We start from the raw sequence: 43302 nt of genomic DNA on the forward strand, positions 1-43302 counted from the left end.
GGTGAAGGACGAATACACCTTCGATTTTCTGGAACTGGGCGAGGAACACAGCGAGCGGGAGCTGGAGCGGGCGCTCATCGCCCGGATCGAGGATTTCCTCCGGGCCATGGGCGGCATGTTCGCCTTCATGGGCAGCCAATACCGGCTGGAGGTGGACGGCAAAGAGTTTTTCATCGACCTCTTGTTGTTTCACCGCCGTCTGCGCTGCCTTGTCGCCATTGAATTGAAAGTCGGCGAGTTCCTGCCGGAGTTCGTCGGCAAGATGCAGTTTTATCTGGCGGCTCTGGACCGGCAGGTCCGCCAGGAGGACGAGAACCCCTCCATCGGCATCATCCTGTGCAAGGAGAAGAGCCGCACGATTGTGGAATACGCCCTGCACGACGCCCGCAAGCCCATCGGCGTGGCCACCTATGAAATCACCAAGACCCTGCCCAAGGCGCTGAAAGGCCAACTGCCGTCGCCGAAGGACATCGCCCATTTGCTGGAGGATCTATGAAACCGACCGACACCAGCGAAAAGGGCCTGGAGTCCATCATCGTCGCGTCCCTCGTGGAGGAGGCCGGATACGTTCAGGGCGACCCGCAGGACTACGACCGGGAACACGCTGTCGACCGGGCCAAGTTGCTGCAATTCCTCTCCGCCACCCAGCCCGACACCTATGAGGCTCTTGGCATCGACGAGGAAGGCGGCTCTTCCAATCCTCGGCGCACCCAATTCCTGCACCGCCTGCAGGGCGAGATCGCCAAGCGCGGCGTGGTAGACGTGCTGCGCGGCGGCATCAAGCACGGCCCGGCCCATGTGGACCTTTTCTACGGCACGCCGACGCCAGGCAATGTGAAGGCGGCCGAGCGGTTCGCGGCCAACATCTTCAGCGTCACCCGCCAGTTACGCTACAGCCGCAATGAGACTGCGCTCTCCCTCGACATGGCCGTGTTCATCAACGGCCTGCCCATCGCCACCTTCGAACTCAAGAACAAACTCACCAAGCAGACGGTGCTTGATGCCGTGCAGCAGTACCAGCGCGACCGCGACCCGAAGGAGCTGCTGTTCCAGTTCGGCCGCTGCGTCGTCCATTTTGCCGTGGACGATCACGAGGTGCGTTTCTGCACCCACCTCAAGGGCAAGGGCTCGTGGTTTCTGCCGTTCGACAAAGGCTACAACGACGGCGCTGGCAATCCGCCCAACCCGGCCGGGCTCGCCACCGACTACCTGTGGAAGGAGACCCTCTCCAAAGAGGGCCTGACCGATATCCTGGAAAACTACGCCCAGGTGGTGGAGGAAAAGGACGAGAAGACCGGCAAAAAGAGGTACAAGCAAATCTTCCCTCGCTACCACCAGTTAAAGGTGGTGCGCATGCTGCTGGCCAATGCCGCCGAGAGCGGCATCGGCAGGCGCTACCTGATCCAGCACTCGGCGGGCAGCGGCAAGAGCAACTCTATCGCCTGGCTGGCGCACCAGCTTGTGGGGCTGGAACACGAGAGCAAGGCGTTGTTCGATTCGGTCATCGTGGTCACCGACCGACGGGTGCTCGACAAACAGATCCGCGACACCATCAAGCAGTTCGCCCAGGTTTCCGCCACCGTCGGCCATGCCGAGCATTCCGGCGACCTGCGCCGCTTCCTCAAGGCCGGTAAGAAAATCATCATCACCACGGTGCAGAAGTTCCCGTTCATCCTCGATGAGATCGGCGATGAACACCGCAAGAGCAAATTCGCCATCATCATCGACGAGGCCCATTCCAGCCAGGGCGGCAAAACCACCGCCGCCATGAACATGGCCGTTGCGGAAAAGCCGGGTGAATACAAGGCGGAATGGGATGAACTGGATACCGAGGACAAGATCAACAAGATCATGGAAGGCCGGAAGATGGTGACCAACGCCAGCTACTTCGCCTTCACCGCGACCCCAAAGAACAAGACCCTGGAGATCTTCGGCGAGCCGGACCCGCAGCCGGACGGCACCGTGAAGCACCACCCGTTCCACAGCTACACCATGAAGCAGGCCATCCAGGAGGGCTTCATCCTCGATGTGCTTAAGAACTACACCCCGGTGGAGAGCTACTACCGCCTGGCCAAGACAGTGGAGGACGATCCGCTCTTCGACGCCAACAAGGCCCAGAAAAAGCTGCGCCGCTATGTGGAGTCCCATGAGCACGCCATCCGCGAGAAGGCGGAGATCATGGTGGACCACTTCCACGCCCAGGTGATCGGCCACCGCAAGATCGGCGGCCATGCCCGGGCCATGGTCATTACCAACGGCATCGAGCGGGCCATCCAGTATTTCCACGCCTTCAGGGACTACCTCAAGGAGTGCAAGAGCCCTTACGAGCCCATCGTGGCTTTTTCCGGGGAGCACGACTTTTCACATAAAGATTGGGGCGGCAAGAAAGTGACCGAAGCGACGCTGAACGGCTTCCCCAGCAGCCAGATCCCGGACAAGGTGCAACAGGACCCGTACCGCTTCCTGATCGTCGCCGACAAGTTCCAGACCGGCTACGACGAACCGCTGCTGCACACCATGTACGTGGACAAGGCGCTCTCCGGCATCAAGGCGGTGCAGACCCTCTCGCGACTCAATCGCGCCCATCCGCAAAAGCACGACACCTTTGTGCTCGATTTCTACAACGACTCGGAGACCATCCAGAAGTCGTTCGAGCCCTATTACCGCACCACCATCCTCAGTGACGAGACCGACCCCAATAAGCTGCACGACCTGAAGTCGGATCTGGACGGCTACCAGGTCTATTCGCAGGCGCAAATCGACGATCTGGTGGGACTCTACCTGAACGGCGCGGACCGCGACAAGCTCGACCCGATCCTGGACGCATGCGTGGCCACCTACAATGCCGATCTCGACGAAGACGGACAGGTGGACTTCAAGGGCAAGGCCAAGGCCGTCGTGCGCACCTACGGTTTTCTGTCCTCGATTCTGGCGTACTCGAATGCCGACTGGGAAAAGCTGTCGATCTTTCTGAATTTCCTGATCCCGAAACTCCCCGCGCCCAAGGAAGAGGATCTGTCCCGGGGCATCCTGGAGGCCATCGACATGGACAGCTACCGTGTCGAGGTGAAAACCAGCCTGAAGATAGGCCTTCCGGATCAGGATGCCGAAATCGGACCGGTGCCGACCAGCGGTGGTGGCCGCAAACCGGAACCGGAGCTGGACCAACTGAGCAACATCATCAAGGCGTTCAACGACCAGTTCGGCAACATCGATTGGAAGGACGGCGACAAGATCCGCAAGGTCATTGCCGAGGAGATCCCAGCCAAGGTAGCAGCGGACGCGGCCTACCAGAACGCCATGAAGAACAACGATAAGAAGACCGCCCGGATCGAGCACGACGCCGCGCTGCAACGCGTCATGATCGACCTCTTGTCCGACCACACCGAGCTGTTCAAGCAGTTCAGCGACAACCCGTCGTTCAAGAAATGGCTGGGCGACACCATCTTCGGCGTGACCTATCAGCAACAGGCCGAACAATCCGCAACGGGGGCGAGCCATGGACGTTAGAACGGCCGCCATTCAGGTTTTGCAGCAGGCCGGAACGGAACTGCACGCCAAGGATATCGCCGAGCAGATCATGGCTGCCGGTCTCTGGCAATCCGGAGGGAAAACCCCAGACGCCACTGTCAGCGCCCGGCTCTACTCCGACATCAAGAACAACGGAGACAAGTCACCCTTTGTAAAGGTCGGCCCTCAGACCTTCGCGCTTCGGAATTCCGCTGAAATACCGAGCAGCACTGGGCCGGTTCCTGCGGCCGTCGAGGAAGCCCCAAAACCTCATCCTACCAACGCGGGATTTTCCTTCACCGATTGTGCTCAGAAGGTGCTTGAGGAGTTCGGCGGGAAGAAGCCGATGCACTACAAGGAGATCACCGAGAAGGCCCTGGCGAAAGGATGGTTGGTGACAGGTGGCAAAACGCCCGAAGCCACCATGTACGCCCAGGTGATCACCGAGATCAAACGCCAGCAGAAACGCGGTGAGCGGCCCCGCTTCGTCCAGCACGGCCGTGGCTATGTGGGCCTGAGCCAATGGATGGGGCGTGGACTCGCATTCCAAATCGAGCAGCACAACCACCAGGTCCGCAAGGTCCTGCGCGAGCGCTTGCTGGCCATGAAGCCCGGTGAGTTCGAGGAGCTCATCTCTCAGTTACTGGCGGAGATGGGTTTCGAGATGGTCGAGGTAACTAAACTCAGCGGCGACGGCGGCATCGATGTCAGGGGCACCCTGGTGGTTGGTGACGTTGTCCGCATCAAGATGGCCGTCCAGGTCAAGAAATGGAAGCTCAAGAACAACATCCAAGCCCCGGTCGTGCAGCAGGTGCGCGGCAGCCTGGGGGCGCACGAGCAAGGCCTGATCATCACCACCAGCGACTTCAGCCCCGGAGCCGTCAAGGAAGCTGCCCAGTCCGACAAGACACCCATCGCCCTGATGAATGGGGAACAGCTTGTGATGCTCCTGATGGAACACGGCATCGGCGTCCATCGTTCGACGCCTGATTTGTTTGAAATTGATGAAGAATTCGGACCGGTGATGAAATGACGGCGCGGATAGTTCGATTCTCCAAGACCGCAGAATGCATGCGGGACTGTCGATTGAGCGGGGTGAGAAATGAATAGAGTTGATTTTTTGCTGGATGCCGACGAACTGGTTCCAGTCATTGGGACACTGCAGGACGCTTTAACAAGACGCCCCAATCCTGAAGGTGAGCCGCATTTCGATCTGCAGACTGCGCTTGATAGTTGCGACGAATATTTTCAGAGCATTCGGGAGCTTACGGAAGCCACCGGAAGGCTCTCTACTCATGATCTGCTTCAGGCAGCAAACGGTATGTCATCGGGTTACCGGTGCTTTTGGGAGCGGCCATTCCCCCAGGGCCTGGAAATGGGACAGCCTCTGTTTTCGGCCGTTCTCGAACGGCCCATGCGCGAACTGCTGCGGACGCTTCAGTCTCTCACAGAGGCTGAAAGCGGAGATTCTCTGGGTGAACCGCTGATTACTCTTGATGCAGAGGAGGAACTGAATTGTTTCAACTCGTGGCTTGATGGCCTTGCAGCCCATCAGAGAATTGGTTTGCGGCCTTCACAGGGGTATGGATTAGGGTCCTTGGCAGCCTCCTTCTTGCTGGGATGGTGGTTTGGGCGGGATTGATACGTGTTCGGCAAGCGCCATTCTCTTTATGGTGTGTCATATTCTGACGCAGACATTGATTATCTTCATGGCGAACCGAGCGGCATGCTGCGATAAAGGAAAAAGGAGGATTGAACGATGATTGCAACCGGGGATAAGGTGCGACACCCCAAGATGCCCGATTGGGGTATAGGGAAGGTGTTGGAGGTCACATCGGATGGAAAGGCCAGGATATTTTTCATCCATGCCGGGGAAAAGACCATTCTGTTGAGCCATGTCGATTTTGAAAAGATCGAAGGTGAAGAAGCTGCACACCCAATACTCGACAATCCATCTTTTTTCGAACGCGCCACGGTCAAAGGGCACAGAAGTCTGCCCGACGCCCGGTTGGATTTTTTGAAGCTTTTCCCTGATGGGTTTGAGGACGCCGGTTATCTCAACGAGGAACGTAATTACAAAGTCGCTGCCAGGGAGCTTCTGCTGGAATTGCTCAGCGAGCAGGCTTTCAGGGAACTTCTCGGAAGCGGAAATTTCGATGAAATCGTGCGACGGGCTCTCCAGGTAGCCAATAAGACCAACCTGATTTTCCCCAACGAAAAGATGGGCCTCAAGGATGGCCTGAAAACCCCCGAACACATCCAGCTTTTTGCCGAGCGCTTATTCGACCTTCTTTACGGCAATGGCGAATTCAGGAAGCGATTTGAAACTTTCGCGGAATGCCTGGAAGAGATTGAGGCGGCCAAATGGACCACCATGACCTACTTTACATTTCTCGCATTCCCCGAAAAACACATGTTTCTCAAACCTGAAGTCACCAAGCATGCCGCTGCACTCACTAAGGCCGAGCTGAACTACAAGTCCGACCTGAATTGGGTGACTTATTCCTGCCTGCTCGATTTCGCCAGGTATCTCAAAGATGAGCTGGTCGCCATGGAAATGAACCCGCGTGACATGATTGATGTACAGTCATTCATGTGGTGCATTACGCCCGGGAAGTACGACTGATATGCCTTCCGTCCTTGCATGGATTGACCATGACTCGAAAGCGAGGGAACGCACGCTTCGCATCCTTTCCCTTTTCCAGGAAAAGGAAAGTCGTGACGAGCTTGGGCTCGGTTCCGTTCGGGACAGCTTTGCCGATCAGTTGTTCCCAGGAACGAGTACGATCCAGACGCGCCTCCGCTACATGCTTTTCGTGCCATGGATTTACCATTCGCTGGAAGAGAAGCGACTACCTGCAGAGAGTTTTTCGATCCAGGCTGACAAGCTGGAAAGAGACCTGGTTCAGCCATTGATGGATTCAGATGATCAGGCTGGCGTCTTTGGTAAGACCGCAGGAAAGAGGCTCAAACGTTTGCCCAGCTCCGTCTACTGGGCCGGTCTCGGTGTCTGGGGAATACGCATTACGCCATTCTCGCAGGACGAATATCACAGGCGCATCGAAGAAACTTACCGTCGCCGGAATGCCCTGAAGGCTCTTGAGAAAGACGCAAAGGCACGAGGAGACGATGTCGACGTTGATCAGCGGATGGCCGCTCTCAGTTGGCATCCTCGATTGCCAGCACCTCCGGAAGATTTTCCGGGGGCGGTGAACTTCGCTTTAACCAGGGAAGAGTCTGAATTTGTTCGGGATCGCATCCAGGTCGCTTGCCCCAACAGTCTCCTCTCTTTCTTGGCACTGCACTGCGAACCCGCCGACACCCAAGCCCCATGGGAACATCCGGACTACAGCAGCTATTCGGAACAGCATAAAGAACTTCTGACCCACGCACGGCTGTTCTCGGAGGTGATGCATGGAGCGGCGCTCTCGTACAACGTTCAGCTCGCCAGGCTTCGAAACCATGACGACCTTGTCGCCGAGCATCAGGCAAGTTTCGACGAATGGACCGCAAATCTTCCCCTGGAGGAGATTCGCGCCTGGTCTGTGAGCCGCCTCTGGGAGTTGACGATAGATCATGGCCACACCATCACCCCGCAAACGAGATCCTTCGTTCAGCAATGGATCGACCATACCCGGAAGTCCCCCAGCGACCTCCTTTCTTACGCCGAGGCGCTCACCCTGATCAAAAGAAGAGAAATGAAACTCAAGGGCACGCGTTCCCGATTCAGGAACCAGAGGGCGCTCGAGCAGTGGGGCGGGTACTCCGGCGTCGGAAGACTCGTTTATCGCTGGCCGAATGTGAAGGTGCTTTTGAACGACCTGTACCAGGGGATGAACCGGGAGGAGCAATGCTGAACCCAAACTCCCGGAGCCTTTATACCTCTGCACTGACCCCACCGCCGGGGATGATGTTCGATGAGGCTGTTGCGACCACCTTTTCGATGGACCCAGCCCTACTGCTTGAGGCACCTGTCTATCTGGCGTTAATGGCGGCGGATGGTCAGACCGATCCTGACCCGTTGTCTGTGCTTGAAGCCATCCGCAGGTACTCGAAACGCATCACCGTCTATGTGCAACGAGGACGGATTCAGGTGCCCCAGATTGCCAAGCCCAACCCCTTGTTTGGGTTTCTGGAGGAAATGGTTGTCGAGGTAACGGCCCCTGGCGGAGGCGTCTTCCATCCAAAAGTCTGGGCAATCCGCTTTATCAGCCCTGATCAAAGCAGCTCGATGTATCGTCTGGTGGTCCTGACGAGGAATATGACCACCGATCAGTCCTGGGACTTGTCACTTCAGCTCGAAGGCACGATTACAGGTAGGAAGTCCAAATCAAATAAACCGCTGGCACATTTCTTCAAGACACTTCCTGATCTGGCTACCGGACCAACGGAATCGGGCAGGAGCGAGCAAGCTCTCAGATTCGCGGACGAGCTACATCGAGTCCAGTGGGAACTCCCCGACGGCTTTGACGAGCTGACCTTCTATCTTCCAGGAACGAAAGGGTTTGACTGGGAGCCTCCCATGGCAAATCGGATGGCCGTCATCTCGCCGTTCTGTTCTGACGAAGCCCTGCGGGCACTGACGAAAAAAACCAAGGCCGCTGATGCTCTCATCTCACGCCCTGAGTCATTGTCAGCCCTGAAGAAGGAGACTCTCGAGATCTTCACGCAATGTCTTCATCTGGACGACGCGGCGGAAACCGAGGATGGCGAGGAAGAAGAAGCCACCGAACAGCCGCTTGCGACCGGTCTTCATGCAAAGGTCTATCTGTTTGAGACCCGATACTATTCGGATTACACCCATGTGATCATGGGGTCCGCGAATGCAACCAACGCGGCGCTGAGCGCTTCGAAAAATATCGAGATTCTGGTCGGGCTGGTTGGCCGGAAGAGTAAAGTTGGCGGCATCGACGAGCTTCTTGGCGCTGACGGATTAGGTGAATATCTTGTCGATTTCGACACGAGCAAGGAAGCAGAGATTGATGCGTTCCGGCAGGCGGCTGAGGAATCCGTTGAGAGGGCTCGCTCCCGGATAGCTGAAGCAGCTCTGTCCATCGAATGCAGCCCGGGATCGAAGGACGGCCTGTGGGCATTGGTGTTGACGGGCAAAATCCCATCCCTTGAGGGGATTGTCAGTGCTTCGGCATGGCCGATAACCGTTACCCGGGACTTTGCTGTGAACATCCAGGACAACGATGCTCATGGCGGGATCAGGCTCGGAGATTTCTCCGCCTCTTCTGTAACGGGCCTCATCGCGTTTGAGCTTAAGACCAACCATCCGGACGTTACGGCCAGATTTGTACTGAATATTCCCGTTACCGGCGTTCCAGACGAACGCAACTCTGCCATCCTGCAAACCGTGATCAGCAATCAGGAGGGATTCCTGCGTTATCTCCTGCTCTTGCTGGGCGATGATAATGTATCCGGACTTGATCCAGATAGTGGCTCCGGGTTTGCCAAATGGTTGGCCCGGTTGGCCGACGGTGAGGACATCCCGCTACTGGAAGAGCTGACCCGCACGTACAGTCGACACCCGGAGAGACTGGCGGAAATCTCGGGGCTGGTTCGTGATCTGTCCCAGGGAAGCAAGAATGCGATTATCCCCGAGGATTTTTTAGACCTCTGGACGGTTTTTGAATCGGCTATCGGGAGGCGTGATGCGTAGCAACCGCTTTTTATCAACTCCCGCCTTGGCCGGTCTGAAAAATTTCCAGAGGAAGACCGTGGATTACGTCTTCAAGCGGCTCTATGACGATGACCCAACTTCCCGTTTTCTGATCGCCGATGAAGTTGGACTCGGGAAAACGCTTGTCGCCCGGGGAATTATCGCCAAGACCTTGGAGCACCTTCAGGACGAGGTGGATCGGGTCGATGTGATCTATATCTGCTCCAATGCCGCCATCGCAACCCAAAATGTCAATCGGCTCAATGTCAGCGACACTGATGGTTTTTCAATCGCCACGCGGCTGACTTACCTTCCCAGACAAGTGCGGTCACTGCGAAAGAACAAGGTGAATTTCATCAGCCTGACGCCCGGCACCGCCTTCGACCATGCGCGTAGTCGAGGGGGGCATGCCGACGAACGGGCTATCCTCTATCGGATGCTGTACGACTTGCCCCTGGCGCAAAATGAACGGCGTAGACGGCTGCGCGTAGGCCTCCTCAACATTCTTCAGGCGACAGCAGGGAAGGATAACTGGCGAGCCAAGGCCAAAAACCTACCAGCGGAGGATCTGGATGCAGACCTTTCCAAGGCCTTCCGCCGGGCAGTTCTAGAGGATGCCAAATTATATGCAGCCTTGAAGGAAGGCTGTGAACGCTTTGCTCGTTACCGGGACTACAGCAGAATCCCCTGGGAGGACTCTGAGCTTCGCTACGACCTGATCGGAAAACTCAGAAGCAAGCTGGCGTCAGTGTGCCTTTCCGCGCTTGAGCCCGATTTGGTCATCCTTGATGAGTTCCAACGATTCAAACACCTGTTGGATGGCGATGACGAAGCCTCCATGCTGGCGACCGCGCTCTTTGAACATCCCGACGTTCGCGTTCTCCTGCTGTCCGCAACGCCCTACAAGATGTTCACCCTCGACCAGGAGAATGACGAGGACGACCACTATCCAGATTTCATCAGGACGCTGAACTTCCTCTTCAATGATTCCGGTGAGGTCGATGCGGTCAAAAATCTCTTGTCAGAACATCGAACGACGCTCCATGCCTGCGCGAAGGGGTCGGTATGTCAACCGGGGAAAAAGGCCGAACTTGAACGAGCGCTCCTGAAGGTCATGTGTCGAACAGAACGGGTCGCGACGACTCGTGATCATAACTCGATGCTGACCGAGATTGAACGGATGGCTCCCCTTACGCCAGCGGACCTTCAGCACGCCGCGACGGTTGACGCAGTGGCAATCTGTGTCAAGGCCGGGGAGCCAATCGAATACTGGAAGTCTGCGCCTTACCTGATCAACTTTCTGAAGCATTATGAGCTGCGGCATAAGCTGGATGCCCAGTTGAATGCCCCTTCAGATGCTCTTCGCGGAACTCTTTCGTCGGCAAATGGGCAGTTGCTGACGAAGGGTAAATTTGAAGGCTATCAGGCTCTCGATCCTGCCAATCCGAGGATGCGCGTACTTTTTGAAGACACGATTGATAAGGCCATGTGGCAGCTTTTATGGATGCCGCCTTCCATGCCGTATATCGAGCCTGGCGGCGCATACCAGGACAAGGATGGCTTGACCAAGGCCCTTGTGTTTTCCTCTTGGAGTGCTGTTCCGGACGCGATTGCGTCGATCTGCTCCTACGAAGCCGAACGGAAGATGATCGCCGGAACCTCGGTTTCCCACAGCGAACTCTATGACAAGATTAAGCCATTGCTGAGGTTTGCGGTGGCCTCAAATGATAATCGCCTGACTGGTATGCCGGTTATTGCCTGGTTGCTGCCGTCCCCAACCCTTGCCACCAAGATTGACCCGCTTGAGATTGCTCTGGGCCGTGGAACCGGACCACTGGACGTCCAGGAGCTGAGGGACGAGGTCAAGGCTATTTGCCGCAGTTTGGTCGAGACCCTGCCTGATGCCGGGGAAGGGACGCGGGCTGATGAGCGATGGTATTGGGCGGCTCCCATTCTTCTCGATTCCCATAATAGATTGTTGGACTGGTGTAAGAGCCATTCGGGATGGAGATCCGCTACGCCGGACCATGAATCAGGCACCCGTTTCAAAGATCACATCGACCTGCTGGTCAGCATGGCGGAGGGCAACATTCCTCTCGGTCCTCAGCCAGATGATCTGGTCGATGTGCTTTGCGATCTGGCTCTTGCCGGTCCAGGCGTGTGTGCCTTGCGAGCACTTCGCCGTATCGGTGTCGGGATCGATGCGGGCGATCCGAACCTTCTGTCGGCCGCAGCCAGAATCGCATCCGGCTTCCGATCTCTTTTCAATATGCCGGAGACGATTGCCATGCTGCGAGGCTCCGGCGAGGACACTTATTGGCGGTTAACGCTTCAGTACGGTATCGACGGCAATCTCCAATCGGTGCTCGACGAATATGTGCATGTCCTTCGAGAGTCTTTGGGTCTCCAAGAGCACTCACCGGAAGGACAGGTGGCTGGCATAGCCGAGTGCATCCAATCGGTGTTGTCACTGCGAACCGCGCAGATTCGAATCGACGAAATAAAGATGTCGGGCGACGGCTTTGCTCTCGATGATTTCAACACCCGCTGTCGTTTCGCGCTCCGGTTCGGGGATATTCGAGACGACAACAACCAGGCTCTCGTTCGCGCAGACTCGGTACGGGACGCCTTCAACTCACCGTTTCGTCCCTTTGTTCTGGCGTCGACCTCGATAGGTCAGGAAGGGTTGGACTTCCACACTTGGTGCCATGCCGTGGTCCATTGGAACCTGCCTTCCAATCCCGTTGATCTTGAACAGCGCGAAGGCCGGGTTCATCGGTATAAAGGCCATGCGGTCAGAAAGAATGTTGCGGAACGGTATGGTCTGACTGCTCTCTCCGTGGCGCATGAGGGAGGCGATCCGTGGCAGACCCTTTTTCAGATCGCGGCCCAAGGCAAATCCAATGGGCATTCCGATCTCATCCCGTATTGGATCTTCGAGGATGGTTCCGCCCGGGTGGAGCGCCGCATTCCTCTGCTCCCGTACAGCAAGGAGGTTGGGAAACTCAAACGGCTGAAGCAAGGGTTGGCCCTCTATCGGATGGTTTTCGGTCAACCCCGCCAGGAAGATCTGCTGTTCAGCCTTAGCCAGAACGGTAACCATGAGTCAGCGGATTTGGCCGACTGGCTGATTTCGCTTCAACCCCCGGAAACTGTTTTGAATGATGAACCGGCCGAGGAAAACGCACTGATCCTGCCTCCGGCAAAGTCTGTTCAGGGTATTAGCAATTGATACGAGGGACCGCATGAGTTTTTCAAAGGAAATCGTCGAAGATGCATTAGTCGCCTGTGGACGATCATGCTGCATTTGCCACAAATTCTGTGGGGTACGAATTGAGACGCACCATCTTAAACCAAAGCACCTTGGTGGTGACGACAGCCTTGAGAACTGCATTCCCCTCTGTTTTGATTGCCATGCGGAAGTCGAACACTACAACAATAACCATCCGCGAGGACGCAAGTTCTCGGAGGGAGAACTCAGGAAACATCGGGACAACTGGTACAGCATGGTTCGCGAGCTAAATACGCCGCTTCCACGTCCTGAAAATTCTGTCCACGTTATTCAGGCGGTGAATGGCAAAGGAAATATGGTAGCCGGTCGAGACCTGAATATTGTTACCGAGAGAGTGGTCAAAAAAACTGTCGTACAGACTGATCCGGGCGGTAAGCACATTGCAAATTCTACAGCTCGAAAAATCCAAGAGCTTGTAAAGGAATTTATCGATCTCCATACGGCGGCCGAAAAAGATCCCCAGCGTGCTGCTCAGCGTATTTGGAGTGGCATCAAGAAGGAATTCAATGTCACCACGTACAAGGAGATACCGGCCGAGAAGTCTGATGAAGCCATTCAATGGTTGTATGCTCAAATTGCCATGGCTCGTCCGAAGATCAGGCGCAAGGCTCCGGAGCGGTGGAAGCAAAGTTTCTATAAGCCGATATATGCCCGAGCTAACGAACTTGGGATGTCAAAAGAAGAACTCTATACGATTGCACAAACACGACTTGAATTGAAGAAACCGGTCGGTTCACTAAAAGACCTGACCCAGAAGAACCTTGAAAAATTACACCATATTATGATTGGCGAGGTTAACAAATCGAAGCGCGGGGATTGATCAGTGGAAAAGCCAGATACGCCTTTTGGGCCAAATAAATTGGGTCGGAAACACATCAAGAGCTTTGCCAGCGGCATCGCTCATATGTTTTCCTGTTCGGCCCAGCATTATGCCTGGCTGGCGTATCAGCACCAGTTGCCGACGGTGACAATTGACCTCCTGGAGCTGCGAATCGAACCCGCTGAATTCGACATTGAAAGGAACCGGATTCTCGCCGGGATGTGTCAGAGAACACTCCTCCGAAACGCCGGGCAACTGGCACCGCCTGGCGCTGTGGTTACGGCGTCTCTCTCTGCCCACTTCGGGATTGATGACTATTCGGAAGACGGCCGTTCTGCCTCGATTGGCAGGTCCGTTTTCACCGTGATCCTGACCGATGACCGAGGCAAGGAGTGGCGTGTTGACCATGCTGAGGAGAAGATGCTGATAGATGATTGAGGACACGCAAAGGGCGGATATGCACGCTATCGCAGAATTTCAGGAGAGGAGGCATGCTTTTGACCAGCTATGTAATCAGCTCTGGAATCCTAACGGGGAACCGTATGAGGTTTTCAATCGCTGTGCCTGTCCCGCGTGTGGGTACCCAACCATCGGCGAGCGTTCTCGATACGATATGTGTCTCTTGTGCAAATGGGAGGATGACGGCCAGGACGATGATAGTGCCGACGAGATTTGGGGTGGGCCAAACGGAAATTATTCGTTAACAGACGCGAGGCTGAATTTTTCCCGTTTTGGCAGCATGTACCCTCCGGATGATATTTCCGGATCTGAGTGGGCGAACAAAGACGTTGAGGAAAAGAACAGGCTCAGAAAATTGTATGATTCTCTGCTAATTATCTCTGACAGGAAAAAGCTCGCGGAACAGATATTGGCAGTGAAAAGGCTTGAAGGGTCACCGGCGACACTTGAGGAATATCTATCACGGAAACCTCTGCGCTATGATCAGCGAAAGGGAGTGTTCCTCGATGATTGGTGGTTAGCTCACCCCGTTTGGGAGGGGACCCTTTACGGATATGGAAGGGTTACCCGAGAATCAGCAGTTAGATATTCTCTTCAGCGCTTAAGCCGAATGGAGGATCTCTGCGAACGTCTCAGAGGGAAAGTTCCTGCTTTTGATCGTTGTCCCTGTCCGGCTTGCGGGCTTCCAACTGTACCAACAGGTGATCAACGATGTCTGTTATGTGGCTGGCCGGATAATCGATCCGAACTGGATGTCTCCGGCAGCGAAGATAAGCCTTCGCACCTGGATTATTCTTTGACTGAGGCGCGGATAAATTTTGAAAAGTATCTGACAATGTATTGCCCGGAGGATGAGCCGAATTTCAGTGGAAGCCAGACAAGTCTGTTGAATAAATGCCTACTAATTCGGGCGTATTTGGATCTCTCTGCAGGCAGCTTCCAGCTTGAAAACCAGATACGTGAGATTCTGGATCTTGAGAAAGAAGTCCTGAACGAGAGGGAGTTATAGGTCACCGCCTTCGCGGCAATGCCAATTCGATTCCCATTTTGGGAACCGAACCTGCGTCCGAAAACTGGATTCGAAGTTGTTGCTGCTCGACGCCAGGTATCCGGTTTTACTGCAAACCCGTAACCCTCGTCCGGTGCCGGGAAATCAGGGGAGAAATTCGTTTCTCTGGTCGGGTTGGTGGGAAATGGTTGTGCGAGATGACTTCGGCGTTTATTATCAAGGGGTTACGAGGATCACGGGCTTTGAGACTGATTTGCGCCAGGTCGACGCACCCTCCACCATTCAAAAAAGTCAGACCCGTCCACTGACCGCGTCCGGTTGCTGGGCGGGTTTTATTTTTATACGTATTGTCAGCGAATTACGTCGGCTTCAGGGCGTCGGCGCTGCCGCCGCAATCACTCCCTTTTCGGGAAGCTTGTCATACCCCGCTTGTCTTTCGCCTCAAAATTCTCCGCATTCTTACCCCCATTCTCCGGACCTCGTCCGGACTCCTGCATTTTTTCCCGCAGCCGCTGTTCGGCGATCTCGTCGGCAAACTGGTTGATACTCTTCATAATTCCGTCAAACAGGTCGTTGATGTCCACGGTCGGTCGCTCCTCGTTGTGAATTCTGATTGCTTCCCCGCTTACTTACCGGAGAGATGGAGAAAGTGTCGGGCGGTGGCTGATTTTTTTCATGACTGCTCCCATGGCCCTTACTTTCCGGGTGGCGTTGGCATGTGTCGGAAAATTCTATAATATTCGCAGACTTTCCGTTTTCCACATGCGTTGTCACCTGCTATATTGAGGGCCGTAATTGTACATTGGGCACATTGCGCGCGCTCGCTGCCAATGAATTAGTGGCGCATCAGGAATTGAGGCAAACCGATATGGCAAAGGCACCGGAAAATTTTGCAGAGACGGTCAAGGAGCATCTCCCCCACGAGCCACGCTGGCCCAACGTCGGCGAGAAGCTCATCGCCCAGGACCGCCGTATCTACGTCTCGACTTATCCGACCATGCTCAACATCATCCGGGACGAGTCGCAACAGCTCTCGCCACACTTTTTCGATTTCATCGTGGTCGATGAAAGCCACCGCTCCATCTACAACACCTATAAAGAGGTGCTGGACTATTTCAAGACCATCACCCTGGGCCTCACCGCCACGCCCACCGATATCATCGACCACAACACCTTCCAGCTCTTTCACTGCGAAGACGGCCTTCCCACTTTTGCCTACACCTTTGAAGAGGCGGTCAACAATGTGCCGGGCTATCTGTGCAGTTTCCAGGTGATGAAGATCCAGACCCGCTTCCAGATGGAGGGGATCAGCAAGCGCACCATCTCGCTGGAAGACCAGAAAAAGCTGCTGCTGGAAGGCAAGGAACTTGAGGAGATCAACTTCGAGGGTTCGCAGCTGGAAAAGCAGGTGATCAACAAGGGGACCAATGCCCTCATCGTCAAGGAGTTCATGGAGGAGTGCATCAAGGACGGAAGCGGCGTGTTGCCCGGCAAGACCATCTTCTTCTGCTCCTCCAAGGCCCATGCCCGGCGTATCGAAGAGATCTTCGACAAGCTCTTCCCTCAATATAAAGGCGAGCTGGCCGAGTTGCTCCATGCCGAGCACCCGCAAATCACCGAAGACCTGCTGCGCCAGGTCTACAAAAACCGCAAGGCCCGCTTCATCCAGTTCATCCGCCACATCCTCGGCATCGAGATCCTGAAGAGCTTCCCGGAAACGGTCAGCGAAGCCTTCGATCAGTTCATCGGACAGCACACGAACCTTTCCAGTCGTCAGCTGGAGTTCCTGAACCTGCTCAAGGGCTTCATCATCGAGCGCGAGAAGATCGAGAAGAAAGACCTCATCAACGCACCGTTCACGGTCATCCACCCGCAGGGGATTCGCGGTGTGTTCAGTCCGGCGGAGATCAACGAAATCTTGCAGCTCACCGAGCGACTGGCGGCCTGATGAATATGAACCGGGAAAAACACGACAACGGGGTCGATATCGACCCCTTTAGATATGATGAGCATCTGCAGATTACGCGCATGAGAGCAGATTCTAATTATGGCGAATTCGCCACAATTAACCTGGAGAAATATTATGCCTAAGAACAGGAAAATAGAAGTTCAAGGCGCTGAGATAGCCGTCGTTAATAATCAAGAGCAGGATTTTATTTCACTGACAGATATTGCACGGTACAAAACAGATGACACCAGCGCTGTTATAGGCAACTGGATGCCCAACCGGAATACGATTGAGTTTTTAGGGATTTGGGAGTCGTTATATAATCCCAATTTTAAACCCCTCGAATTCGAGGGTTTAAAAAACAGGCGGGGCTCAATGCATTTACCCTTTCTCCTCAGAAATGGGTAACGACCACAAATGCCATCGGTTTTGTCGTTAAATCAGGTAGATATGGAGGCACATACGCCCATAAGGACATTACTTTCAAGTTTGCCAGTTGGATCTCTGTCGAATTTGAACTCTACGTTGTTAAGGAATTTCAACGCCTTAAAGAAGAAGAGCAAAAGCAGCTTGGATGGTCCGCCAAGCGAGAATTGGCCAAAATCAATTACCGCATCCACACCGACGCCATCAAGACGAACCTGGTCCCGCCCGAGGTGTCGTCCCAACAGATCAATTTCATCTATGCCAGCGAAGCGGACTTGCTGAACATGGCCCTGTTCGGCAAAACAGCGAAGCAGTGGCGGGACGAGAACCCGGACCACAAAGGCAATATCCGCGACGAAGCCAATGTCTCCCAGCTTGTCTGCCTAGCCAATCTTGAAACCCTGAACGCCCATTTCATTCATCAGGGACTGCCGCAGGCCGAGCGGCTGAAAATCCTGAACCAGACCGCCATTCACCAGATGAAACTCCTGCTTGCCGACAGAAACGTCGGGCGGTTGGAAAAAGATTGATGAACCACGAAACACACGAAAATCACGAAAAGGTTCTTTTTAAAGAGGAGTGCTATGCCATTCAGGGAGCGATTTTTGAGGTCTATCGTGAAATGGGCTGCGGTTTTCTGGAGGCGGTTTATCAGGAATGTCTGGAGCGAGAGTTGACGACACGAGGCATTCCGTTTGTTGCCCAAACTGATTTGACGCTGAACTACAAAGGTGAACCGCTCAAACAAACCTACAAACCCGATTTTATCTGCTTCGGGAAGATCATTGTCGAGCTGAAGGCGGTCAAGGAGATTGCCCCTGAGCATAAGGCTCAAGTGATCAACTATCTCAAGGCAACCGGCATGCGGCTTGGATTGCTGGTCAACTTCGGTCACTACCCGAAAGTCAAGATAGAGCGAATTATTTTATGAACCACGAGATACAAGAAAAGCACGAAAGAATAATTGTTTTTAAATTTTGTGTGGTTCGTGTGTTTCGTGGGTAAAAAAGGAATCTAACCATGCTCCAAAACAACCCCAACTCAAAAGCAAGATCGACCAGCTCTGGAACAAATTCTGGTCCGGCGGCATCTCCAATCCGCTCACCGCCCTCGAGCAGATCACCTACCTGCTGTTCATGAAGCGCCTCGACGAGCTGGATCAGAAGAAGCAGGCCGATGCCGAATGGACCGGCGAGCCCTACACCTCGAAGTTCGCGGGCCAGTGGATTCCGCCCGAATACCGCGACAAGGACGGGGCCGACCACTACTCCGTCGACAAGCGCACCCTGCGCTGGAGCGAGTTCAAGCGCATGCAGGCCGAGGAGATGTTGCAGCATGTGCAGACCAAGGTCTTTCCCTTCCTCAAGGACATGAACAGGGCCGAAAGCAACTTCACCCACCACCTGCGTAACGCCGTGTTCATCATTCCCAAACCGGCCCTGCTGGTGGAGGCGGTGAAGACCATCGACGAGATCTTCGAGATCATGGAGAAGGACTCGCAGGAGAAGGGCCAGGCCTTTCAGGACATCCAGGGCGATGTCTACGAGATGCTCCTCTCCGAGATCGCCGGCGCGGGCAAGAACGGTCAGTTCCGCACCCCGCGCCACATCATCAAGCTGATGGCCGATCTGGTGCGGCCGCAGCTGGGCCACCGCATCGCCGACCCGGCCTGCGGTTCCGGCGGTTTTTTGCTTGGCGCTTACCAGCACATCGTCACCGAACTGGCAAAGAAAGCTGGTGCCAAGGATTTGCAGGCGGACGAAGACGGTTTTGTCCGCACCTCGGTGGCCGCCGGACTCACCGAAAAGGCCCAGGCTATCCTGTAAGCCTCCCTCTTCGGTTACGACATCGACAGCACCATGGTGCGCCTGGGGCTGATGAACCTGATGATGCACGGCATCGACGAGCCCAACATCGACTACTAGGACACCCTCTCCAAGAGCTACCTGGAAGAGGCCGAATACGACATCGTCATGGCCAACCCGCCCTTTACCGGCAGCATCGACAAGGGGGACATCAACGAAAACCTCACCCTCGCCACCACCAAGACCGAGTTGCTCTTTGTCGAGAACCTCTACCGCCTGCTGAAAAAGGGCGGCACCGCCTGCGTCATCGTGCCGCAAGGGGTGCTGTTCGGCTCCGGCGGCGCGTTCAAAACGTTGCGGCAGCTGCTGGTGGAGCGCTGCAACCTCAAGGCCGTCATCACCATGCCGAGCGGGGTGTTCAAGCCCTGCGCCGGGGTCAGCACCGCGATCCTGCTCTTTACCAAGGTCTGGGGGGCAAAGGACAAGGTGACGCAACCGGCCACGGAGCACGTCTGGTTCTATGAGATGCAGACTGACGGCTACTCGCTGGACGACAAGCGGACCAAGCAGGAGGGGTATGGGGATTTGCAGGATATCGTGGCGCGGTTCCATGGGCGGGATGCGGAGAAGGATACGGATCGCACCGCGAAATGGTTTTGTGTGGCGCGGGCAGACATCGAGGCCGAGGGCTATGACCTGTCGCTGAGTCGGTATAAGGAGGATGTGTTTGAAGAGGTGGAGTATGACAAACCTGCCGATATTTTGAAGCGGCTTATTGAGGCGGAAGTGGGCGAGGCAGACGACGACGAACTCGCCAAAGTACAAAGCGGCATTGTGCGCGAGCTGCTGGAGCTGAGGGGGATGGTTGGATGAAACAGGATAAACTTACCAACCTGTTTGACTTCCTCCCCAAGTCCAAGGTCAAAGCTGGCGACGGACTTGAGGCCGGCAAATACCCTTTTTACACATCCAGTGAGAACCAGTCCAAATATCTGGATGAATTTCAGCATGAGCCAGGCTGCCTTGTGTTTGGCACAGGGGGCAAGGCCAGCGTGTATTTCACGACCAGCCGTTTTGCCACCTCAACGGATTGCATCACCATACGGCCCAAGCCAAAGGCCACGATTGATGCAGGCTATGTTTTCCAATTTTTCAAGGGCAATATGCAGGTCCTTGAAAGCGGTTTCAAAGGGGCGGGTCTCAAACACATTTCCAAGGCCTATCTCTCGGCAATTCAAATTCCTCACCCTGAAGAGATCGACGACCAAAAGCGCATTGGTCATCTGCTCGGCAAGGTGGAAGGGCTGATCGCCCGGCGCAAACAACACCTGCAACAACTCGAGGACCTGCTCAAAAGCGTCTTTCTGGAGATGTTCGGCGACCCCGTGCGGAATGAGAAGGGGTGGGATACAGAGCCACTTGGAAAACTTGCAACAATAGAGCGCGGTCGGTTCTCACCACGCCCACGAAATGACCCGAAATTTTATAACGGGGCCTACCCATTTATTCAAACTGGTGACATTAGCCGGTCAAATGGACGGCTTCGAGAATACACTCAGACGCTTAACGATTTTGGCATCAAAGTAAGCAAGAAATTCGATGTCGGCACGATTGTGATCGCAATTGTTGGCGCGACAATCGGTGAAACAGCCATTCTTCAAATTTCAACCTATGCTCCCGACTCCGTCATCGGCATTACGCCAAGAGCTGTAAGCAAAGAAACAGAATCAGTTTTCATTGAATTTTTGCTCCGTTTCTGGAAACCCGTGCTCAGAGCTAGAGCACCTGAGGCGGCAAGGGCGAACATTAATATCGAGACATTACGTCCTTTGCCCATTATCTGACCACTGGAGAATGACCGAGAAAAATTCGCCGCCATAGTCGAAAAAGTCGAAAGTATCCAATCCCGCTACCAGCAAAGCCTGACCGATCTGGAAAGCCTCTATGGCGCATTGAGCCAGAAGGCGTTCAAGGGTAAGCTGGATCTGTCGCGGGTGGTGCTGCCAGCGGAAGGCCCTGAGATTCTTGAGAAAGAAAAGATCGATATTGAGGAAAAACAACCCATGGAGCCACTGTTCGAGTTGCCTGCACCCGAAGAGCTTGCCGTATTGCAAACCGCCGAAGGCCGTAAATCCCTGCTGGGTGAGTGGCTGAACGCCTGGCTGGAGCAACTGGGTGGTGCACCCTTTGCTGCGCAGAAATTTATGGATGCCGCCCGGCAACGGCTGTGGGAACTGGCGGAAGATGAAGCACCGGACTGGGGCGCGGCGGAATACGACGAAATCAAGGCCTGGGTCTTCGAGGCTCTGGAACAGGGCCGCCTGACCCAGGGCTACGACGATGCCAACAACCGCGTGCAGATTATAGAGGCAAAGGGATAACGCCGGATGAAACTCCTGCGCCTCAAAATCACCGATCCGAAGGGCTTTCGCAGCCTGCAAGCGGGGTTTGAGTACCAGTTCCGCAGCGAGTGGGATTTGCAGGAGGAGCAGGGCTTTGCCCCCTTCGTCTGCGCCGGACCCAATGGTAGCGGCAAGTCGAACCTGCTGGAGGCGCTGGCGGCGATCTTCTACCACCTGGAGTGCATCTATCTGGAGAACCTGCCGGACAGTTTCCCGTTCGAGGAAGAGGCCAACCCCGGCGGCTTTCGCAGTGAAACAGCGACCCCGGATGGTTTCGAAATCGAATACCTGATCCGCCCGCTGGATGCCTTGAAGACCAAGGGCCACGAAGGCCAGGCCCATGTGCGCATCGCAAAGCAGCCCGGCGAAGCGCCCCGGTGGTTCCTGCTAAATCATGCGGAGCAGGAAGGCGCGTTGGAGCTGACCATCGGCCAGACCCTGGCCCGCCAACTGCTGCCGGATTACATCCTCGGCTACTCCTCCGGAGAGAACGAAATCCTCAGCCTGCCGTTTTTCAAGATGCGCTTTGTCCAGTTCGATAGATACGGGCAGGCGCTGAAGCAGCAGTTACCCTATCCCGGCCGCCCGGAATCGCGGCTGGTCTACCTCGACAGCGGTTTCAGCCAGGCGATCCTGCTTTGCAATCTGCTGTTTCAGCATGCCGATGCGCTCACGCCCTTCCGCGACGATGTGAAAATCAAGGAACTCAAGGAGTTCCGCATCATCATCCGGCGCAGCATCGAGGTGGAGGAAGGCCAGATCCCGGCCTTCGGCAGTCAGGATGAGAGCAAGCGAGAGTCCATCGAAGAGATCATCAGAAACCACCCGGCCCTGAGCGCCATCGAAGACGAGAGCCAGACTAAGCGGTATCGCGTCAATCTGGTGCAGCTGCTCGATGGCGGCGACACCAGCGACAAGGTCATCCCGCGCCTGATGCGCTGCGCCACCTGCTGGTATCTCGACGAGGCCAGCGACACCCTCTATCTCGATTACCGGGTCAACGACGCCACCCGGCAGGCCTTCCGCGAGAACTTCGACTTCGAGGTCAACGGCTCGCCCATTACTTTGTTCCAGGCCTTTCAGGTGCTGCTGACGTTGAATCTCTTTTCCGTAAGCGATTCATTGAAGGCCGATCTCTACCAGTCCGACAGCCACTATGTGAGCGAGACGGTGCCGACCCTGGCCTCGGACGAGCGCATCATGCGCTTCAAGTTCGTCAAGTTCCGCAAGACCGACGAGGCCGAGCCGGTGATGCTCAAGAACCTCTCCGACGGCGAACTCCAGCTGCTGCACAGCCTGGGCCTCTGCCTACTGTTCAAGAACACCCAGAGCCTGTTTCTGCTCGAAGAGCCGGAGACCCATTTCAACCCCGACTGGCGCGACTATTTCGTCACCGGCCTGGAAACCCAGATGGTCGAGGTGCGCGAACGTAGCGAACAGGTCATCCGCCGCGACGTACTGGTGAAACAACACGGCCTGAACGAGCGCCAGGGGAAGGCGCTGGGCTACCTCCTCCAGCATGGCCAGCTGACCATCCAGGATTTTGAAGCGCTCTGCCCGACTGTCAACCGCCGCAGCCTGCAGCGGGACCTGAAGGGGATGCTGGACAAGAATCTGATCACCGCCGAGGGGGCGACCAATCAACTTGTCTATCGATTTCCTGGGTGACTTCCGGGGTAACTTGCGACAAACTCGCGACACAGGTCACGGCATGAGGCTTATGCGCGGATGGACCGAGCTATTAAGCAGCGCTTAACAACTGGCGCGTGAAGCCCACGACACGGCTTGCGAAAGACCGCCCCACCAGCCTCACCGATCAAGTACCGACCAAGTAACCGATCAAGTAGGTTCAACCCCATTCAGGAACTGGCGTTATGGACACCGAAGATCTGACTGAAATGGCTTGGGGCGTCATTTTCAGTGCATCCCAAGTCTCGGATACTTTGAAAGCCGAACTCGGAGCAATGGCCAGCCGGTTCAAAACCGAGGATGAATGGCTGCGAGGAGTTTGTGCTCATCTGGGGGAAATCTTCGAAGACCCAGCCGAGTACGTCGACTCCTGGGACATGCAGGACACTGAGGCTGTTACGGCAACCATGATCGGCAGCATTGCAGTGGAACTCCGTGATAGAGTGGAGAGCGTTTTGTCCACGCCAATGAACAAACGAGGCTCACGGTCATGGTGATTATAAAGATGCCGGAACGTATCAAGCCAAGGTTCAGTCGCTATATCGGCATCGACTACTCTGGTGCGGAAACCCCGGACTCCAGCCTGAATGGACTCCGGGTCTATGAGGCTGATCGTGAGTCTATGCCGGTAGAGATGGAGCTGCCGCCAAGCCCCCGCAAGTACTGGACCCGGCGCGGCCTGGCGGAATGGCTGGTAGCGCGGTTGTCCGAAGATGTGCCGACCATCGTTGGTATCGACCACGGTTTCTCCTTTCCCCTGCGGTATTTCGAGGTTCATTGGCTGGAACCGGATTGGCCGACCTTCCTCGATGATTTCCAGAAACACTGGCCGACCGATGCCGAACACACCTACGTCGATTTCATTCGCCACGGTTCACGGGGCGTAGGCGAGGCCCGTTCCGGCAGCGCCCGCTGGCGGCGGATCACCGAGGAGCGGGCCGGGGCCAAGTCGGTCTTTCACTTCGACGTGCCCGGTTCGGTAGGCAAATCGACCCACGCCGGGCTGCCCTGGCTGCGCTATCTGCGCAATCAGCTTGGGGAGCGAGTTCACTTCTGGCCCTTCGACGGCTGGGAGATCCCTGCGGGCAAGTCTGCGCTGGTGGAGCTTTATCCGTCGTTGTGGAGCAAGAGCACTCCACGGGAGGGCCGCACGCCCGACCAGCATGATGCCTACGTTGCAGCCGCCTGGTTGCGGCAGGTTGATATGGATGGCAGCCTCGGCAAATTTCTCAAGCCGGACATGCTACCCGGTGAGTATCCCGTTGCCCGGGTCGAAGGATGGATTCTGGGGGTGATGTGATGCGACAGATTATTTTAGGAAGCGGCACGAACCTAAAATAAGACGAGCCGCTATTTTAGGTTCGTGGCTCCATCTCCAACAAAAACCGCCAGACCGGCACGACCTGAATGGTGCCGAAGCCCACGGGGATGATTTCATCGGTGCGCCAGGTGACGATGGTCCCCTCCGCCACCGCCAGTTCGACCATGGCCTCGGAGAGAGAGCGCACCTCGCTTTGTTTGACGCGGGGATCGGCCAGCGAGGCGCAGACCTGGACCAGCATGACGTCGGCGACATCGTGGTTGATCTCATTTCCCAGCCGCAGGAGTTCGGCCCGTTCCTCGGGCTTGGGGACAATGCGCTGGTCGTCGACCCGGTCGCACAGCATCCTGATCTGGAACATCAGCAGCTGCATGCAGACGTCGTATTTCGGTAGAAACCGATGCGCCAGAAAGGTGAAAAGAACGAACAAAAGATTGAATTTCATGCCCAAACCACGACACTGCACAGGAATCATATCCTATTGATTTCAATAGTTTTTAAGCGGTGCATATGTTTCCGCACCCCTGGGAAGGCCCCGGATTCGGCCCACCTGCGAACTCGGCCCGTAAGAAGCCGACAATCCATGCCACGGATCTGGTGAAATCTTAACGAAACGATGTCGGCGGGAGGCAATAAGGGGGAAAGTTGGGGGGCTATTTCCGGTATCCGGCTGAACTGCAAACCCGTTACCCTCGTCCGGTGCAGGGAAATCGGGGAGGAAAAACGCTTCCTTTGACATAAACCGCCGCAGGATGTCGGCTGGCATTAATTTTGATTTTACATCAATAGCTTACATGGAAAGTGCAGGTGGAGACTGTTTTGCGCCAGGTCGACGCGCCCTCCAGCCCGCTCTTTCTTTCCGGATTCCAGGAGATGGGGGTCGGCGAGCGGACGCTGTTGAAGATGATCCTGCGCGTGCATCTGGAACACGTTTCCTATCCGCACATCGCCCGGATCATTGCCCTGCTGGAGCGTTACTACACCCCAGCGGGCATCGGCGTGAACAACGGCGGCAACGGTCTGGCCGTGTTCAGGAGCTGCTCACCCTGGACAAGTACAAAGGGCTGGAGCTGGAAGGCAGGCTCAAGGGATAAGACTTCGGCGGCATGACCCGGCTGGCGGTGCGGGACGGCAAGGTAATCAAGAAGCGGACCAAGGAGCTGATGACCAGCCTCATCAACGGGGCTCTAAAATAGGATATTCGCTTAATCTGTATTTAATTTCATGCGTTATCATGGGAAAGTTTATATGGGTTGGGTGCACATAGATATGATCTATATGGTAATTATGACCCTTGAAACGATAGAAAATCAGACCGTCATAGGCGCAAACACCCTTCAGATAAAAAAGAGGCTGCAGCTTGTGACCGCAACCTCTTGATTTTCCTGGTGCCCCCGGCGCGACTCGAACGCACGACACCCAGATTAGGAATCTGGTGCTCTATCCACCTGAGCTACGGGGGCGCAAAGTTTTTTTCTACCATAGTATCCCTAAAAGTCAATGCTTTTGAGTGGCGGCATTGAAAAATGTGTTGCCTATGAGGACAGAATCATTATAATGATGGGATATGAATCTGATCACAGAAGGGGTCAGATGACGCGATTGCCACAACGGTGTGGGGATGTAGCTCAGGTGGGAGAGCGGTACGTTCGCAACGTACAGGCCAGGGGTTCGAATCCCCTCATCTCCACCATATTTTTTTCCTCGTGTACCTTCCAAGGCCGATGTGGCTTTTTCGGCCGGGCAGCGTCCACTCTCGGGCAGAGGTGGAACGAAAACCGGCGGAGATTGAGACCAGCGGATCACCGACCCGGGTCTCTCCCAGAATCACCCAGCATCTTCTTCTTTCCTTAATCGCTAGAAACCATTCCTACCGGGGTGAAACCTCATGGGCCGAACTGCTGAAGTATATCGAAAGACCAAGGAAACCGATATCACCTTGAAGCTCGACCTGGATGGTCATGGGCAGAGCCGGATCGCCACGCCTGTGCCGTTCATGGATCACATGTTGACCCTTTTCGCTGCGCACGGATTCATGGACCTCCAACTGACCGCCGATGGGGATACCCAGATCGACGATCATCATACCGTGGAGGACATGGGCATCTGTCTTGGACTCGCGGTACGGCAGGCCCTCCAAGACAAACTCGGCATCCGGCGCTACGGCGCTGCGTCCGTCCCCATGGACGAGACACTGGTCCGCGTCGTTCTCGATATCTCCGGCCGTCCTTTTCTGGCCTATCGTGTGGCGTTCCCGGATGCTTTTTCAGGCCGGTTCGATTTCGGGCTTCTCGAGGAATTTTTCCGGGCGGTTGTTCTTCATGCCGGGATCACGCTGCATATCGACCTCCTTGCAGGAAAGAATGCCCACCACATCGCCGAAGCGGTTTTCAAGGCTTTCGGCCAGGCGATGGACCGGGCTACGATAATCGACCCACGAAGGGAAGGTGCTGTCCCGTCTACGAAGGGAGCCATTTGAGGCCGTAGTGGAAGAAAGGAAAGAGGTTACAGCCATGTTTCACTCATTATTGCTGCGGATCATTTCTGCAGCAGCTTGTCTTTCGATTTGCATGACTCTTTCAGGCTGCGCTGGTGACCGCAAGGCATCCACCACAATCACTGAGCCAATCGTTATCAAAAAACTCGTTGTTTTCGGATTCTCCCGAGCCCTGGCACCCGGTTCGACGCCCGACGTCATTCGAGACCCGATCTCCGGCTCCCTTTTCAGCGCCGAACCCGTTCCGGAAGAGGGTTTGGCTTTTATGAACGAAAATCTCTTCACCAGGATCCTTGCCCTTGGCAGCTACGAACTGGTCTCCCCAAGCCAGGCGCAGGGGGTTTATCAAAAACTGATCGCTTCGGGAACGCTCGCCGGGAGGGGCCGACTCGACATGCTGAGGGAGATAGGTCTGGCGTTCGACGCGGACGCGGTGCTCGCGGGCTATCTCTACCGATGGCAGGAACGGGAAGGCACCGATTTCGCCGTCAATCGACCCGCATCCGTCGCCTTCTCTTTCAATCTTCTCAGCCCCCCCAGCGGAGAACTGATCTGGCACAATAAATTCGATAAGACACAGCAGTCGCTGACGGAAAACATATTTGATTTCAAAACATTCATGAAGGGGAAAGGCCGTTGGATGACCGCACGGCAATTGGCTGAGATCGGCCTCGAGGGGCTGGTTGCAGCCATGCCTCTTGAAGGCGATTAATGGCCCGGATCCCAGTTTATTTTCATCCGGAAATGATTTCCCGGTAGAGCCCGGTTTCCAATCCGGAAATGAGGATTTTTCCTCACACCCTTCGGGTGCTCAGTCCCACCGCTTTGCGGCGGGTCCCGGTTTGGCCAATATCAAGGAAATGAAACGTTTGCCCGTGCGGCGACCTGCAGTCGCCGCACGGGCAAACCTGCAGGCTGACGCCGAGCTCGGCCGACAAGACCCTTTTCGGACGAACCTTTAGAAAAGGAGAATGGAGAGATTGATCATCATACCCGCGATCGACATCAAGGGAGGCCGTTGCGTACGGCTTCAGCAGGGCCTGATGTCGAAAGAAACCGTATTCTCGAATTTCCCGGAAGAGATGGCGCAACGTTGGGTGGACAAAGGGGCTCAGCGGCTTCACATCGTCGATCTTGACGGGGCGGTCCAGGGTCGTCCGGTCAATGCCGAAACCATCGCCCGAATCGTCAAGGCCGCCCGGATCCCGGTGGAACTGGGCGGGGGAATCAGGGATTTTGCCACGCTGAAGGCCTACTTCGACCTGGGCATCGCCTATGCCATCCTTGGGACCGTCGCCTTGAAGAATCCGGATTTTGTAAAAGAAGCCTGCAATGCCTTCCCCGGAAAGATCATCCTGGGAATCGACGCACGTGGCAATCGCGTCGCCGCTGAAGGGTGGACCGAGGAGTTCGCTGAAACCCCTCTCGAACTCGCCCGCAAATTCGGACCCTTCAACCTTGCCGCCATCATCTACACGGATATCTTCAGAGACGGTATGCGCACGGGACCCAACACGGAAGCCACCCGTGCCCTGGCGCGGGCATTGGACACCCCTGTCATCGCCTCCGGCGGCATCGCCGACATCAGCCACGTGGAAGAACTGCTGCAGATCGAAAAAGACGGGGTCATCGGCATGATCACCGGCCGAGCGCTCTATGACGGAACCCTGGACATCGAAGAGGCTATCCGCCTGAGCGTTGAGTTTTCTTCTTGACATAATGACATGAAAGAATATACTGAAAGTTTTCTATGAGGTTTGATATGCCTTTGGAAGCCAGGATTGCCGAAGACCTCAAGAACGCTATGAAGCAGAAGGACGAGTTACGCGTCTCCTGTCTTCGTATGCTCAAGACCGCTTTGAAGCGAAAACGGGTAGAGCTCAACCGGGACCTGACCGATGAGGAAGTGCAGGGGGTGATCGCTTCCGCCGTCCGCCAGGGGCAAGAAGCCGCCGAGGAATTCAAGGCTGGGGGACGAACCGATCTTGCTGAGAAGGAAGAAGCCGAGATCCGGATCTTTTATGAATACCTCCCGCGGCAATTGAACCCCGAAGAAATCGACGCGATCCTGAAAGAGGTCATCGCCGAGACCGGCGCCAACAGCGCCAAGGACCTGGGAAAAGTCATGAAAGCAGCCATGCCCAGGCTGGCCGGTAAAACCCAGGGCAAAGAAGTGAACGAGAGGGCGCGGCGCTTGCTCTCTTGAGATTCAGGATTATATTTTTTCGAGGGCCGCGATACACCGATTCTTATGAAGAGGGTCATGGCCACACTGCAGACAGCCAAGGAAGAAATCCGCCGCAAGGCCGATATCGTAGAATTCATCAGTCAGTTCGTTCAGCTGAAGAAGGCCGGCAAGGACTTCGTCGGATTGTGCCCTTTCCACGGAGACAACGACCCGTCCTTTACAGTCAGCCCGGACAAGCAGATGTTCCATTGCTTCGGCTGCAAAAAGGGCGGGGATATTTTCGCCTTCTGGATGGCTTATCACGGCGGCTCTTTCCCGGAGGCCATGAAGGATCTGGCGGAACGCTATCATGTGCCGATCGAGAGCGAGGCATGGAGCCCGGCTGATCAGCGCAGGGCGGATAAACGGGAAGCCCTTTTCCGAATCAACGAAGCGGCCGCGGCTTTCTTCGAGTCCAGGCTGAAGGATGGCGTTGCGGGAAAACCCGGCCGGGATTACCTCCAAAGCCGCTCCGTCTCGGAAGATGTCCGCAGTAGCCTGAGGCTAGGTTACGCACCGGACAACTGGCACGGGCTGGCGAATGAGCTGAAACGCCGTGGCGCCGACCTGTCGGCCGCCGCGGAGGCCGGCTTGATTGCTCAAGGCGAGCGGCAGGGCTATTACGATCGGTTCAGAGGGCGGATCATCTTTCCCATTTTCGACACCCGGAAAAAGCTCGTGGGCTTTGGGGGCCGCGTCCTCGGGGATGGCCATCCGAAATACCTGAATACACCGGAGACGCCTGTTTTTCACAAGGGCGCCGTCCTGTACGGCCTGCACATCGCCGTGAACCCAATCCGCCAAAGCGGCAGGGTTGTCGTCGTCGAAGGCTACATGGATTTCCTGACCCTTTTTCAGGCAGGGCTATCAGAAGTGGTCGCCACTCTCGGAACCGCGCTGACCCGCGAACATATCCGCTCTCTCAAAGGCTGCGCGAAGGAGGTCTTTCTGGTTTTCGACGCCGATGCTGCAGGCCGCAATGCGGCGCTTCGCAGCCTTCCTCTTTTTCTGCAGGAAGGCATGCAGGCGCGGGCAGCCGAACTACCCCCGGGTGAAGATCCAGACAGCCTGGTAAGAAAGGGTGGTCTGGCCTCTTTCAACCATTATCTGGAGAATGCCCCTCTGCTTTTCGATTTTTTCCTGGCCCACAAGGCCCGCGTCGAAAGTCCCGATCACATCGAAGCACTTATGGCAACCCTCAAAGAGGTCCTGCCGGTCCTGGCCGAAATACAGGAGGAAGCGCCGCGGAGGCTTTACGTCAAGCGGCTGGCCGAGCACCTCCACCTCCAGGAGGAGATCATCTGGCCTGAGCTTGCCAAGGTCTCCGGTGTAAAGCAGACGAGCACGCCGCAAGCGGCGCCGATCGAAACCGTTCTGATCGAAAAGGAAACGGCAAAGCGCTTCGGAAGCGACCTGCAGCTCCTGAATCTCGTCCTCCACCACCCCGAAAAGGCCCTCGAACTGTCAGCTTGCCAGTGGCGATGTCTCGCTGCGGACCGGGCCGTCATCGAAATCATCGAAATCATTTTCAGACATTGCGACTCTCGACAGCCACCGAGTTATGAAGAACTGCAAGATCGTCTGGACAGCGACGAGGCCCGGATGATCCTGCGTGAAACCCTCATTCGGCCCTCGTTTTTTTCCGAGGCGGATGCCCTGTTGGCGGTCACGGAGTTTAAACACCGGATTGAACAGAAGGAGATTGCCGCCTCGATCCAAAAGGCAAAGGCGGAAGAGGATATAGACATTCATGCACTGGACCGACTCCGCAAGTTGAAGGCACAACGTCTTGCGGAACTTACCAAAGCTTAGCGCGCAGCGCACAAGGGCGGAGGGTGAACTGGAATGGGTAAGAACAACGATATCAACGGATTGAAACGCTTGATCGATATTGGCAAGGACAAAGGATACATCACCTACGAGGAGTTGAACGGCGATTTGTCGGACGAACTGATGTCTTCGGAAGACAGCATCGACGATCTGATCATGATGTTCGAAGACCTCGACATCATGGTGGTGGACGAGGCCTCCAAGGAGCGGATCGAGAAATCCAGGGGCGAGCCCAAAGACAGTCTGATTACGGAAGAGCGGGAAAACTTCCGCGTCGACATCGCCGATTCCGCCTCTCGTGCATCGGATCCCGTCAAGATGTACCTGAAAGAAATGGGCTGCATCTCGCTTCTTACGCGTGAAGGTGAGGTTCAGATCGCAAAAAGGATCGAAGCTGGAGAAAAGGAGGCCTTGAGCGTACTCGTCGAGTGTTCGCTGGGCGTCGAGCACATCATCGAGCTCGGTAGAGAACTCGAGGAAGGGCAGATCAAGCTCCGAGATATCATCAACGACCTCGAGGATGATGAGAACTACACGCAGGTCGGCGAACGGAAAGGGTCGTTGATCAACTTGATCAACGACATCGATCAAATCCACAATGACATCCAGGGCAGGAGGCTGGAACTGTCCAAAGGGCGATTGTCCGACGAGGAGAAGAAAAAGCTGCAGTCCGAGATCAAAAGCGGGCAAATCAAGATCAAAGAACTGGTTAATTCCTTCAAATTGGAGAAGGCCCAACTCGATGGAATGTACAAGAAATTGAAGACTTTGGCGAATGAAATCGAGGAATGCGAAAGGCAGATCACCGATTGCATGCTCGCTGCAGGAGGGAAACCCATCTCCTATTTGAAGAAGTGCATTGCTAAACTGCCGAAGGTCTGCACCGACGACGAACTTATCATGCCCATCGGGATGAAACGGGCGGAGCTCGAAGAACTGAGATGCAAGCTCGAGCATGCGCAGGAGGCCATCCTTCAGGCCAAGCAGCGGACAAACCTCACGCCCCGACAGCTGAAGGACAAGCTGAGGCGCGTCGAAAGCAGTCTGGACAAAGCCAAGCGCGCCAAATCCGAACTGATCGAGGCCAATCTGCGGCTTGTGGTCAGCATCGCCAAGAAATACACCAACCGTGGGCTGCAATTCCTTGATTTGATTCAGGAGGGCAACATTGGCCTGATGAAGGCCGTCGACAAGTTCGAATACCAGCGGGGGTATAAATTCAGCACTTATGCCACCTGGTGGATCCGGCAGGCCATCACCAGGGCGATCGCAGACCAGGCCCGGACCATTCGCATTCCTGTGCATATGATCGAGACTATCAACAAGCTGATTCGAACTTCCCGCTATCTGGTTCAAGAGCACGGCCGTGAACCCACCCCTGAAGAAATTGCGGAAAAAATGGAATTTCCCCTGGAAAAGGTGCGCAAGGTCCTGAAAATCGCGAAAGAGCCTATCTCGCTGGAAACCCCCATCGGAGAAGAGGAAGACAGTCATCTCGGGGATTTCATCGAAGACAAACGGATTCTTTCCCCTGGAGATGCCGTCGTCAATTTCAGCCTTTCCGAACAGACCAGGAAGGTCCTCAGGACCCTGACCCCCAGGGAGGAAAAGGTTTTGCGGATGCGTTTCGGAATCGGTGAAAAGGCGGATCACACTTTGGAGGAAGTGGGCCGCGACTTCAACGTGACACGGGAGCGGATCCGGCAAATCGAGGCCAAGGCCCTGCGAAAACTCAGACATCCGAGCCGCAGCAAGAAGCTCAAGAGCTTTATCGAGAATTGAGGCCGGGTCAACGGCTCTCAGACTCGGCGAGGGATCTTGCCTTTGATTCACAGAGTCGTTGATCGTTGGAAATGCCGCCCCGGCATGAGTCGGGCTGGGATTTCCCTTGACAAATCAGGTGCAAGCCCGCATTTTAGACAGTGGTGGATACATTCAATGGGCCTATAGCTCAGCTGGAAGAGCCACCGGCTCATAACCGGTAGGTCCCTGGTTCGAACCCAGGTGGGCCCACCAGACATGTTCAGCAGTCCCGCAGTTTGTCGGGGTATTTAGGATCGTATGGATTTGGATTGAGCCATCTTCGTGGCAAGGCGCATAGCGAAAGGATGCGCCTTTCACGTTTGTGATCCTCTGCCCCGACCCGGTTACCCCATGACCCCTACGCTGGAAGACATACTGGAGTTAGTCGAATCAGTGGCGCCGGCCCACCTGTCGGAACCCTGGGATAACCCGGGTCTGCAGGTGGGCGACCGGTCGAAACGGGTCCAGAAAATCCTGCTTGCGCTGGACCCGACCCTCAGAGCCATCCAAGCCGCCGTCCGACTTCAAGCCCAACTCCTCTTCACCCACCACCCCCTGATCTTCAAACCCGTCTCACAGCTCGACCCTGCAGCTTACCCCGGAAACGTTGTTTTTCTGGCTATCCGCTCCGATATAGCCGTAGCGTGCGCCCATACGAACCTCGACAGCGCTGCAGGGGGCATCAATGATTGCCTTGCCTCCATTTTGGGTTTGACACATGTCACGGTCCTCCAAGAGGTCCCCGGGAACCCGGGTGCCGGGCTGGGGCGACTGGGGTCTCTGGAGAAACCGATCACGCTGGGGGTGATGGCCGAGACCATCAAAGAGCGTTTGCAGACCCCGAGCTTGAGGGTCATTGGTCCCATGGAAAAGCGGATCGAGCGTGTCGCCGTTGTCGGGGGCTCCGGCAGCGACTTGGCAGAACTGGCCTACCGCAAAGGCGCCGATCTCCTGGTAACCGGTGATGTGAGTCACCACAAGGCGCTCGACGCAGCCGCCCTTGGCCTGGCCATGATCGATGCAGGCCATTACGCCACAGAGCGGGCAGCCTTACACGCCTTCAAGGATTCGCTCGAGGCTGTTTTTGAAAGAAAACGTTGGAATACTGTAATCATCTGGGATTCGGAGGAGGAAAACCCCAGCCGGCCTGTCTGAGACCGAGACGGATGGCTCCTTCGACACCCCGACCGGGGCCGAACGCATTTTGTGCCGGTGTGTCTCCCATTGCTGTTACCGCCAAAGCATGTTGAAGCAAAGATGCAGGAGAGGAAGAATCCATTGGAAGAAACAATTAGACTTTTGATCGGTTTGCAGGATTGTGATTTACGGATCAGAAAGATCCATCAAAAGCGGGCCGAGGGACCCGAGATCATCAAGCAGCTGGCTGAAAAGGCCTCTCAAGCAGAGGCTCAGCTCCAGGAAACCCGTCAGGGACTCGAAAATGCCAAGAAAGAGAGGCGGGCCAGGGAGAATAATCTCGATGACCTTCGGAGCAAGATCCAGAAGAGCAACCTGAAACTCTCGAACATCAAATCCAACAAGGAATACACTGCAGTTTTGAAAGAGATCGAAGACCTCAAGCGGGAAAAGGCCATCCAGGAGGATGGCCTTATTGAGATCATGGAGGAGCTCGAGCGCCTCGAAAAAGAATGCGCTGCAGGAGAACACCGGCTCGATGACGCCAAAAAGCGGTATGAAAGTGATCAGGCGCAAATCCTGAACGAGCTCTCGGAACTCGAAAACGACCTTTCAAAACTCCTGCAGGAGCGAAAAACCTTCGAGGGCTCGATTGACGCGACGCTTCTGAAACATTACACTTCTCTTATGAACCATCGAGGTGGGCCCGCCGTGAGCCCCGTCATCAAAGGTGTCTGCCAGACGTGCCGCCTCCACATACCGCCTCAGAAATTCAACGAACTGATCCGGGGTGAAGCTGTCATGAGCTGTCCGAATTGCCATCGTATCATCTACTGGGGCGAGGACGAACGGTTTCAGGGTTTGATGATGGATATATCTTGAGGTTCCTGGGTATGCCGGAGTAGAACAGGTGGCCGCTGTCCTGCCCATATCGGCAGGGTGGAGGAAAGTCCGGGCTCCGAAGGACAGGGTGCTGGGTAACGCCCAGTCTTGGCGACAGGAAGGAAAGTGCCACAGAAAAGATACCGCCCGCGCAGGATGCCTCCCATCCGGCGCGGGTAAGGGTGAAAAGGTGAGGTAAGAGCTCACCAGTCTCTCCGGCGACGGAGGGAGCTAGGTAAACCCCACCCGGAGCAAGGCCAAATAGGGGAACGTTCGAGGGCGGTCCGTCCAAGTTCCCGGGTAGGCTGCTTGAGCCCGTCGGTAACGGCGGGCCCAGATGAATGGTCACCGGCCCGACGGTGGGTAACCCCCTCGGGACACAGAACCCGGCTTATGATCTGCTCCGGCATACCCTACCCAAAAAAGTTGCAGGAAGAGGCCCAAAAGCCCATGGCTGAGAGCTGTTTGAAAAGGCCGGCAACCGAGGGCCGCACCGTCCTCGTCGTCGGGGCCGGACGTTTTGGAGCGCGAGCGGTGAGGCTATTGGGGTCTCATCCGATCGACGAAGCCCGCATCCTCGTGCTGGATAATGATGAGGCACGGCTTTCGTCGATCGAGGATCCCGCCATAGAGACCTTTCATGCCGACGGGGTTGATTTCCTCGTCGAGCACTTTGCGCAGCTCCACCCGCATGACCTCATTGTTCCGGCTGTTCCTGTTCATGTGGCGGCCGAGTGGCTCAAGAAGACCCTGTCCGGATCTTTTCGAATCACACCCCAGGCTATCCCTGACGGTTTGGAAACAGAGCTGCCGAACACCTGGCGCATCAGCGAAGACATCCTGTTGACCAGCTACGCGGATTTTCTGTGCCCGGAGGATTGTGGCGAACCGGAATACTGCACGGTTTCAGGCGAGAAACGCGATGTCCCGATGCGGGAACTGCTCAAGCGTTTGAGGGTGGAAGGGTTTTCCGTCCATGTGGTTGCAAGCGCACAGCTCGCACCGGGGCTGGGCGGGTACGAAGCCGAGGCCTTGAAAACCTTGAAAGAAACCGTCCTATCAGACGGGCATAACCGAAAGTGGCTGGTCGCAACGGCATGCAATTGTCATGGCGTCCTGACTGCTTTCGAAATCGCTCTGCCTCCGCTGTCCGGCACGACCGGGGTTCCAATCCGGCAATAAGCCTTTTCCTGGCGATCTCGAGCAGGCCGCACGCTTGATCTGAAGGCTGCCCCATAACTGGACGTGTACGTTGACACCCGGATTGGCAAAAGAGACCCTTTCCATAGGGAAGCCAGCTGAACCCTGCCCGAAACCTATTCGCGGACCGGAGGTACCAAAAAGGATATGTTCGTGTTTGCAAATTTTCTTGGCGCCATCGCCAGCATCCTGGATATCGTCCTCTCCCTTTACATGTGGATTATCATTATCCGGGCCATCATCTCGTGGGTCAACCCCGACCCCTATAATCCCATCGTGCGTGTTCTGGTCTCCGTTACAGAACCGGTCCTCTATCAAATACGCCGCCGGCTGCCTTTCGCAATGGGCGGCATCGATTTTTCACCGATCATCGTCATTCTGGCCATCATCTTTATCAAGCGGTTCCTGGTGCAAAGCCTTGCCCAGATGGCCATGCAAATGGGCTGATACTGCATAGGATCGCCGGACAACAAGGTTCACGGAGATGAAAAGATCTGAAGCCGCCCCGTCGACCATACTTCGGATCAAGGTCATTCCGCGATCCTCCCGCAATCAGTTGGCCGGCGTCGAGGACGGCTTGGTGAAGATCAAACTGACCGCACCACCCGTTGACGGCAAGGCGAACAAGGCCCTCTGCAGCTTCCTGGCCGAGCTGTTCGGAAAGCCCCAAAATGCGGTTACTATCTTAAACGGCGAAAAGGGGCGTTTGAAGACCATCCGGATAGCGGGAATGAACTCCGAAAAAGCCGACCGAATGATCAGAGAGAGCATAGAAGCAACTTCTTGACGGCTTCGCCCCCAAGGAAGAAGAACGGCGCCTGCTCAGGATTCCCTTTGGAACGAAGCCACCATCTCCTGGTGCAGAACCGGGTTGGCGGCCAGGACGCTTTTCGCGTATGGCGTGAACGGCTCGCCTTGCAGGGTGGTGACGAGTCCTCCGGCCTCCTCCACCATCAGGACGCCCGCCGCCGTATCCCAGGGTTTCAACCCGACCTCCCAGAATCCGTCAAAACGCCCCGCTGCTACATAGCACAGGTCGATCGCAGCCGAACCGGGCCTTCTGACTCCCTGGGCGCTCAATACCATTCTCGCAAAGCGGTCGATGTGCAGCTCCGGATCCTGCCGGAGGTTGTAAGGAAATCCTGTACCCAGAAGGGCTTCGCTCAGACGGGCCGTCCCGGCCACGTGCACAGGATGGCCGTTCAGGCGCGCGCCCCAGCCCCGCCTGGCTTCGAAGACTTCTCCCATGACCGGACAAGAAACAACCCCCAGTTCCAGCCGACCCTCGATCTCCAGCGCGATAGAAACGGCAAACAATGGAAATCCATGGGCATAGTTCGTTGTCCCATCCAAGGGGTCTATCAACCACGTACGCCCTGAATCACCGCGGTATCGGCCCGATTCCTCGGCCAGCACGCCGTCGGAGGGGAAATGGGCGGCGATCGTCTTCACAATCAAATCCTCCGCTTGAACATCCGCATCGGTCACCAGATCGACCCTGCCCTTTTTCCTGACGTGAATATCGTTCCCGTACAGCTCAACAAGCAAAGCGCCTGCCGACTCGGCGGCCTGACGCGCCACATCTATTTCCCGCTCGAACATCGGTCCTCCTGTTGGAAGCATACCGCAAGACCCACAGTCCATCAGCTTGCGAGGAAAAATTTCGGCCCCGAGGGCTGCGAACCTCCGCCGAATGCATCATGCGAGCAGACGCGACGCGCTGACGAAAGTTGAGTAAAGCTCAAAAAACGGGCTTTGCTCAACGGCCAGTCAGGGTTTCTCACCGGGAAGCGAGCCAGGCAAGAAGCTCCCCCTTCCGCGGATTCGGACATCCCCTTGTAAAATCGGCGCAGCCAAACTCCTTTTTATGATAACATGTAATGGAGGGCGCATTCAAATGCTCTGCAGCTTCAACCCAACCGATTTAACGGGAGACCGCCTCACAAGGTAGGAATGAAGCGTTACAGGGATTACAATACCTATCTGCAAGAGATATTCGGGGAGCGCGTACAGAAGATTCCTCTCGATGCCGGTTTGAGCTGCCCGAATCGCGACGGGACCCTTTCCTCGGAGGGATGCATTTACTGCGATGCCCGCGGCAGCGGCACAGGCGCCTTTTCGTCCAGGGGAGAATCTATAGTTGAGCAGATCGAGCATGCGAAGAACTTTCTTGTCGAGCGCTACGGCGCGAGGAAATTCATCGCCTACTTCCAATCCTTCACCAACACCTACGGGCCGCTGGGCCAATTGAAGGAGCTCTATGATGCGGCCGTTTCCCGGCCGGATATGGTCGGTCTGAGCGTCGCCACACGACCGGACTGCGTCGACCGGGAGAAGCTCCGGCTTCTCCGCTCCTACCGCCCCGGCCATCTCGTCTGGGTGGAATTCGGGCTGCAATCTTCCCACGATGGAACCCTCCGCCTGATCAACCGCGGGCATGATTCGACCTGCTTCAAGGAAGCGGTCCGATCGGCAAAGGACTGCGATCTAAGCGTCTGCGCCCATATCATCCTGGGACTTCCCGGCGAAACCTCTGCTATGATGGTGGAAACGGCCCGATTCCTCGCCGATCTGCCCATCGACGGGATCAAGATCCACTCCCTCTATGTGCTGCAGGGCACCGTCATGGGCGCTCTTTTCAATTCCGGACGATACGAGCCGATGACGCGGGCCCGCTACGTCGAAACCGTCGTCGAAATCCTGGAAGTACTGCCGCCTGGCCTCGTCATACAGAGGCTGACCGGCGATCCACCCAGAACGGGACTCCTGGCTCCCTTATGGACGCTCGAAAAGCAGAAAAACCTGAATATGATAAGAAACGCTTTGGAACGGAAGAATACATGGCAGGGCAGGCTGTACGGATGATCCACTGCTGGAGGCTGAGGGTGGGGCGGCTTTCGGTCAGCGTCGCATCGAGCACTCTGGGCGCCAGGCGCATCGAGCTCTCCCTCGATTCCCAAACCCCGGTCCTCGTATCGTTCAGACCCCTCTTCCCGGGTTCTACCCTGATCGTGAGCCGGGATTGGAACGAGCCGTTGATTGCTGCGGTCGAGGCGTCGCTCGCCGGGGGGTCGCCTTCCGCCTCGCTGCAGACGGATTTGACGCTCTCACCTTTTCAGGATACGGTTCTTCGTGCGATCAGCAGAATCCCATTCGGTTCGACGGTGAGTTATTCAGAGGTTGCGGCAACCCTGGGGAACCCCTCACTGGCACGGGCCGTCGGTCAAGCCTTGAAGCGCAACCCGCTCCCGATCGTCTTTCCATGCCATCGAGTCCTGGCTGTCAACGGGCTCGGAGGGTTCGGGGGCAGGTCACCGGCAAACTTGGCAATCAAGCGCTTTCTTCTGGAGCGGGAGGGCTCTCTCGAAACCAGCTAGAGGGCCTCCAGGAAAGATTCCAGGCTGCTCAAATCCTGGACGCTGAAAGTGCGGACCTTCTCGTCACGGCCGGCAATCTTGCGCACCAGGCCTGTCAAGACCCGCTTGGGCCCCACCTCCACAAAGGTATCGACTCCGGCTTCCAGCATCCCCCTCACAATCTGATACCACCTTACTGGGCTCGTCAGCTGCCGAGCCATGATATCCTTCATGTCCGCCGGCTCGAACTCTACCTTGCCGGTTGCATTGAAGAACATCTTTCCAACAGGCTTCTTGAACGGTATGGCCGACATGAAATCCCGGAACTCATTGACGGCCCCCTCCATCAAAGAGCAGTGCCAGGCACCGCTGACGTTCAAGGGCAAGGCTTTCGCACCCAGCGCCTGGGCACCCTTAACAGCGCGGGACACCGCATCCATCTCGCCGGTGACCACAATCTGTTCGGCGCTGTTGTGGTTCGCCACAGCCAGCACCTGACCCTCGCGCACCTCGCCAACCAAACCCTCGACCCTGTCTATCGGCAAGCCGATGACGGCGGCCATGCCTCCCGGATGCGCAACCGCCTCACGCTGCATCAACCGCCCCCGCATGTCGACAAGACGAAGCGCATCCTCCGGGGCGATCACCCCGGCTGCAACAAGGGATGCATATTCCCCGAGGCTGTGTCCCGCGGTCATCTGAGGAGCCACCCCAGCCTCCTGCAGCGCGTGGAGGCAGGCGAGACTCACGGCGGTGACGGCCGGTTGCAGATTTTCTGTCAGGGTAAGTTCTTCGAGCGGACCATCAAAGCACAATGCGGACAGCCGCTTCCCGCAGATTTCGTCCATCTTGGCGAAGATGTCTTCTCTTACGGCGTCGTATCGATCGAACAGATCGCGCCCCATCCCCACAAATTGAGAACCCTGCCCAGGAAAAAGATAAGCGATGCTCGCGCTCATTACCCCTCCCTAAACCAACGGTACTGCACACGCGAAGCGTGTGGAGAGACCCGGACCCGCCCCGCAGGGGCGGGTCCGGGCACGCGAAGCGTGTGAGGAGAAAATCCTCATTTCCGGATTGGAAATCGGATTCTACCGGAAAATCATCTGCGGACGGATACTCCCTCAATTCGGCAGGATGACCGGCTCAACAACTTCTGTCAGAAGATAATCCGCTATACCTTCTGCGGATCTCCAACCTTCTTTCGGAACAATTCATCCATGGCAACATCGTATTCCCTGGACCCGGGCGTCAACGCCTTGTTGTGGCTCAGCTGTTCGACAACCTCCGCCTCAGCCCTCTCGAACTTGATGTTGATCTGACTCAGCACTTCGTTGATTACGCGGTATATCTCCGAATCCGTGCCATACACCTCGAGGACCCCGGGCTCGTTAACCAGCACCTCGGTCAGATACTGGGTCATGTAGAGCGCGTAAGGGTTGGGTCTAGGCACCAGGTTACGGATCGGCGCGATAAAATACCTGAAATCGAATTCGGTGCTCTTCAGAATGCGCTTGAGACCCTTTAGGATCGCATCCGAAACGGCTGCAGGATTATCCGTTTCAACGATACCTTGCATCAGGAGGGCCTGTGTGAGCCGGTTGTGGATCTCCGGCAATTTGAACTTGAAGAAACGATCCTGACGATAAGCCTTCTGTTTCTCCTGCCGCTCCAGCTGTTTGATCAGGCCCTCTTGAACTCTGCCGCTATCAAAATTTTTCATAGGCTAACTCGAGGAAGAGCAATCTTTGGCCGTTCCTCCATCATTCGCGCCTCCACATGACTGCGCCGGCTTCGATTCACCCGTTCCTTCGGCGCCCGAAGTGGAGCTGCTGGTTGCATCCGTCGAAGCGCTTTGAGTACAGCTGCTCGATTTGCTAGCATAATCGGTAACATACCATCCAGAACCCTTGAGATGGAACGTGCTTTGGCTGATCAACTTTCTAAGCCGTCCATTGCATGATTCGCATTGGGCCAAGGGTTTATCCGAAATTTTCTGCCAGACCTCCTTCTTTCTTCCGCACTGGGTGCATTCATATTCATAAATCGGCATAGCCAACACCCCCTCTTCATGATTTCTTTCAGCTCTGCCTGGGCCGGATCTCCAGGGACACCGGATCGGCTCGCATACAGGGTCCTTCTTCAGAACACCGCCCAACCCATGGCTTTCATCAGAAAACGGCACGCCTTCAGAATCGGTGATCGTTTTGCAATGAAAACAATGGAATAGCCGCCATCCCGACACTCCCCTCAGCAAAGCCCAGATAGCCGGCATGTGCGGTGCCCTTTATAAGCGGAAAGGACATGCCCCAACCTGGGGATGGCAATTTTCCGCAGAATTTCATGTGTAATGTCATGCACCGCCTTTTCTTCTTCTTCACGCTTGAACCAAGGCAGTTCAAAGCGCTGCAGGAAACTCGAAAACCTCACAATATGGACCAATTCATGCGTAAAAACATAAATCATCAGGGGTAAAAGCGATATATCCGCATCGCGACTTACCGCCTCAAGCACCTGATGATCCTGGACGCAGATTGAATAGTGGTCTACGGTTCTGGGGATCGGATCGCCTTCGTCTTTTACGACGAAACCCTTGTTGAGGAGCGCAAAAACACCCTCACTGATCTCCTGACAACTCAACAGCGGGAGCGTCCTGACATCATAACGGTACCTGCGCCATTGACGATGGGAGAACTTGTAATAGTTCCCTGTTACATCCTCTGCGATATCCAGCGCATCACCGAGCGTATCCAGATCCGAACCTTGAAAGGACCGCAAGGCCATATGGAAAAACTCTTTACAAAAAGGGTTGTCCCGATATAGGCGCACTGCTTTAGGGGAGCCGAATCTCCTTCATGGTTTGCTTGGTGGCGGTGACTGGACTCGAACCAGTGACTCTGCGGATATGAGCCGCATGCTCTGACCAACTGAGCTACACCGCCGATAATCGAGGATATCCGCTTATTCTATGGAATAGCATCGTTTTGTCAACCAAATAATCGATATTCTCCCTCTAGGATAAGCGGCCGCCCCCCCCAGCCTTTTCATGCCCTCAAAATCAAACGCAACGGCCCTTCAGAAGGGAAAGATCCCCTCCGCACCAGGCCGCAACAGCGCCGCCTTTGTTTTTCGCAGGGTTGTAGAAGTAGCGATATGCAAAATTGACTTTATTCTCATCCGCTATTTTTTTTCTGCCGTTTACGAAATAAGAGCATGCGTTATTGCTGCATATAAACATTTCACCATCCCAGCCGCTCTCCGGGCCAGGGTCCCATGCCTCCATAGCTTTGCCGCAATGTGGGCAAAGATTCTCTTTTTGCGTCATCGTTCAGACCCTCCATTTCTTCAAAAATGTAATCCCTCAGGAGGAAAAGTCAATGACAGCCTCTGTTTTTAAACGTCAGACCTGGCTCTGTCGGGCGGGCCAAGGGATTCGCCACATGGCCGCCGACTGGAAGCGTGGACGCGGGAAAACGGTGGAAGGCTCATATCCACAGTGGTTGACAGGTATGCTTCGAATACTATAAGGTTCATGCAGGGTTGTCCGCATTCTTTCGCCCGGGCATCCAGCCGGCCTGAGGCTTGGGTATCGAGACGGAAAGGTGGGTGCCCGCATCGAGCGGCCTGTATTCGTTTATACGAGGGTTTCGGTCAAGACGACACCTTCGTTACTGTCCCTCAACCTTCGATCCTATAAGTGCTTATCCGTAAATAAAATGTACTTTTCTCACGACTTTTGCTATCCTGGCAGCCATCTTGAACCTTTACGATGGAGGCCCTATGACAAAAATTCAGTCGTGGGAGGTATCCGATGCCTTTTGGGAAAGGGTTAAGCCCCTTGTGCCGGCGCCCGAGCGGGATCCACAAAAATCTTACAAGCGCAAAATCGGCGGGGGAAGAAAGCCGATGCCCCCCCGGCAGATTTTTGAAGCCATCATGTACGTGCTCAGAACCGGCTGTCAGTGGAAAGCGCTTCCCAAAGAACGTTTCGGAAGTCCCAGCGCGATCCACACCCATTTCATGC

40 protein-coding genes, 4 tRNA genes, 1 other RNA gene and 3 pseudogenes (1 of these 48 only partly in view) are annotated in these 43302 nt (G+C 55.7%); 38 read left to right on the forward strand and 10 right to left on the reverse strand.

Going from position 1 to position 43302, the window contains the following annotated elements; translation table 11 throughout:
• From H567_RS0105325 to H567_RS27735, 11 genes are all read left to right on the forward strand, one after another.
• Positions 1-496, forward strand: partial view of a PDDEXK nuclease domain-containing protein gene (locus H567_RS0105325; protein WP_028320614.1) — the 3' end only. It extends 548 nt beyond the left edge of the window; 496 of the gene's 1044 nt are visible here — the last part of the coding sequence; the start codon falls outside the window, past its left edge; it ends in the stop codon at positions 494-496.
• Positions 493-3510 (forward strand): type I restriction endonuclease subunit R, encoded by a 3018-nt coding sequence (locus H567_RS0105330; protein ID WP_028320615.1) that lies wholly within the window; start codon positions 493-495, stop codon positions 3508-3510. The genes H567_RS0105325 and H567_RS0105330 overlap by 4 nt, the downstream gene beginning before the upstream one ends.
• Positions 3500-4543, forward strand: a complete 1044-nt coding sequence (locus H567_RS0105335) for an HTH domain-containing protein (protein ID WP_028320616.1) — start codon at positions 3500-3502, stop codon at positions 4541-4543. The genes H567_RS0105330 and H567_RS0105335 overlap by 11 nt, the downstream gene beginning before the upstream one ends.
• A gap of 69 nt (positions 4544-4612) precedes the next feature.
• Positions 4613-5152, forward strand: a complete 540-nt coding sequence (locus H567_RS0105340; protein ID WP_028320617.1) for a hypothetical protein — start codon at positions 4613-4615, stop codon at positions 5150-5152.
• A gap of 117 nt (positions 5153-5269) precedes the next feature.
• Positions 5270-6136: a DUF3553 domain-containing protein gene (locus tag H567_RS0105345; protein WP_028320618.1), complete on the forward strand. Its 867-nt coding sequence runs from the start codon at positions 5270-5272 to the stop codon at positions 6134-6136.
• Position 6137: 1 nt separating this feature from the next.
• The gene (locus H567_RS0105350; protein ID WP_028320619.1) at positions 6138-7367 is read left to right on the forward strand and encodes a DUF6361 family protein; all 1230 of its coding nucleotides are present in this window, start codon (positions 6138-6140) and stop codon (positions 7365-7367) included.
• Entirely contained in the window at positions 7361-9175 is a 1815-nt protein-coding gene (locus H567_RS0105355; protein WP_028320620.1) for a phospholipase D family protein, read from the forward strand. The genes H567_RS0105350 and H567_RS0105355 overlap by 7 nt, the downstream gene beginning before the upstream one ends.
• A complete protein-coding gene (locus H567_RS0105360; RefSeq protein WP_028320621.1) occupies positions 9168-12407 on the forward strand; it encodes a DEAD/DEAH box helicase in 3240 nt (1079 codons plus the stop codon). The genes H567_RS0105355 and H567_RS0105360 overlap by 8 nt, the downstream gene beginning before the upstream one ends.
• A 13-nt stretch (positions 12408-12420) precedes the next feature.
• On the forward strand, positions 12421-13287 hold the full coding sequence (locus tag H567_RS0105365; protein ID WP_028320622.1) for an HNH endonuclease: 867 nt from the start codon (positions 12421-12423) through the stop codon (positions 13285-13287).
• Between the two features lie 3 nt (positions 13288-13290).
• Positions 13291-13725 (forward strand): hypothetical protein, encoded by a 435-nt coding sequence (locus tag H567_RS0105370; RefSeq protein ID WP_028320623.1) that lies wholly within the window; start codon positions 13291-13293, stop codon positions 13723-13725.
• Positions 13718-14755 (forward strand): CPCC family cysteine-rich protein, encoded by a 1038-nt coding sequence (locus H567_RS27735; RefSeq protein ID WP_153306058.1) that lies wholly within the window; start codon positions 13718-13720, stop codon positions 14753-14755. The genes H567_RS0105370 and H567_RS27735 overlap by 8 nt, the downstream gene beginning before the upstream one ends.
• Before the next feature lie 395 nt (positions 14756-15150).
• Here H567_RS27735 and H567_RS0105380 read toward each other — a convergent pair whose 3' ends face one another.
• On the reverse strand, positions 15151-15339 hold the full coding sequence (locus tag H567_RS0105380; protein ID WP_028320624.1) for a hypothetical protein: 189 nt from the start codon (positions 15337-15339) through the stop codon (positions 15151-15153).
• A gap of 257 nt (positions 15340-15596) precedes the next feature.
• On the opposite strand from H567_RS0105380, the pseudogene H567_RS23215 reads away from it, so the two are divergent.
• From H567_RS23215 to H567_RS0105425, 9 genes and pseudogenes are all read left to right on the forward strand, one after another.
• Positions 15597-16703 (forward strand): annotated as a pseudogene (locus H567_RS23215) (type I restriction-modification enzyme R subunit C-terminal domain-containing protein); the annotation flags it as partial.
• A gap of 135 nt (positions 16704-16838) precedes the next feature.
• Positions 16839-17659: pseudogene (locus tag H567_RS30015) on the forward strand (KilA-N domain-containing protein).
• A complete protein-coding gene (locus H567_RS0105400) occupies positions 17659-18060 on the forward strand; it encodes a GxxExxY protein (RefSeq protein WP_028320625.1) in 402 nt (133 codons plus the stop codon). The pseudogene H567_RS30015 and the gene H567_RS0105400 overlap by 1 nt, the downstream one beginning before the upstream one ends.
• 89 nt (positions 18061-18149) lie before the next feature.
• Positions 18150-19807 (forward strand): annotated as a pseudogene (locus H567_RS30020) (type I restriction-modification system subunit M).
• Positions 19804-20778 carry a restriction endonuclease subunit S gene (locus H567_RS29275; RefSeq protein ID WP_051184505.1) on the forward strand — a complete coding sequence of 325 codons (975 nt, stop codon included), beginning with the start codon at positions 19804-19806 and terminating at the stop codon, positions 20776-20778. Before H567_RS30020 ends, H567_RS29275 begins: the two are co-directional and overlap by 4 nt.
• A gap of 108 nt (positions 20779-20886) precedes the next feature.
• Positions 20887-21315, forward strand: coding sequence for a hypothetical protein (locus H567_RS29280; RefSeq protein WP_208598328.1), 429 nt, complete (start codon positions 20887-20889; stop codon positions 21313-21315).
• A gap of 6 nt (positions 21316-21321) precedes the next feature.
• On the forward strand, positions 21322-23004 hold the full coding sequence (locus H567_RS23235) for a restriction system-associated AAA family ATPase (RefSeq protein WP_084516906.1): 1683 nt from the start codon (positions 21322-21324) through the stop codon (positions 23002-23004).
• 206 nt (positions 23005-23210) lie between these two features.
• Positions 23211-23522, forward strand: coding sequence for a hypothetical protein (locus H567_RS0105420; RefSeq protein ID WP_028320626.1), 312 nt, complete (start codon positions 23211-23213; stop codon positions 23520-23522).
• Positions 23516-24325: a hypothetical protein gene (locus tag H567_RS0105425; RefSeq protein ID WP_244155424.1), complete on the forward strand. Its 810-nt coding sequence runs from the start codon at positions 23516-23518 to the stop codon at positions 24323-24325. Before H567_RS0105420 ends, H567_RS0105425 begins: the two co-directional genes overlap by 7 nt.
• Positions 24326-24380: 55 nt before the next feature.
• On the opposite strand, the gene H567_RS29550 is transcribed toward H567_RS0105425, so the two are convergent.
• Positions 24381-24791 carry a hypothetical protein gene (locus H567_RS29550; protein WP_028320628.1) on the reverse strand — a complete coding sequence of 137 codons (411 nt, stop codon included), beginning with the start codon at positions 24789-24791 and terminating at the stop codon, positions 24381-24383.
• Positions 24792-25165: 374 nt separating this feature from the next.
• Here H567_RS29550 and H567_RS0105435 point away from each other — a divergent pair, with 374 nt between their 5' ends.
• Positions 25166-25456 (forward strand): hypothetical protein, encoded by a 291-nt coding sequence (locus H567_RS0105435; protein WP_028320629.1) that lies wholly within the window; start codon positions 25166-25168, stop codon positions 25454-25456.
• Positions 25457-25732: 276 nt separating this feature from the next.
• Here H567_RS0105435 and H567_RS0105450 read toward each other — a convergent pair.
• A tRNA-Arg gene (locus H567_RS0105450) sits at positions 25733-25809 on the reverse strand.
• A gap of 154 nt (positions 25810-25963) precedes the next feature.
• Here H567_RS0105450 and H567_RS0105455 point away from each other — a divergent pair.
• From H567_RS0105455 to H567_RS0105515, 14 genes are all read left to right on the forward strand, one after another.
• Positions 25964-26039 (forward strand) — tRNA-Ala (locus tag H567_RS0105455).
• A 195-nt stretch (positions 26040-26234) separates the two neighbouring features.
• Entirely contained in the window at positions 26235-26825 is a 591-nt protein-coding gene (gene hisB, locus H567_RS0105460) for an imidazoleglycerol-phosphate dehydratase HisB (RefSeq protein WP_028320630.1), read from the forward strand.
• Positions 26826-27108: 283 nt separating this feature from the next.
• On the forward strand, positions 27109-27555 hold the full coding sequence (locus H567_RS26960) for a hypothetical protein (RefSeq protein ID WP_153306059.1): 447 nt from the start codon (positions 27109-27111) through the stop codon (positions 27553-27555).
• Between the two features lie 268 nt (positions 27556-27823).
• Positions 27824-28558, forward strand: coding sequence for a 1-(5-phosphoribosyl)-5-[(5-phosphoribosylamino)methylideneamino]imidazole-4-carboxamide isomerase (hisA, locus tag H567_RS0105470; protein ID WP_028320632.1), 735 nt, complete (start codon positions 27824-27826; stop codon positions 28556-28558).
• 47 nt (positions 28559-28605) lie between these two features.
• Positions 28606-29049 carry a GatB/YqeY domain-containing protein gene (locus H567_RS0105475; RefSeq protein WP_028320633.1) on the forward strand — a complete coding sequence of 148 codons (444 nt, stop codon included), beginning with the start codon at positions 28606-28608 and terminating at the stop codon, positions 29047-29049.
• Positions 29050-29106: 57 nt separating this feature from the next.
• Entirely contained in the window at positions 29107-30882 is a 1776-nt protein-coding gene (dnaG, locus tag H567_RS23245; RefSeq protein ID WP_161626567.1) for a DNA primase, read from the forward strand.
• A 33-nt stretch (positions 30883-30915) separates the two neighbouring features.
• Positions 30916-32682: an RNA polymerase sigma factor RpoD gene (gene rpoD / locus H567_RS29960; RefSeq protein ID WP_028320634.1), complete on the forward strand. Its 1767-nt coding sequence runs from the start codon at positions 30916-30918 to the stop codon at positions 32680-32682.
• Positions 32683-32840: 158 nt separating this feature from the next.
• A tRNA-Ile gene (locus H567_RS0105490) sits at positions 32841-32916 on the forward strand.
• 138 nt (positions 32917-33054) lie between these two features.
• Entirely contained in the window at positions 33055-33858 is an 804-nt protein-coding gene (locus tag H567_RS23250; RefSeq protein WP_084516909.1) for a Nif3-like dinuclear metal center hexameric protein, read from the forward strand.
• A gap of 123 nt (positions 33859-33981) precedes the next feature.
• Positions 33982-34722 carry a zinc ribbon domain-containing protein gene (locus H567_RS0105500; RefSeq protein ID WP_161626568.1) on the forward strand — a complete coding sequence of 247 codons (741 nt, stop codon included), beginning with the start codon at positions 33982-33984 and terminating at the stop codon, positions 34720-34722.
• A 16-nt stretch (positions 34723-34738) separates the two neighbouring features.
• Positions 34739-35131, forward strand: an RNA gene (gene rnpB, locus H567_RS26970) — RNase P RNA component class A.
• Positions 35132-35172: 41 nt separating this feature from the next.
• Complete coding sequence (locus H567_RS28395) at positions 35173-35904, forward strand: NAD-binding protein (RefSeq protein ID WP_028320636.1); 732 nt, start codon at positions 35173-35175, stop codon at positions 35902-35904.
• Between the two features lie 165 nt (positions 35905-36069).
• Positions 36070-36369 carry a YggT family protein gene (locus tag H567_RS0105510; RefSeq protein ID WP_028320637.1) on the forward strand — a complete coding sequence of 100 codons (300 nt, stop codon included), beginning with the start codon at positions 36070-36072 and terminating at the stop codon, positions 36367-36369.
• A gap of 37 nt (positions 36370-36406) precedes the next feature.
• Positions 36407-36709, forward strand: a complete 303-nt coding sequence (locus H567_RS0105515) for a DUF167 domain-containing protein (RefSeq protein WP_028320638.1) — start codon at positions 36407-36409, stop codon at positions 36707-36709.
• Between the two features lie 35 nt (positions 36710-36744).
• Here the strand turns inward: H567_RS0105515 and H567_RS0105520 are convergent, their stop codons facing one another.
• Entirely contained in the window at positions 36745-37524 is a 780-nt protein-coding gene (locus tag H567_RS0105520) for an inositol monophosphatase family protein (RefSeq protein WP_028320639.1), read from the reverse strand.
• A gap of 351 nt (positions 37525-37875) precedes the next feature.
• Between H567_RS0105520 and mnmL the strand changes: the two genes are divergently transcribed.
• Both mnmL and H567_RS26965 read left to right on the forward strand, forming a co-directional pair.
• A complete protein-coding gene (mnmL, locus tag H567_RS0105525; protein WP_028320640.1) occupies positions 37876-38787 on the forward strand; it encodes a tRNA modification radical SAM protein MnmL/YtqA in 912 nt (303 codons plus the stop codon).
• Entirely contained in the window at positions 38763-39299 is a 537-nt protein-coding gene (locus H567_RS26965) for a methylated-DNA--[protein]-cysteine S-methyltransferase (RefSeq protein WP_208598329.1), read from the forward strand. Before mnmL ends, H567_RS26965 begins: the two co-directional genes overlap by 25 nt.
• On the opposite strand, the gene fabD is transcribed toward H567_RS26965, so the two are convergent.
• The 6 genes from fabD to H567_RS23260 all read right to left on the reverse strand — a co-directional run bounded on the left by fabD (position 39296) and on the right by H567_RS23260 (position 42603).
• Positions 39296-40237, reverse strand: a complete 942-nt coding sequence (fabD, locus tag H567_RS0105535) for an ACP S-malonyltransferase (protein ID WP_028320641.1) — start codon at positions 40235-40237, stop codon at positions 39296-39298. The genes H567_RS26965 and fabD overlap by 4 nt on opposite strands.
• A gap of 215 nt (positions 40238-40452) precedes the next feature.
• The gene (locus tag H567_RS0105540) at positions 40453-41001 is read right to left on the reverse strand and encodes a DUF507 family protein (RefSeq protein ID WP_028320642.1); all 549 of its coding nucleotides are present in this window, start codon (positions 40999-41001) and stop codon (positions 40453-40455) included.
• 3 nt (positions 41002-41004) lie between these two features.
• Positions 41005-41553: an FmdB family zinc ribbon protein gene (locus H567_RS30025; RefSeq protein ID WP_353743097.1), complete on the reverse strand. Its 549-nt coding sequence runs from the start codon at positions 41551-41553 to the stop codon at positions 41005-41007.
• Positions 41529-42062, reverse strand: coding sequence for a hypothetical protein (locus H567_RS0105545; RefSeq protein ID WP_051184510.1), 534 nt, complete (start codon positions 42060-42062; stop codon positions 41529-41531). The genes H567_RS30025 and H567_RS0105545 overlap by 25 nt, the downstream gene beginning before the upstream one ends.
• Positions 42063-42143: 81 nt before the next feature.
• A tRNA-Met gene (locus tag H567_RS0105550) sits at positions 42144-42220 on the reverse strand.
• 116 nt (positions 42221-42336) lie between these two features.
• Positions 42337-42603: a hypothetical protein gene (locus H567_RS23260; protein ID WP_153306060.1), complete on the reverse strand. Its 267-nt coding sequence runs from the start codon at positions 42601-42603 to the stop codon at positions 42337-42339.
• A 455-nt stretch (positions 42604-43058) separates the two neighbouring features.
• Here H567_RS23260 and H567_RS0105560 point away from each other — a divergent pair.
• Positions 43059-43302: transposase (locus tag H567_RS0105560; protein WP_028320644.1), on the forward strand; the 244-nt coding region annotated here is incomplete at its 3' end.

The organism is Desulfatiglans anilini DSM 4660 (assembly GCF_000422285.1).
Taxonomy (GTDB): Bacteria; Desulfobacterota; DSM-4660; order Desulfatiglandales; family Desulfatiglandaceae; genus Desulfatiglans; species Desulfatiglans anilini.

What these genes read in the sequence shown, in the direction of transcription:
- H567_RS0105330 (WP_028320615.1), top strand. Translation starts at nt 493, where the DNA reads ATGAAACCGACCGACACCAGCGAAAAGGGCCTGGAGTCCATCATCGTC.
- H567_RS0105335 (WP_028320616.1), top strand. Translation starts at nt 3,500, where the DNA reads ATGGACGTTAGAACGGCCGCCATTCAGGTTTTGCAGCAGGCCGGAACG.
- H567_RS0105340 (WP_028320617.1), top strand. Translation starts at nt 4,613, where the DNA reads ATGAATAGAGTTGATTTTTTGCTGGATGCCGACGAACTGGTTCCAGTC.
- H567_RS0105345 (WP_028320618.1), top strand. Translation starts at nt 5,270, where the DNA reads ATGATTGCAACCGGGGATAAGGTGCGACACCCCAAGATGCCCGATTGG.
- H567_RS0105350 (WP_028320619.1), top strand. Translation starts at nt 6,138, where the DNA reads ATGCCTTCCGTCCTTGCATGGATTGACCATGACTCGAAAGCGAGGGAA.
- H567_RS0105355 (WP_028320620.1), top strand. Translation starts at nt 7,361, where the DNA reads ATGCTGAACCCAAACTCCCGGAGCCTTTATACCTCTGCACTGACCCCA.
- H567_RS0105360 (WP_028320621.1), top strand. Translation starts at nt 9,168, where the DNA reads ATGCGTAGCAACCGCTTTTTATCAACTCCCGCCTTGGCCGGTCTGAAA.
- H567_RS0105365 (WP_028320622.1), top strand. Translation starts at nt 12,421, where the DNA reads ATGAGTTTTTCAAAGGAAATCGTCGAAGATGCATTAGTCGCCTGTGGA.
- H567_RS27735 (WP_153306058.1), top strand. Translation starts at nt 13,718, where the DNA reads ATGATTGAGGACACGCAAAGGGCGGATATGCACGCTATCGCAGAATTT.
- H567_RS0105400 (WP_028320625.1), top strand. Translation starts at nt 17,659, where the DNA reads ATGAACCACGAAACACACGAAAATCACGAAAAGGTTCTTTTTAAAGAG.
- H567_RS29275 (WP_051184505.1), top strand. Translation starts at nt 19,804, where the DNA reads ATGAAACAGGATAAACTTACCAACCTGTTTGACTTCCTCCCCAAGTCC.
- H567_RS23235 (WP_084516906.1), top strand. Translation starts at nt 21,322, where the DNA reads ATGAAACTCCTGCGCCTCAAAATCACCGATCCGAAGGGCTTTCGCAGC.
- H567_RS0105420 (WP_028320626.1), top strand. Translation starts at nt 23,211, where the DNA reads ATGGACACCGAAGATCTGACTGAAATGGCTTGGGGCGTCATTTTCAGT.
- H567_RS0105425 (WP_244155424.1), top strand. Translation starts at nt 23,516, where the DNA reads ATGGTGATTATAAAGATGCCGGAACGTATCAAGCCAAGGTTCAGTCGC.
- H567_RS29550 (WP_028320628.1), bottom strand. Translation starts at nt 24,791, where the DNA reads ATGAAATTCAATCTTTTGTTCGTTCTTTTCACCTTTCTGGCGCATCGG.
- hisB (WP_028320630.1), top strand. Translation starts at nt 26,235, where the DNA reads ATGGGCCGAACTGCTGAAGTATATCGAAAGACCAAGGAAACCGATATC.
- H567_RS26960 (WP_153306059.1), top strand. Translation starts at nt 27,109, where the DNA reads ATGAACGAAAATCTCTTCACCAGGATCCTTGCCCTTGGCAGCTACGAA.
- H567_RS0105475 (WP_028320633.1), top strand. Translation starts at nt 28,606, where the DNA reads ATGCCTTTGGAAGCCAGGATTGCCGAAGACCTCAAGAACGCTATGAAG.
- dnaG (WP_161626567.1), top strand. Translation starts at nt 29,107, where the DNA reads ATGGCCACACTGCAGACAGCCAAGGAAGAAATCCGCCGCAAGGCCGAT.
- rpoD (WP_028320634.1), top strand. Translation starts at nt 30,916, where the DNA reads ATGGGTAAGAACAACGATATCAACGGATTGAAACGCTTGATCGATATT.
- H567_RS23250 (WP_084516909.1), top strand. Translation starts at nt 33,055, where the DNA reads ATGACCCCTACGCTGGAAGACATACTGGAGTTAGTCGAATCAGTGGCG.
- H567_RS28395 (WP_028320636.1), top strand. Translation starts at nt 35,173, where the DNA reads ATGGCTGAGAGCTGTTTGAAAAGGCCGGCAACCGAGGGCCGCACCGTC.
- H567_RS0105510 (WP_028320637.1), top strand. Translation starts at nt 36,070, where the DNA reads ATGTTCGTGTTTGCAAATTTTCTTGGCGCCATCGCCAGCATCCTGGAT.
- H567_RS0105515 (WP_028320638.1), top strand. Translation starts at nt 36,407, where the DNA reads ATGAAAAGATCTGAAGCCGCCCCGTCGACCATACTTCGGATCAAGGTC.
- H567_RS0105520 (WP_028320639.1), bottom strand. Translation starts at nt 37,524, where the DNA reads ATGTTCGAGCGGGAAATAGATGTGGCGCGTCAGGCCGCCGAGTCGGCA.
- mnmL (WP_028320640.1), top strand. Translation starts at nt 37,876, where the DNA reads ATGAAGCGTTACAGGGATTACAATACCTATCTGCAAGAGATATTCGGG.
- H567_RS26965 (WP_208598329.1), top strand. Translation starts at nt 38,763, where the DNA reads ATGGCAGGGCAGGCTGTACGGATGATCCACTGCTGGAGGCTGAGGGTG.
- fabD (WP_028320641.1), bottom strand. Translation starts at nt 40,237, where the DNA reads ATGAGCGCGAGCATCGCTTATCTTTTTCCTGGGCAGGGTTCTCAATTT.
- H567_RS0105540 (WP_028320642.1), bottom strand. Translation starts at nt 41,001, where the DNA reads ATGAAAAATTTTGATAGCGGCAGAGTTCAAGAGGGCCTGATCAAACAG.
- H567_RS30025 (WP_353743097.1), bottom strand. Translation starts at nt 41,553, where the DNA reads ATGCCGGCTATCTGGGCTTTGCTGAGGGGAGTGTCGGGATGGCGGCTA.
- H567_RS0105545 (WP_051184510.1), bottom strand. Translation starts at nt 42,062, where the DNA reads ATGGCCTTGCGGTCCTTTCAAGGTTCGGATCTGGATACGCTCGGTGAT.
- H567_RS23260 (WP_153306060.1), bottom strand. Translation starts at nt 42,603, where the DNA reads ATGACGCAAAAAGAGAATCTTTGCCCACATTGCGGCAAAGCTATGGAG.